Consider the following 45,792-nt stretch of genomic DNA (forward strand, 5'->3'; position numbering starts at 1 on the left):
CTCCGCGTGGCCCGAACCGGGCCCGGCCGGGCACGGACCCGCCCCGACCGACTGCTGGGCGACAAGGCGTATTCGTCCAAGGCGAACCGGGAATTTCTGCGCACCCGCGGCATCCAAACCGTGATCCCGGAGCGCTCCGACCAGGTCGCGAACCGGAAACGCCGCGGCCGAAACGGCGGTCGGACCATCGGCCTGGACAAGGAGGCATACAAGCGCCGCAACGTCGTCGAACGCTCATTCAACACGTTCAAGCAGTGGCGCGGCCTCGCCACTCGCTACGACAAACTCGCCCTCACCTACCGCGGAGGAGTCGTCCTCCGCGCCATCACCATCTGGTTACACGAATTAGGAGACACGCCCTAGTCGACCGACCAGCCGGCGTTGAATTCAGAACACATTCGGAATAGACTCTGTTCATGGCGCTAATAACACTCACCCCTGCAGAACGACGCGTCGTGCAGTCGTCGGAATTGTCCCGCAATTCTGCTGCAGTCTTCGCTGCCGCTGAGGAAGCACCCGTCGAAGTCACTCGGCGCGATGGCGAAACGTTGGTTCTCACCACGAAGCGTGAAGCGGCCGCCCATGAACGGATCCTCGAGGTCGCCGCACAGCTGATCGCCGTGTCGCTGGATGACATCGGCACGCTGGAGGATCGCCTCGCACGACCGTTTCCCTGGATCAAGCTGCTCAGCGTTCAGGATCAGAGAACCTGCGCACAGGACATCATCGACACGGCTCGCGGCGCATTCGTTGTCAATCAGCCTGGGCGGATACTCACTGAGATCAAGGCGTGGCAGAACACCGCGGAGGCTGTTGCTGCTGGCTGGGGACAGGATGAACCGGATTGGCTTCGTGAACCTGTGGCGGTCAAGAAGCCCCGCGTTTAATGTCGCCGAAGAAGGGGCTCGTCGCACGCCCCCTGAAGTCATCAGAATTCGCTATCGAGCATGTGACGCGTCAAGCCGCAACTGGATGGCGCGACATCGTCGCCACCCAAAAGAGCTCAGCCGCTGATGCCTGGGACCGGCTCACGAAGGCCCCGAACCAGTCGGACCCCAAATGCCACCAGCTGAAGGGCCAACTCGCAACTATTGTTCGTGACGGCGTCGAACACGATCAATGGCAGTACGAACTCTCCGGGGGCGCACGCATTTGGTTTTACGTCGAGGGCAGAACAGTGAAGATTGTCAACGTGTTCACGAGGCACCCGAACCAAACGAAGTAGGCGTGAGCAATCGCTGGCGGCCTCGGCCTCGAGCTGTGTGCGATCTCTCCCGCAGAGGGTTCCCGTAGAGGGTCAGTCGCGCTCGAGCCTGCCGAGCTCAGATCCGCCCGCATCGAGTAGTCGCAGCGCCCCGTTGTCTATGACGGCCAATCTGGCTTGGGCCACCCACGACGGGACCGGGGCGCCCTCACACCCGATCAGTGTCGATGCTCCGGACGTCGCCAGGAGTGTACCCTCGCCGTCGGCGGCCCATCGGCCCTGGCCTCCGTTGCATCCGTCCGATCCCGTCCACGTGCCGGCCGGCTTGAAGATCACATGCGGATCGGTTTTGGCGCTGTTCGCAACCGGGACCCATCGTCCCGACAAGTTCTCGGGCGTGGCAGGGGTGACTCCTGCCGGCAGGGGCGCTGGTTGCCGCAGCTCCTTCCGCATCGTTTCCGTTATCACCGGTGGCTCGGTGTAGAACTTGGCTGCGGTCGGGATCGGATCGGGGCCGCCGTCCAAGGTCAGCGTCGCGACCACCGCGCCGTTCGCATCATTGAGTTCCCAGCCGTCACCGGCCGCACGATACCCGGTGACGGATTCGAGCCAGGCCACTCGAGGCATGGTCTCTCCCGTGACACACTCGCCGCTGGCACCGTACGTGGACGCCAGAAACAGCCTTTCAGTCGCCCGCCACGAGCCTTCGATCATGCCGCAGTCTCGCCACAATTGGAACTCCGGGACGTCTAGGCGCAGCCAGGTGTCCGTTTCCTCGCCTTCCGCGCCCGAGACCCGCCACAAGTTGACCAATCCAATCGCGGTAGATTTCGCCCCCGTACCGGGACCGGCCACGAGTGGAGAATTCGGGTTCCGATTGCCCTCGCCACTCGGGCTCTGCGCACACGCCGTTAGGACGAGGGCCAACACTGCCACCAGCCCCGCCACGCCGCGCCCGAGCCGCCGTCTCACGGAATCCCTACCGGGGCTAGTCATCCCACACCAGCCACACGACGAAGCCTGCGGAGAACACGGCAACGAGATTGGCAACAATCCCCGCGACAGTTGGGAGCCGGCTCATGCCGCTCATCGTAGGCGGTGATTAGTGCGACACACAACCATGAAACCAGAGCGACTGATGAGAGCACTGCGGGAATCAGCTTTGCGTCCACTGACACGGGGAGGCTCGAAGGCCCAGCCGCGGATTCTGCGTCAGTGAACGTTCGCGTTGCAGGACAGTCCGCCCTGCAACGTGAAACTTCCTGCGTGCTAGGTATTGGGCCGGTGTTGGCGCTGGATGGTGCGATAGATGGTGGACCGGGCGACATTGAAGAGCTCAGCAAGCTCGGCCGTTGTGTGAGTTCCGGCGTTGTAGACCTCCATCAAGTGTCTCTGCTGCGCCGGGGAGAGCTTCGGTGGCTTCCCGCGCAAGCGACCCTTCGCTTTCGCCACCTGCATGCCCTCTCGCGTTCGAGCACGGATCAGATCCGACTCGAATTCTGCGACCATGGCCAGAACATTGAAGAGCAGCCGGCCGACTGGATCATTCGGGTCATGCACTGAGCCGCCGATGCTGAGCTTCACTTCCTTGGCGGTCAGCTCATCGACGATGTCTTTTGCATCCCGCAGCGACCTGGCCAGGCGATCGAGTTTGGCCACCACGAGTGTGTCCCCGCTCCTGCAGGCAGCGAGGGCTTCGCGCAGCCCCGGCCTCGCGCGGTTGGTTCCCGTCAAGCCATGGTCGGTGTAGATCAGGTTGGGTCTAACGCCGAGTCGTTCGAGGGCGTTTTGTTGGGCGGTGAGGTCTTGCTCATTCGTGGATACGCGAGCGTACCCGATCAGTAATTCATTCATGACGGCACAATTCACCTCGACTGACAGGCCCGTCAACCAGAATTCTCCAGCCCTCCACCGGAGTGGGACTGGTATACTTTTACTACTTAGTAAAAAGGGGTGACTGATATGACAGCAAGTGTTCTTGCTCGTTCCGCCCGGGCTGCGAGCGGTCTCACTCAAAGTGAGCTCGCGATTCGCTCGGGGATCGCCGGCTCGTCGCTCTCCCTCATCGAACACGGCAAACGCGAGCCAACCGTCTCCACACTCGAGGCGCTGTTGCGAGCCACCCGTCACACGGTGGTCACCGTCCCGACCGTGCGCAGCGACGCCGCCCGGATCGCCTCCGAGATCGGCGAAGCAATCACGAGATCAGATGACGCCTGGGCGTTCCGACGCTTCCTTCAACTCGCCGACAACCTCGCGGCAGAACGCGGTGCCACCCGGGTCGGCCTCGCGTTGACCGAGCCGGCTCCCACCGGGTCCGAGCGGTGGGACGCCGCTATCGCCGCGCTCTGCGAATACCGGCTCAAGGCAGACGCCCTGCCCGTCCCGGACTGGGTCACCACGCAAACCGGGCACCCCGACAACCCGTGGGCCCCGCGCACAAGCGACTATGACATCCCGGCAGACCCGACGCGAGTACCCGCCGAGTTCCTCCGCCGCGGCATCCTGATTGAAGCCGAAACCCTGGAAAGCGTCTAATGCCAGGCGATCAACTCGACCGCGACGACCTCGTCCGCGGCATCAACGTGGTCATCGCGAAACTCCGCGCGGCCGGCCAACCCGCGGGCATCCGGATCGTCGGAGGTGCTGCACTCGCTCTTCGCTACTTCGACCGCCGCACAACCGCCGACATCGACGCGCATCTGCAGCCCGAACAACCCATCCTGAAGGCCGCCGTTGAAGTCGCCAACGAGCACGGGTGGCCGCAGGACTGGCTCAGCAGCAACGCCACGATGTTTCTACCGGCGTACGGGGCGGACCCTGAATGGGAGGTCCTCTACGCGAACGAGGACATCACGGTGGAAGTGGCCTCGCCCCGTGCGTTACTCGCCATGAAACTCAACGCATCGCGCCCGGGGCGAGACGTTCAGGACATCGCCAACCTGCTCGCGATCTGCGAGATTCGTGATCTCAATGCGGCCGAGGAAGTGCTGAATGACTTCTACCCGGGAGACGGCCTCCCCGACAAAGCCCTGCGTCTCCTGGAACCCATCTTCAAGCAGGGGCTCCCCGCGGTCCCGGCATCGCCGCCCCCTCCCCTCCTGGGTCCGCCCACCTCACATCAGGCGCCGCAGCAAGAGGCCCGCCCAGACGAATGAGACGGTTCTCCGCCGTGCCGCATCCCGGCAAGGTGCACCCTCCGGCGCAAACGGAAAAGTGGCGCGGTGCGGAAGTCGATGATGCACGTGGAATCCAGCCTGCGAACATCGCCCGTGAGACGTTCGGCTATCGGCGCCTCTTCGCTCGGGCGGCGAACTCGTCAAGGACCCGAACGACGTCCTTCGCTAGCCAAATTCGGTTTCGTCGTCCGTCTGTGATCTGGGTCAGAATGTTGGCGTCAACGAGGCGGTCGATAGCGACCTGAGCGTTGACGGTCGAGATACCAAGCTGAGCTGAGGCTGCCGCTGCGCCGATCACCGGTTGGCGAAGGAGAATATCTACGAGCCGGTGTGCTGCTGAGTCTTGTCTCGCGCGGATGCGCCCGCGCCATTCGACCTGGACGGTTTCCAGATCGTCCACGAGGATGCGACCGTTGTGCACCGCCGCGAACGATGCGTCCGCTATGCAGCGGACTATCGGGGCGACATCCCCGGACCGGTACGCGCTCAGGGCATCGAAATATCGACCGGTGTCGTGGAGCAGCCCCGCTGAGACCGGAACAGCTACGTTTCGCGTGAGCTGCCCCCCGCGCAGCATCGCCTGGATGAGTGAGCGACCGACTCTTCCGTTGCCGTCGGGGAACGGGTGGATCGTTTCGAATTGGGCGTGAGCGATCGCGGTCTGAGCGAGCACGGGAAGGTCGACGCGATTGGCGAAGGCGACGAGGTCGCCCATGAGCGCGGGGACCCGATCCTGATGGGGCGGGACGAACTGTGCGGTGTGCGGCCCGAGGCTCCCGCCTCCGATCCAGACCTGCTGGTCACGCCAGTGACCGACGATGTCGGGATTGCTGTGCTCAAGGAGTGCGCGATGCATTTCCAGGATGGCGTGGCCGTCGATGGACTCGGACAGGGCAAGAGCCGCTTGCATAGCTCGGACATTGCCGACGATGAGCTGCGCATTCTTCGAGGCGTGCTCACCGAGCTCCGCCAGGGCGATCTGCCGTGCGCCGCTCGTGAGGTTCTCAATCTCTGAGCTGGAAGCGCTCTCGGTGCGCAGGAGAATGGATGCGAATGGTGCCGCGATTTGCCCAACTTCGGCATCGAAGCGGGCAAGCTCGCTGGCGGCCTCTTCGGTCAGCGCATGCAACTCACTGTCGAGCGAGATTGTCTGATTTGCGATCAGTGGGGGCACCGACGCCAAGTACGGGCCTGCTGCAAGATGCTTCTGCGTTCGTGAGCCATACTCGTCCTGGACGCTGTGCCAGGGTCGTTCTTCATAGCCAAGGGACGGCCAGGGTGACTTCTCCTCAGACGTGGACATGAATCAATCATACCAATGCTTAGTTACTTATCCATTGTTATGCCCCTCAATATTCTGACTTATTCCAAACGCCGGCTCCGAATGCTTGCGAAACGCACTTTCCGAAGCCAGAAAGAACTCGGCGACGAGAGATGGTCTCCGCATGCCCGCTGACCGTTCCGCAAAGGGATGCTGAGGACACCTATGCTGGGCCGGTGCAGTTCTCTCTCTGGCTGGCCCTGCTCGGCGCCGGCACCCTGATCAGTTTCACGCCCGGCGCGGGGGCGATCAACACCATGAGCAACGCCCTCAACTCGGGCTTCCGCCGCTCGATCTGGGGAATCCTCGGCCAGCAGGCCGCGCTGCTCGCCCACATCGTGATCGTGGCGCTCGGTGTTGGTGTGCTCGTCGCCGGCTCTCCGCTCGCCTTCAACGTGATTCGCTTCGTGGGTGCCGCGTACCTCGTGTACCTCGGCATCCGCCAGTTTCTCGCCAAACCGGCGCTCGATGCCGAGCGCGAGCCAGCGCTGCGCAACGATCCGGCCTGGTCGATGTTCCGGCGCGGGCTGTGGGTGAACATGTTGAACCCCAAGGCGATTGTGTTCTTTCTGGCGTTCCTCCCCCAGTTCATCCGTCTCGATCGACCGCTGCTGCCGCAGTATTTCATCGTCGCCGCCACCGTCATCGTGGTCGACATCCTGGTGATGTGGTTCTTCTTTGCGGTGACGGCACGTTCGCTTCAGAGATTCACCGGCGACGCTCGCGGTCAGCGAGTTGTGAACCGAGTATTCGGCGTTCTGTTCGTGGCGGTCGGCGTGCTGCTCGCAGTCATCCACTGATCGCGCTCACGGCGCCGGAGCCTCTCGACAGGCAGGCAGTAATTTCGGTGTCGGGCGTGACACTTTCGCCTCGAGTTACGTCCTATAAGTGGATACGCCTGACCGTCTGTGGTGGAGGCGCCACGAAATAAGGGTTCACTATGGACGTCATCACACTGGCCGGGCGCTCTCCGGAGGTCTCCGAAGCCGGCGCACCGCGCCTGCGCGGACGCTACCGGTTGCAGGAACTGATCGGCCGAGGCGGCGCGGGGTCTGTCTACCGCGCCCGGGACGAAACACTGGGTCGCGACGTCGCGGTGAAGGTCTTCGAGGCGTCCGCGACAAGCGAGAAGGACATTCGTCGTCAGGAAGACGAGGTGAACCTCCTGGCGAGCCTGAGCCACCACAGCCTCGTCACCCTGCTTGATGCGGGCGTCGACCGCACGGATGCGGACCGGCCGCGTGTCTACTTCGTCATGGAGCTCGTCACGGGCGCCGATCTCAAGGTGCAGCTCGAGGGGGGCTCCCTGACCGCTCGTCAGATAGCGCACATCGGCTTCGACCTGGCCGAAGGCCTGCAATACATTCACCATCGGGGTGTTGTGCATCGAGACGTCAAGCCGGCCAACATCCTGCTTGTCGACTACAGCCAGAGCGGAGCACGGTACCGCGCGAAGCTGACCGATTTTGGCATTGCCCTGGTCGGCGCCATCGAGCGCCGCGACACGGACACCGTGACGACGGGCACGGCCGCCTACCTCAGCCCCGAACAGGCGCGGGGACAGACGCTGGGGTCGGCCAGCGACATCTACTCGCTGGGGCTCGTTCTCCTCGAGTGCTTCACCCGCACCGTCGCGTTTCCCGGCGACCCGATCCCGTCGGCACTGGCCCGGCTCCGAAACGATCCGCCCATTCCGCCGGGCATCGCCCCGGAATGGAGGGCGCTGCTGGCGGCCATGACGGCTCGCAACCCGGAGGACCGTCCCTCCATCCATGATCTGGTCGCGGCGCTTCGCCAGATGGTTGCTGCCGAGACCGGCCGGCACAGGGATGTGGTGGCCTTTCCCGAGCCGTCGACCGAGGAGGCCCGGATGCTCGCGGTCGCGCGCTATCGGCTGCCGGAGGCACCGGTGGACGGGGCCTTCGACCGCATCACGGCGATTGCCGCCCGCGTGTTCTCCGTTCCGGTCGCGCTCGTCACGATCGTCGATCACGATCGGATCTGGTTCGAGTCCCACCACGGTCTCGAGATCGACCACATTGACAGGCACCCCGGGCTCTGCGCCTCGGCGATCATGGATGACGTGCCCTGGGTCGTCGAGGATGCCCGGTTCGACCCCCGAACACTGGCCAACCCCCTCGTCGCCGACGATTTCGGCCTGCAGTTCTACGCCGGGGTGCCCTTGCGCACGCGGGACGGACACAACCTCGGCACGCTCTGCGTACTCGACTTCGAACCGCGCCTGGCGACGGAACAGGAACTCGCCACCCTCGGTGACCTCGCCGCGCTTGTCATGAGCGAAATGGAACTGCGCCTGGAGAGCCGGCGCTCCGTGGCGGCGCTGGAGGGTGCTACTCCGATACCGAGCTGACCGGGCGAACCACCCGGTGCAGGAGAACCGTACATCGACACGCTTGACGTGCCAACGTGGAGGATCCTGAGGGGCCACAGGACCTTGGGCTACGAAGGCGCCGGTGTGCAGCGCGATGCACCGTCCCACAGGTATTCGGCCTCCAGCCAGGAGGCTCATTGCTTGACGGCAATAAGACCATCGAAATGGTGGACGGTGATATGACCGTCAGGTGCTGTGAAGGCAATAAGACCGTCAGGAGGAAACTGTCATGACAGCACGCGGAGAAGTGAGAAGCGCCGAGGCTCTTGGTCGGATGCTGCAGCAAGGCCGCCTTGTCAGCGGACTGACGCAGCGCGACCTCACCGAAAGACTCGAGACCAACCAGAAATACATCTGGGCTTTGGAGTCCGGCAAGAACACGATCATCCTCGAGCGCATATTCGCGATCATGCGGGAGACCGGCGTCCGGATGTACATGGAGATCGACGACCCGCTGGATGAGCCCCTCCATGACATCGCGGAAGAACCCAATGGCTGACTTGCGCGTGGAACTCTACGGCGAGCTGGTCGGGCACTTGGTCGGCGCCGACCGTCGCACTTTTGATTTCATCGCGACCAAGCATGCCATCGAGACATTTGGGCTCGGAAGCACGATTCTCTCCGAGTCGGTTCCATTCGACCTCATCGCCAACCGCAGCAGGGCCGCGCGCCGCCGCAACTTCTTCGCCGAGCTCCTTCCTGAGGGCACCGCTCTCGACAATCTCGCCGCCGAGATCAGAGTCTCCACCGATGACGTCATCCCGCTGCTGGCCCAGTTCGGCCGAGACGTCGCTGGTGCCGTTCAGATCTATGACCCGGAGGCGCCGGGCGAGCCACGCAAGCCTGACCTGGCCCCGGTCGACGCGGCCGAGGTCGGCCGAATGCTGGCTAACACTCAGGCCGCTCCTCTCGGAAACCGGCCGAAGTCCGGTCGCACCTCCCCGGCCGGTGTGCAAGACAAGATCGTTCTCGCGCACAAGGAGAATCAGTGGTTCCAGGTTCTCGAGGGCTATCCGTCCACCCACATCATCAAGCCGCCGTCCGTCCGCTACCCAACCATCACGTTTGACGAGGAGTACGGCTTCCGTGCGGCCAAAGCCGCCGGCCTCACCACGTTTGACGCGTGGATCGAAGACTTCGGCGGAGTTCGCGGCCTCGTGATCGATCGCTGCGACAGGTCACCGGACGCGCCACAGGGACGCATCCACCAGGAAGACATGAACCAAGCCCTGGGCGCATCGAAGAACGAGAAATACCAGGAGTTCGGCGGGAAAGTGTCACTCAAGCGAGTAGCCGATGTCCTGGGGCGCAACGGCGACCGGACCTCCCTCGACCAGCTCCTCAGACTGCTTACCGTCTCGCAGGCTGTGGGCAATCTCGACATGCACGGCAAGAACATCAGCATGCTCCACCTGCACGACGGCAGCACGAAAATTACCCCGGCATACGATGTCGTGCCGCAAGCTCACCTCGACAGCGACGGAAAAATGGCGTTGGCCATCAACCGGAAGTAGGTGCACGCCTCAATCACCATCGACGACCTCATCGCGGAAGGCCAGTCATGGAGAGTGCGTTCACCTCGCGCGATCATCACCTTAGCGCTCGAGGCAGTGGACATGTTCGTCCGTTCGGAGAGCCCCGTCGAGAATGCCTACGCCGGGCTTCGGGACAACATTGCCATGTTCACCAGAAACCTGCTTGATGGACGCCCAACCGGTGGCGTCCACCAGGTTTCCGATTCGGCGCACAGCGCCAGGAGCCGTGAGCGTTGACGGTCGAAATCCCAGGCTGAGCTGCAGCTGCGGCTGCGGCTGCGGGGTTCCTGCCCGCAATCCGGCTGCGCGACCGCGTACCCGAGTTGCCCTCGCCACGTCGCTCGCGTCAGACTGGAGGTACCGGATCGCTACAGAGTCTTCCGCCTGCGGCTGAGGAGCTCACCATGACTGAACCGAACGATGCACGCGTCGGCCTCTATATCGACTTCGACAACATCGTCATCTCGCGCTATCAGCAGCTGCACGGGCGCAATGCCTTCCAGCGCGACGGCATCCGCGACTTCGATAAGTCGAGCCGGGATGCCGACCCCGAGGTCGCCGCGAAGCTCGCCGCCGCGACGGTCGACTTCAACGCCATCATCGACTTTGCCGCGTCATTCGGCACCTTGGTCGTCAACCGCGCCTACGCCGACTGGTCAGTGCCCGTCAATGCGAGTTACCAGCGCCAGCTGATGTCTCGCGCGGTGGACCTGACCCAGCTGTTCACCACGACCACCAGGGGAACCAAGAACGGCGCCGACATCCGTCTGGCCGTCGACGTGGTCGAAGACCTCTTCCAACTGCCCGACCTCACCCACGTGATCATTATCGCCGGCGACTCCGACTACATCGCCCTCGCCCAGAAGTCGAAGCGACTGGGTCGCTACGTCGTCGGCATCGGCGTCGCGGGCTCGACGAGCACATCGCTCGCGGCCGCGTGCGACGAGTTCGAGGACTACGACTCGCTGCCCGGAGTCGACAAGTCGGCCGCTACCGCCGCTGCCGCCAGCGCGGAGAGGCCCAAGACGAGCAAGAAGGCCGCGGAACCTGCCGAGACTGCACCCGACACGGCCCCAGAGGCCCGCAAGCTCACGACGATTCCGATGTTCTCGCACACCGACGACGCGCAGTTCGACGAGCCGGAGGCCGAGGACGACATCGACCCCCAGACACTGGCAACGGAGCTCCTCGTGCGCGCGCTGCAGATCGGTCACGCCAAGGGCGACGGCGACGAGTGGCTCAACACGGGCACGATCAAGAACCAGATGCGCCGGATGGACCCCTCCTTCAACGAGAAGCCGCTCGGCTTCCGTTCCTTCAGCGATTTTCTCTCCTCGCGCAGCGACCTGGCCGAGTTGAAAGAGGACGGCCCGCAGCGGCTCATCCGGCTGCGCCCCGAGGCAGACAGCAGACGCTAAGCCACGATCCACCGGTCGGTTTGGTTCAGGCGGTCGTCAGCGTTTGATCTCAGGCCTCCAGCGGTGGACAACTAGGGCGTCCACCACGGACGCAGCGGCAGGTCGTCGACGCCGCCACCGCCATCGGGGTTGACCGCCAGCACCTGGTGCAGCTGGATCCCACCGGTCTCGAAAGCGAGCCGTGACCCGGCCATGTACAGGCCCCACACCTTCGCGGTGGGCAACCCCACTTCGGCGACCGCCTCATCCCAGTGCTCGACGAGGTTGGCGCACCAGTCGCGCAGTGTCATCGCGTAGTGATGGCGCAGATTCTCGTCGTGCACCACCTCCAGGCCGACATCCTGTGCTGCGCTGATGATGCGGCCTGAGCCGGTGAGCTCCCCGTCGGGGAAGACATAGCGGTCGATGAAGCCGCGGGTGGAGGGTTCGGATCGGTTGTCCGGCCGGGTGATGCAGTGGTTGAGCAGCAGCCCGCCGGGGCGCAGCCGCGATTGCAGGAAGGCGAAGTACGACGAATAGTTGCGCACTCCGATGTGCTCGAGCAGCCCGATCGACGACACGGCGTCGAAGCCGGCCTCTGCGATGTCACGGTAGTCGCCATAGCGGACCTCGGCCAGATCGGCCAGGCCCTCCTCGGCGATTGCCCGCTGTGCCCACGCGGTCTGCTGTTCCGACAGGGTCACGCCGGTGGCCGTGACGCCGCGGCGGGCGGCGTAGCGCACCATGCCGCCCCAGCCGCACCCGACGTCGAGCAGCCGGTCGCCCGGCTTCAGCCGCAGCTTTTCGAACACCAGCCGGTACTTGTTCTCCTGCGCTTCGTCCAGCGATGCGTCGGGACGCGGGTAGCACGCGCAGGTGTAGGTCATCGACGGCCCGAGCACCCACTCATAGAAGGTATTCGATACGTCGTAGTGGTGGTGGATCGCTTCGGCGTCCCGGGTCTTGCTGTGCCGGAGCCCCTCGGCGACGCGGCGCCAGCGCGGCGGCGCCTCCTGCGGCGGCGGCGCGATCGGGCGCAGGTGCTCCACGCCGATGGAGCGGATGATGTTGGCCGTCACCCGCGGTGGTGGCAGCTTGAAGACCAACTCACCGGCGAGCGCCTTGAGGAGCTCGTAGGGGTCGCCGGGGTGCACCCCGGTGACCTCGAGGTCACCGGCGATGTAGGCGCGGGCAAGGCCCAGATCGCCGCGGCCGGTGGCCAGATAGGTCGTGCCTCGCGGCGTCTTCAGCTCCAGCCCGAGCGGTGCGTCGGTCGGACCGGCCGAACTCCCGTCGTAGGCGGTGAATCTCAGCGGGAGCCGCCCGCCGGCGAGGATCTCCAGGATCTGGGCGAGGGTGAGCTTGCCCGCCGCCTCCGGCTTCTCCGCCGTTTCCGCATCCTCCGGCAAACGTTCCTTGAACGTGGTCATCGTCGTTGCACCGCCTTCGCGTAGAGATCGAGCAGACGTGAATCGGGGTCGTAGCGCTTCTTCACGGTGCGATAGGTTTCTCCGCCATAGAGTTCGCCGAATTCCTCCGGGGAGTAATAGGAGTCGGAATACAGCGACTTGTGCCCGTGGAACTCGCTGACCTTACGTTCGATCAGACGGTTCGTCTCCCCTTCGATCGACCCCACCGGAACCGTCGACCAGAAGCCGACGTTGACGTAGGTCTGCCGAGGCCGCATCGGGTAGAGCGGCCAGCCGTCGCCGCGCAACCGAAGCGGGCACAGCCAGATCGGCTCGATCGACACGTTGGCAAGGAACCAGTCCAGGAACTCCGCACATCGCTCGATCGGCACTTCGACGTCCTGCACGACGCGTTCGCGTGGCGGACGGCCGCCCAGCCGCTCGATGCGATCGCCGATGTGGAATCGCTGTTCGTAGCGCATCAGCTTCGAGTAGAAGCTGCTGCGCCGAAGCGTTCGCGGCCAGAGCCGGCGGATCCGCGGACGCTGCGCGCCGAACGCCTCCGAGCACCAGAACCAGTCCGTGTCCCACCGCCACAGGTAGTCGTGAATCGTGAGCCGATCGTGCTTGATGCCGTCATCGTGCTGGATGGAGCGGTAGTAGATCTGCTGGCCGGTGTAGTCGCTCACCGGGCCGGATGCCGCTGTCTGCGTGCCCACGCACAGGTAGCTCTCGTCGGCGCTGAACACCACGCCGTCGAGGTAGTCCACGCGGTCGCCGTCCACGGCACCGGTCGCGATGATGCGGTCGATCGCCGCGACCAGGTCGGTGAGCGAGTGGAACCGCAGATGCCGGAGCGCGACGAAAGGTTCGACCGGCTCAAGTTCGATGCGCAATCGCACCGCGTAGCCGAGTGTGCCGTACGAGTTGGGGAAGGCGCGGTAGAGGTCTACGTGCTCGATCGGCGAGGCGGTGACCACCTCTCCCGTGCCGGTGAGGATGTCCATCTCCAGTACCGACTCGTGCGGCAGCCCGTTGCGGAAGGACGTCGACTCGATGCCGAGGCCGGTGACCGCGCCGCCCAGGGTAATCGTCTTCAGTTGCGGCACCACCAGCGGCGCCAGCCCGTGGGGCAGCGTCGCGGCGACGAGATCCTCGTAGGTGCACATGCCGCCCACGTCGGCCGTCCGCGCTTCCGGGTCGACCGCGATGACGCCCGTCAATCCCGATGTCTCGAGGCCCCTGGCGTTCGGCTTCGCGCGTGACCGGAACAGGTTCGAGGTGGGCTTGGCGAGCCGAACGGAGGCCGTCGGCGGCACCGCCCGATAGCTCTCGAGGAGGCGCTCCACGCCGGCGGCGTGAGCGGTGCGTGCGTCGATCACGGGAGGGGACACGCCCCCACGCTAGTCCTCGGCCACTGCGACCGCACCGGCTGGCTGCGATTCATCCTCTCTGCGTGAAGGACCCGAGCGCGGCCTGGCGGAACACGCGGGAGAGTAGAGTCCGCCCCATGCATACACACTGGTCGAGACTGGCAGTGCTTGGATCGGCTGTGGCTTTGGTGACGGCGCTCAGTGCGTGTTCATCCGCCCCTCTCCGACTCGTCACATCTGATACATCGGCGCTGAGCGGCATGGAAGCGCTTCTCCGGGGCACGTTGGCAGTTGACGGGGACGGCTGTGTTCAGGCGAAGACGGCCGGAGATCCGGTGACTCTCGTGTGGCCCCGGGGGTACACCGTCAGAGGCGATTCGAGGTCCTTCGAAGTCCTGGACGGCAGCAAAAACGTTGTGGCGAGTTCGGGATCATCCCTTGCCATCGGCGGGGGCGGTGCTGACACGTTCAGCGATAAGTGGACCGAACGCGACTGTGCCAAGGGCAAACTGTGGCTGGTCGGAGGCGTCGAAACGAACTGACAAGCGGCTCGTGTCGGAAGGTTTGGGCTCGAGGGCTCCCAACGCCGCGTCAGGTGCGGGCCGGTAGGTTCGTTGCACAATGGTGACTGCGCCCGTGCGGAGCCCCGCTCGTGGATTGTCTAACCAGAACCGTTCTGTGCTCAGCACGGGTCGATTAGCTTCGTGAAAGTCATGCGAAACCTTCTTTCTTCGTTTTCCCGGCCGCCCGTTGGCGCCACCGATCCCGGAGGCACCCGCGTTCAGAACACTCGCCGGCGCCGCGGCCGTCGCCGGTTTGCCGCAGCGGGGAGCCTCATTGCCGTCGGAATAGTTGTCGGCACCGGTCTTGTGTTGCGGCCCGCGACGATCGCCCAAAACGAGCGCCCCGCGACCCCGCCCTCGGAAAGTATCGACCCCCAGGCGGCAGGCCTAGCGGACCACGGCGGTGCAGCGCAGGCCCGTGCCGCGCAGAGGGCCGCGGACGCTACCGCCGCCGCCGACATCCTGATGGCAGCCGAAGCCGAAGCCATCCTGGCGGAGACCACAGCTCCCGCCCACCCGTCGGCGCCGGCTAAGTCCCAACGGGACGCAATCCATCGCAAGTGATTTTTCCCGTGTGCCATGCACGGTCTCGACGACACGGCTCAGTGGCCGCCGTCCACGAATTTGAGACCGACGATGCACCCCACGAGCCCGAGGATGAGCAAGACCTTCGCAAGCGAGGCCGGCTCCGCACCGAAGACCATCGCGTACAGCACGGTGAGCGCCGCCCCGATTCCGACCCAGACGGCATATGCCGTGCCGGTGGGAATTTCCCGCATGGCCAGGGCAAGGCCGCCCATGCTGAGCAGGAGCGCCCCCACGAATACAACCGATGGCCACAACTTGGTGAGGCCGTCAGACCGGCCCAGCGCCGTGGCCCAGACGGCTTCCAGAACGCCGGACACAATGAGAACGATCCAAGACATGACAAGCACTCCTGTGGCCAGTCTTGTCGCGTGCCGGGTACTGATCCCTCGTCCGGAGCCACATTTTGCGGCTTGGGATGAGGTTATCGCGGTCGAAGGTCGTCTTGTGTTCACGCGAAGAGACCTGTGGCGCCCCTCCCCCTCCGAGAGGATCGAGACAATCCGCTGAATCGACACGTTCCGGTTCGCGGTCGAACCGAGGAGTCCCGATGACACGCCCATCCCCCACCCTGCTCCTGATCGGCGCACTTGTCGTTGCAGCCACTCAGGTGACGGCCACCCAGGCCTACGCCTCCCCGCCGGACCCGCCTGCGCCCAGCACGATCAGCAGCGAGCTTGCCGCGATCCCGACCCAGGTCGAGACGGGTTCGGCCGGGTACTCCCGGGACCTCTTCCCGCACTGGTCTACGCAGTCCGGCAGCTGCAACACACGAGAGATCGTGCTCCAGCGCGATGGCGAAAACGTCGTGACCAGCTCGACCTGCGCTGCGACCTCGGGCAGCTGGTACTCGGTCTACGACGGCGCCTGGAACTACGCTTCGTCGGATGTAGACATCGACCACGTCGTCGCACTCTCCGAGGCCTGGGGGTCCGGAGCGTCGACCTGGACCACGAGCAAGCGTCAACAGTTCGCCAACAGCCTGAGCGACGGTCAGCTGATCGCGGTCACCGACAATGTCAACGCCTCGAAATCCGACCGGGACGCGGCGGAGTGGCAGCCGCCGCTCACCTCGTACCGCTGCACGTACGCCAAGCACGTCGTGCACGTGAAATACGGATGGGGCCTGTCAATGGACTCCGCTGAAAAGACTGCGATCAACTCAATGCTGGCAACCTGCTGACCGGGTCGCTCCGAACCCGGGCGGCGCCCCGCCCCGCTTATGCCACAATCACTCCGACGGCGCCCCGTGCGCCGAGAAGCGAGGAGAGCACATGGCTGAGGTGTTGTTGTTCCATCACGCGCACGGGCTGACCTCCGGGGTCCTGGACTTCGCTGAAGAGCTCAGGCGCGCCGGTCACGTCATTCACGTGCCCGACCTCTACGAGGGGCAGGTCTTCGACGACCTTGACGAGGGCGTGGCCTACGCCCAGGGGGTGGGGTTCGGATCGATCATGGAGCGTGGACGGGCTGCCAGCGACGGGATGCCCAGCGAGCTGGTCTACGCCGGGTTCTCCATCGGGGTGTTGTCGGCGCAGATGCTGGCCCAGACCCGACCCGGAGTCAGGGGCGCGCTGCTGTTCCATGCGTGCATCCCGACCGCTGAGTTCGGCGGGGCCTGGCCCCAGGGAGTGCCGGTCCAGATCCACGGCATGGATGCCGACGAGTACTTCGTCGACGAAGGCGACATTGACGCGGCCCTCGCGCTCGTGCAGGCAACGCCGGATGCCGAGTTGTTCCTGTACCCCGGCGACCAGCATCTGTTCGCCGACCGCAGCCTGCCGTCCTACGACGAGCCGGCCGCCACGTTGCTCACAGAACGGGTGCTGGGCTTCCTCCGCAACGCCGGCTAATGCGGGCTGCCCTGTGGCCGCGCCCTCCGCGCACGGCTTTGTTCGGGAGTTCTAGCTGGTCATTCCGGCCTGGACCGGAACGAACTGGATGTTCTTCGAGGGGTGGACGGTCTTCGCCGGGGCCCGCGAGAATCCCTTCGCGTCAAGGTGGTTCGATGCCCGGAACACGGCCAGGGCGTCGTCAAAGATCGCGTTGAGCCGGTGCCCGGAAAACTCCCCCGTCGACCCGTCGGTGAAGGTGATGGAAATGAGCGAGTTGGCCGGAAAGTGCCGGTTCATCCGGATGAAGCCGTCGGCGTCCTGCGTGAGATTGATCATGTGATTCCTACCTTCGTGAACTGTAATTCTCCCGCAATCCGGATGGCCCCGCGGAACGCGAGAGCTCAGGCGGCCTTTTTCAGCGCGTCGCCATCGAGCCGGAACGTGGTCCACCCGTCGAGCGGCACGGCGCCGAGCGACCGGTAGAAGCCGATCGCGGGATCGTTCCAGTCGAGGACATCCCACTCGAGGCGCGCGTAGCCGCGCTCGACGCAGATCGCGGCGAGCCGCGTCAGCAGCGCCGTCCCGTACCCGCTGCCCCGATAGGCCGGTCGCACGTAGAGGTCCTCCAGGTGAATGCCGTGCACGCCTTCCCAGGTCGAGAACGTGAGGTACCAGAGGGCCACCCCGGCCAGGGTTCCTTTCTCCGTGCCGTCGACGACGAGCGCGAAGACCGCGGGGCTCTCGCCGAACAGCGCTGACCGCAGACCGTCCTCAGTTGCCACCACCGCGTCGGGCTCTTTCTCGTAGACGGCGAGCTCCACGATGAGGCGGAGAATCTCGCGGATATCTGACGGTTCGGCGGCGCGCAGCAGGCTCATCCCCTCAGCGTACTTTCTCGGAAGCCCTCCCCCGGCACCGGCATCAGCGCAGGTTGAAGTACTCGCGGTGCACGTTCGCCGTTCGGGCGCCGGACCGCGTCAGGCCCCTCTGGAAGGCGTTCACCATCGCCTCGGGCCCGCAGATGAACGCCGACAGGTCGCGGGGCGGGCAGCCGGCCGTGGCGAGAACGTCCTCCACCGTCAGCCTGGGCCCGGTGCTGGTGTCGATCAGGTGCAGGTGGATGGCGTCATGCCGCGCCGCGAGCTCGCGAATCTCAGCGCCGTAGGGAGCGGGTCCGCGGGAGCTGAAGTAGAGGTCCACGCGCGTGGGTAAGGTCTCGGATGTCGCATCCCGCAGCCAGCTGAGGATCGGCGCCACACCGATGCCGCCGGCGATCCACGCCTGGTGTTCGGTGCCCCGGCGATAGTCGAAGTGACCGTGCGGGCTGTTGATCACGGCCGGCATGCCCGGTGCGACCAGGTCGACGATGTTGGAGGTGAAGTCGCCCAGCGCCCCTACAGCGACGCGCACGTTGGCATCCGCCGGCGCGCTGGCGATGCTGAACGGATGCCGGTGCCACCCATCCTTCGCCTCGAGGTACAGGATCGCGAACTGGCCCGCCCGGTATTCGAAGCGCCGTCCCAGCGGCTTCAGCGAGATCTCGACCAGGTTCGCGTCGATCGGCTGCACGGATTCCACCTGGTAGTCGTAGGTGCGGGCGAAGCGGCGGGCGAGCAACTCCCGGTAGACGTAGAAGACCAGGCCCGTGCCGCCGATGACGAGGTAGGTCCACCGCAGCACCGCCGAGTCGAACATGCTCGCGTCCAGCAGCCCGTGCAGGAACCCGACGGCCACGAACACGCCCGTGAAGCGATGGAAGAAGCGCCAGACGGCGTAGCTCCGGAAGGGGATACCGGCCAGGCGCACCACTCGCGAGCCGGTGACCCTGGGGACGAGTCCCCGAAACCGTTGCGGAACGAAGGACAGCCAGCGCGGCGCGATCGCCCACACGGTGAGCGCCAACAGGCCGAACAACCCAATCTGGCCGAGCGTCGGGCCGACCGTGGTTTCCCGCACGTCCCCGGTCACCAGGGCGTGCACGGAGATCGCCAGCATGCCCGCGATGTTGACCCGGCGATGCCACAACGCGGCATGGTCGATCCCGTTGAACCACCGCTCCACCCAGCGCAGCGTGCTGATCAGCACCAGGCCGATGGAGAGCAGGAGCACCCCCTCTGCGCCGAGCCACTCCCCGACGAGCTGCTCGAAACCCTCACCGGATGGCCGCGCCACGACCCACAAGACGGCCAGGGCGCTCACGAGCGCGGCGATGGTGAGCGGGCCGATCAGCTTGGCGTCGAGGCGGGACCCCGGTAGTGCGGCCGGTGTGGCCGAAGCTCGGCACTCAGTACCACGAAGGCCTCCATGTTCTTGAGTGACTGCGTGGAGGCAATGTGCTCGGCAGGCTTGCTGGACGTGCTGTCCGCTTACGATACCGCGGCTGGAGGCAGGCTCCGCAGGATGCCGAAAACAAGCGCGCGTGAATACCAGTAATCGATGCCCAAAGCCGATCTGTTTCGGTTCCCACAACATATTCGTCGGGAACCACAAAAGCGGGTAGACAGCCCTGTCCACGCGCCAAGCTCAGCCCCAGACCGTCGGCGATTCCGGCCCGGCGGGTTCCATCGATAACTGGAGTGACGAAAATGAAGAGAACCACATTCAGGTCCCGTGCCTTTGCAGTATTGGCGGTCGGGGCCATGCTCGCCACGGGCGGGCTCGCGACGGCCGGCGGGGCCAGCGCGGCCCCCGCGGCGGAATCGTCAGACGTCGAACGCTGGGTCGTTCCGCAGACCCAGCAGGGCGGCGACTACTGGACCGCGGCGCGCATGAAGGCCGCAAAGCCTGGCGACACCCTGGTCGCCGACAACGTCGCCTCCGCCGCATCGACATCCTCGGCCCCGGTGGCCGTGGGGCCCGCGAAGTCGGTCCAGAAGCAGTCGCCCACGCTCAAGGCCAAGCCGGTCCCGGCACTGGCGCCGGTCAGCCACATCGGGAAGGTGTTCTTCACCCTCGGCGGCGCCAACTACGTCTGCTCCGGCAATGCGATTTCCTCGACCAACAAGAACACCGTCGTCACCGCGGGGCACTGCCTCAATGAGGGCCCTGGCGCATTCGCGTCACGCTTCACCTTCGTCCCCGCCTACAACAACGGGGCAGCGCCCTACGGCCAGTGGGAGGCGACGGAGCTGTACGCCCCCACCCAGTGGGCGTCCGGCGGCGACATCAACTACGACACCGGCTTCGCGATCGTCGCCTCACCCACCGGCACGAGCCTGAGCGACACGGTCGGCGCATCCGGTGCTTCGTTCAACAACAGCCGCGGCCTCACCTACTCGGCGTACGGCTACCCGGCGGCAGCACCATTCAACGGAGCGACCCTGCAGTCCTGCTACGGCACCGCAACCAACGACCCCTACGGCCAGACGCAGTCGCAGGGCATCCCCTGCAACATGACCGGCGGATCGTCGGGCGGCCCGTGGTTCATCGGCAGCGGCACATCCGGCTACCAGAACTCGGTTAACAGCTTCGGCTACAGCGGCGTCAAGAACACGATGTTCGGGCCGTACTGGGGATCCGTCATCCAGAGCACGTATGTCGCCGCAGCGGCCTAAGCCGGATCGGGAACACTCCCCCGACACACCAGGAGTGGCCCACGAACACGTGACGCCTGACCCGGCGAACGCCGCCGACTGGGACGAGGAACGGATGCGCGGGGCCAGGCCACGCGAGATCGTGCTCAACCCGGATGGTACGCGTCACGTCGACGATCCGGCGGACGAATCGGATCCGCCGGAGGGAGAACCGGAAGGACAGTAGAAACCACGAGCACGGGGAACGGCTCACACCGGCGGGTGTGAGCCGTTCTGCGTTGGATCGCCATCTCGAACGTGCGTCATTTTCGGGGTGGGCAGGCAGATCGTGGCGAGCACGGTTCGCCCACTCGGCCCCGTGCGGGGCGCCATGTCGACCAGGGCGATCTGCGAGAGGGAGAGCTCGTCCCCCTCATGCACACGGGCATCGCCCTTGACGGTGACGTGGGCCCGGAAGTCTGGGCCGGTGAAGGCCGGCTCGTCCGGGGTCGCGGCGAACGGCCGAACGGCATCGACCAGGCTGCGGCGCAGGCGCGCGAGGGCCTCATCGCCCGCGACGAGGGTCACCGGGACATCCTTTCGTCGCCCGAACAGCTCGTCGCCACCCGCCACGGCAGTGAGGGCATGCTGGCCGGATACCGCCGAGGCGATGGCCGCGGCGATGTCGGCGGGCGCGGCATCCGTGAGGAAGGGGGCCAGCACGGTGATGTGCAGCGGCCAGTCTGCCACCGCGAAGCTGTCCCCGGCCCGGAGTGGTTGCAGCGGAAGCACAACGACGAGGCGGGACATGCGCCGATTCTAGGGCGCGGCGACTGCCTGTCTGGTGCCTGCCCAGTGCCGCCGCAGCCGATTGTCAACGGACTTTGTAGACTCAGGGCTGGGGAACCGCAGGGTGGAACCGTAGGGTGGAACCGTAGGAACCACCCCTTGAGAGGACAGTAGTGAGCCTGATCCGGCTGCAAGACGTCAGTGTTCGTTTCGAAACCGCGCAGGTTCTGCGAGAGGCGTTCTTCCGCCTCGAACCAGGCGACAGGGTGGGCCTGATCGGGAAGAACGGATCGGGGAAGACCTCGATCCTCAAGCTGATCCTCGGCCAGGTGACACCGGATACCGGCACCGTCGCCCTGGAGCCGGGCATCAGGGTCGGCTATTTCTCGCAGTTCTCCGAGCTGGACGGCCAGGCGACCATCAGCGAGGTCCTCGACGGCCTGTTCGTGGAGATCAAGGCCGTCGAAGCCGAATTGGCGTCGATTGACGCTGCCATCGCCAGGACCCCCTCTGACGCGGAACTCGACCGGCTCATCCACCGCCAGGCCGAGCTTTTCGAGCAGATGGACCGTCTCGATGGCTGGGACTACAAGCGACGGATCGACACCGCGCTCACCACGCTCGGGTTCAACGAAGCCCACCGCGTCTGCGCGATCGACGAGCTCTCCGGCGGCTGGCGCAACCGCGCCGCACTGGCGAAGATCCTGCTCGAGGGCCCGGATGTGCTGCTGCTGGACGAGCCCACCAACTACCTGGACGTGGCCGGAGTCGAATGGCTCGAAGCCTGGTTCCGCACCTTCCGCGGCGCGGCGATCATCGTCTCGCACGACCGGCGGTTCCTGGACGCCGTCGTCACCCGGATCATCGAGGTCGAGAACTTCCACCTGCACGAGTACCCCGGCAACTTCGGCGAATACGTCGTGCAGAAGCAGTTCCGGCTCAAGACGCTCGAGCAGCAGTTCGTGCACGAATCAGAGCTGCTGGCGTTCGAGGCAGAGGGGATCTCCGACCGCCGCGAGGCCGCGAAGGCGGCCAGCAAGAACCTCGGCAGCCAGCTCGCGAAGATCAAGAAGGCACGCGCGCCTCGGCCCGTCGACCAGATCATCACCGAGATCTACGGCCGGCTGCACGTCAAGGATTCCCTGTGCCGGGTCGAAGGCCTCAGCAAGGCCTACGGCGACAAGGAGCTGTTCACCGACCTGACCTTCGAGATCCGGCGCGGCAACCGGATTGTCGTGCTCGGCTCCAACGGAAGCGGCAAGACCACCCTGCTCCGGGTGCTGACCGGGGAGGAGCCGGCCGACTTCGGCGAGGTCACCTGGGCCCACGGCACAGTCGTGGTCTCGTACAACCAGGTGCTCGCGGAGCTCGACGACGACGACACTGTCAGCCATGCCGTCAACGCGATGCCGGGCAGCCTCGCCTTCACCGCGACCCGCAAATCGGTGAACCGGTTCCTCGCGATGTTCCAGTTCTCCGAGGCCGACCTCAAACAGAAGATCGGAAACCTGTCGGGCGGGCAGCGAGCGCGCGTGGCGATGGCGCAGTGCCTGCTGTCCGGCGCCTCTGTTCTGCTGCTGGACGAACCCACCAACCACCTGGACATGTCCAGCACCCAGGTGATGGAACGGGCGCTGCTGCACTTCCCCGGGGCGGTCGTGGTGGTCAGCCACGACCGGTTCTTCACCGACAAGATCGCCAACCGGCGCCTCGTGTTCGGCACCGATGTCGCCAGGCCCGGCGAGGTCGACGTGCGCGCGGCCTGAGTTCCCGTGCGTTGAAGCCACCGTCCCTGGGAAGGCCCGTCTCGCATCGCGTGCCGGCACGGCCGAGGGGTTCCTCCTGCGGTCAGGCTCTACCGACGGGAAGGAGCGGCCCGCACGACATCCGGGTGGTCATCGGGCAGGGCATGACGCTGGCCGTCCCGCAGGAGCTGAAGGTTCTTCGCCTCCCAGTCGCGCAGGGCCTGGCGCACCGGCTCAACCGCCTGCCACTCGGCACAACGGGCCAGCGAGGTGCCGCAGACACAGGTGTGCGGGTCGCGCTCGCCTTCCCGGTGCAGGCGGTCCACCCGCCAGATCGCGGCCATCAACCGGTCGTTGCGACGCTGCTCCAGCGCGGCTCGCTTGTCCGCGCGCTTCACGACCTCGTTCTCCAGGAGGCTTCGCACCTGCGCGGTCGGCGCCCGATCAAACTCGCCGGCGACCACGTTCGTGAGCTCGTCGACCCGGGTGGTGAGCCCGGCGAGCGCCGCGTCCCGCTCGGCGAGGGTCGCGGTCAGCTTTTCAACGGTGTTTCGGTTCGATTCGCGTTCGTCGACCAGGATCTCCACCCACATCCTGAGGTGGTCCCTGTCGCGCTTTTCCGCCCGGTCGGCCCCGAGGTGCCGCACGCAGAACGAGCAGACGACCTGATCGGTGGCCGAGGTGAACTTGAACGGCTGCAGCGCCTGGCAGCACCAGCACTGCGTGAGCAGGTCGACGTGAAGGGGATTGTCGTGGGTCAAGGGGCATCCCTTTCCGGCGCGTTGGGTTGCATCAAAGCCTAGCCGGGCGGGCCGGACGTCAGTCTGCGGGCGCAGCCCAAGGGTACGAATGACCGTGCGCCTGTCCAGGACCGATCTCGCGAGGCAGGGGCATCACATCTCCAAATCGATGTCGGACTTCCGGTCGAGCAGTCGCACCACGATCACAACGGCGAAAGCGAGTACGAACGGAGCGAGAAATCCGACCACCACCATGTTGTCGCCCATCGCCAGCAGATTGGCACACGCGCTGTCGCCCGCAACGTTCGCTGCCTGGATCTGGGCGCTGTCGGTGACGCTGCCGGCCAGGAAGTATCGAGAGGAGCATGCCCCCTGCCAGGCAGACGATCCGGCTGCGATGCCCGCACCAACGAGCGGCGTCAGCACCCATCCGGCGAGCGCCTTGCCACCCGCAGACAGGGTGGTCTCTGGCGGATCGCGCGGGATGACTGGCTCGTCGGTAGTCAGGGGGTGATTGTGCTCTCCCGTGCCCGGGAAGTGAAGGGCCGCAGGCTGGTCAGTGTTCGGGTCGGGCGAGCAGGTAACGCAGGTGCGGGCGGAGCGGTGAGCCCGCGGCGATCCTCGGAAGCTCGAACTCGTCGGACAGGGTCATGCCGAGTCGCACCATGACGGCCCGGGACGGCGCGTTCAGCACCGCCGTGATCGAGTTCACCTCGTCAAGCCGCAGCTCGTCGAAGGCGACGGCCAGGGCCGCCTTCGCCGCTTCGGTGGCATAACCCTGTCCCCAGGCTTCGCGCGCGAGACGCCAGCCGACCTCGACGCCGCCGGGGACGCCGCCTGGCATCGGAGCCAGGCCCGTGAAGCCCAGGAAGGCGCCCGAACCGCGGTGCTCGAGAGCCCAGAGGCCGTAGCCGCGGATGTCGAAGGAGGCATCCGCTCGGGCGGCGAGCGCGTCGCTGCCGGCGTCAGGGGGCGCGCGGGGCGCGGATTACGCGGCGATGAGTTCGCCGGCGAAGCGGGCGGATGCCAGCTGGCCGCCGAGCAGTGCGAGGAGCACGCCGAGTTGGTCCGCGGGAGAGTCGGGAGCCTCCGGGTGCCACTGCACCCCGGTGATCGGCCTGCTTGCGTGTTCGAGCGCCTCGACGAGCCCGTCCGGGGCCAGTGCCGCGGCCACGAGCCCGTCGCCGAGCCGGCCGACGCTCTGGTGGTGCGCGCTCTGCACCGAGATCTCGGCCCGGCCGAAGCTGCCGGCCAGGCCGCTGCCGGCGACGAGGGTTACCCCGTGCTCCGTGAGGATCTCGTCGACCGGCACGCCGTCAGTCCGGTGGACGCCGTCGTCTTCGATGTGCTGCACGATCGATCCGCCGAGGGCGACGTTGATGATCTGCAGGCCCCGGCAGATGCCGAGCAGCGGGGTGCCCTGGGCCACGGCGCGCTGCACGAGCGCGATCTGGCCGGCGTCGGCGATCTCGTAGTGGCGGGTTTCACCCTCGTAGCCGGTGCGCCCGCCGTAGAACCGGGGGGCGATGTCCTCGCCGCCGACGATCACTATGGCGTCGGCATCGATGGTGGCGGCGAGCAGTTCCGCGACCGAGACATCCGCTGCAGCGGTGCGCGTGACCTGCCAGCCGCCCTGCTCGCCCTCGCCGGTCACGCGGGAGATCAGCGTCTGAACCTTGGCGTGGTACTCGCGCTGGTCGGGCCGGGATCCGGTCACCTCGACGACGGCCAGTCGGGGCAGGTCGGCCTGTGTGTTCATGCTCGCCCCGCTCCCGGTCATCCGTCGTTACTACCAGTGTGGGGAAGACCGGCGGATGCCGCGAGCGCGCCCGTAACAGGCCGCAACAGTTCCGGCCCGCCTGCAGGGGCGTCGTGCGGGGCCGCCGGCCCGTCAGCGGCCCTGCACGACGCAGAACTCGTTTCCGTCGGGATCCTGCAACACGCTCCACCGGGTGTTCCACTCGTCGTGGTCGTCGACCAGGGTCGCGCCCAGGCCGACCAGCCGGAGGACCTCCGCCTCTCGATCGCCCGCGACGAAGTCGACGTGCATGCGGTTCTTGGCGACCTTCTTCTCCGGCACCCGGAAGAACAGCCAGCCGGCCTCCCCCGGCCCGCCCTCGGGGATGAACGCGGACGCGGCATCCGCCCCCTCACGCACCGCACGCCCGAGGACCTCGGACCAGAACGCGGCGAGGCGGCCGGCATCCTCGCAGTCGACAACAATGTGGTGCAGCGCGAGAGTCATGCAACGGATGCTACCGGCGCCGGTTCTCGCCGGGTCCCTAGACTCACCCGCGGCGCGGGCATATGGTGAGCGAGGGACGGCGCGGAGGTGGGCACATGCGGGCAGGGTGGACGATCGTATCCGGACTGCTCCTGTCTGCGCTCGTGCTCTCGGCCCCCGCCGTTGCGCACGCCGAAGACCCGGTCACCTTCGGCGCCAGTCACATCGTCGACCGGGTCGACGCCCTCGGCGATCGCGAAGGCGACGTGCAGGCCGCCCTCGACCAGCTCTACGAAGACACCCAAACCGACCTGTTCGTCGTCTACGTCGACAGCTTCACGGGCGCCGCGGACCGCGAGGCCTGGGCCGACGAGACGGCCGACAAGAACGGCCTCGGCAGCAGAGATGTCCTCCTCGCCGTCGCCACGGCCGACCGTCAATACCAGCTGTCGGTCGCGGCCGACTTCGCGCTCACCGACGCAGAGCTGACCGACCTCGAGACCGTGGCCATCGAACCGGCCTTCCGCGAGAATGACTGGGCGGGGGCCGCCATCGGGGCCGCCGAGGGCATCGGCGCCAGCATCACCGGCGCCCCCGTGCCGGCGCCCGTCGTCACTCCCGGCGAGGCGAATCCGGGCGGCGGCCGATATACGGGCGTGTGGGTCGCGCTCGTCATCCTGATCGTGGTCGGCGGGATCGTGCTCGTGGTCGTGCTCGCCCGCCGGCAGCGCGCCGTCCCCGCCGGTGGCGCCGGTCGCGCCTCCGGAGCCCCGCCGGCCCTGACCACCGCGCAGCTCAAGCAGCGGGCCGCGAGCGAACTGGTGCAAACGGACGACGCGATCAAGACCAGCGAGCAGGAGCTCGGATTCGCAATCGCGCAATACGGCGTCGAGGCGACCGGCGCGTTCCAGAGTGCGCTCGCCACCGCCAAGGCGCAGCTCAGCCAGGGTTTCACCCTGCAACAGCGACTCGACGACGCCGAACCCGACACCGAGGAACAACGGCGGGCCTGGTACGGCGAAATCATCGCCCTGTGCGACAAGGCCAACGCGGCGCTCGACGACCAGGCCGCCGACTTCGACGAGCTGCGGAAGCTGGAGCAGAGGGCGCCGGATGCCGCGGCATCACTCGAAAAGCAGATCGCCGGCGTCGACGCCCGGATCAACGAGGCGGAGGCATCCCTCGCGTCCCTGTTCGAGCGGTACTCCGAGGCCGCCCTCGCGACGGTGGCCGACAATCCCCGCCAGGCGGATGAGCGGGTCACGTTCGCCGAAAACGCGCTCACCGAGGCGAACGCCCGGCTGGCCGCCGGCGAGCCGAGCGCGGCCGCGGTCGGGATCCGGGCCGCCGAGGAATCGGTCGACCAGGCGCGTCTCCTGCTCGACGCCGTCGATCGCCTCGGCGCGGACCTGGCGTCCGCCGCGCAGAGCGTGACCGGCGAACTCCGCGAGCTCGAGACCGACATCATCCAGGCCCGGGCCCTGCCGGCCGGCACCGGCGCGGCGGCCGAACTCCCCGGGGTCATCGCGGGCACCGAGCAGACGGTGGCCGAAGTGAAGGCACACCTCGCCGCGGGAAAGATCAACCCGATCGAGCTGGTTCAACGGTTGGAAACGGCCAACGAGCGGATGGACGCCGTGCTGGCGGGTGTGCGCGACGCCCAGGCCCAGGCGCAACGCGCCGAGGCCGCGCTCACCCAGACCCTGTTGGCGGCGCGCAGCCAGGTGTCCGCCGCGGAGGACTTCATCACCGCCCGCCGCGGCGCGGTAGGTGCGGAGGCGCGCACCCGGCTCGCCGAGGCCGGGCGCCTCCTGGTGCACGCGGAATCGTCCCGGGCCGCGGACCCGGCCGGTTCCCTCGCCGCGGCCCAGCGCGCCAACGCGCTCGCCGCGGAGGCCATCTCCATGGCCAGGAACGACGTCGACGGCTTCTCCGGCACCGGCGGCATGGGCGACATGTTCGGCGGCGGGCGAAGCGCCCGCGGCGGCGGCGATGGCAGCCTCGGCGCCGTGCTCGGCGGCATCCTGATCGGCTCTATCCTGAGCGGCGGGGGAGGCGGCGGCGGAGGCGGCTTCGGCGGCTTCGGCAGCGGCGGCGGCCGGCGGGGCGGCGGAGGCGGCTTCGGTATCCCCGGAGGTTTCGGCGGCAGCGGAACCCGCTCCAGGCGGGGCGGCGGCGGCAGGTTCTAGCACGTCCACCCGATTTGGCCCATAATCGCATCACTCCTGAAAGGACACCCACATGACGAAACAGTCCATCTTTGGACGCATCGCCCAGCTGGCGAAGGCGAACATCAACGCGCTCCTCGACTCCGCGGAAGACCCGCAGATGATGCTCGACCAGATGGTGCGCGACTACACCAACAGCATCGCCGACGCAGAAAGCGCCATCGCCGAGACGATCGGCAACCTGCGCCTACTGGAGGACGACCACCGTGAGGACGTCGCCGCGGCCGGATCGTGGGGTGTCAAGGCTCTCGCCGCCAGCCGCAAGGCAGACGAACTGCGCGCCGCCGGCCAGACGGCCGACGGCGACCGGTTCGACAACCTCGCCAAGGTCGCGCTCGGCCGGCAGCTGCAGTCGGAGAAGGAAGCCAAGGGGGCCGAGCCGCAGATCGCGTCCCAGACGGCCGTTGTCGAGCAGCTCAAGACCGGACTCAACGCGATGAAGGAGAAGCTCGGCCAGCTGTCCGCCAAGCGTGACGAGCTGATCGCCCGGTCGAAGACCGCCCAGGCGCAGACGCAGGTCATGGATGCCATCAAGAGCATCGACATCATGGACCCGACAAGCGAGGTCAGCCGCTTCGAAGACAAGATCCGCCGGGAGGAGGCGCGCGTGCGGGGTGCCGGCGAACTGGCCGCCTCGAGCCTCGACGCCCAGTTCGAGAGCCTGGACGACCTCGGCGAGCTCACCGAGGTCGACGCCCGGCTCGCCGAACTCAAGGCCGGCCGCACCACCTCGATCGAGCAGTAGCCCGCGAAACCGCAGTTGTGCGCGCTATAACTCCGCTTTAGCGCGCACAACTGCGGTTTCGCGTGGGGGTGGCGGGAACATACTGGCGGGGGGCGGCGTTGGCCGGGGTATGACAACTTTAGGAATCATCGGCGCCGGAAACATCGGCAGCCAGCTCGCGCGCCTTGGCGTGGCCAACGGATACGACGTGGTCGTGAGCAATTCGCGCGGCCCGGAAACCCTGCACGATCTCGTTGCCGAGCTTGGTCCACGCGCCCGGGCGGCGTTGCCGGCCGAAGCCGCCGCCGCCGGGGATCTCGTCGTCGTCACCATTCCGCTACACGCCATCGACACCGTCCCGGCCGAGCAGCTCGCCGGCAAGATCGTGATCGACACCAACAACTACTACCCGCAGCGCGACGGCAACATTGCCGAACTCGATGACGAACGCACGACCACGGCCGAGCTACTGCAGGCGCGCCTGCCCGACGCCCGGGTCGTCAAGGCGTTCAACCACATCTATGCCGCGGATCTGACCACGCACGGCCGGCCGGCCGGCTCGGAGGACCGGCGGGCGCTGGTCCTGGCCGGCGATGACGCATCCGCCCGGGATGCCGTCGCGGCGCTGCTGGACGATTTCGGCTTCGACGGCCTCGACCTCGGTCCGCTGTCCGAGGGCTGGCGCATCCAGCGGGACACCCCCGGCTACGGCCCGCGGATGAACGAGTTCGAGCTGCGCGAGGCCGTGAGCACCGCGACTCGCTACCGCGACATGTAGTTCGTTCCGCGAAACCGCAGTTGTGCGCGCCAAAACGGAGTTTTAGCGCGCACAACTGCGGTTTCGCGTTGAGGGGGTGCGGGGCCGAGGGGCATACTGAGGGCATGTCTCCCACCTTCGTTGTCGTGCCCCAGTGGCAGGGTTCCATTTCCTCGCGCGCGATGCGCCTCGCCGACGGGGCTGAGGCCATTCGCGGCGACCTGCCCGAGTCGGCCACGCGGACGGTGGACGTACCTGCCGAGGCCGGAGACGCCCAGGACACGGGCATCCATCGCTTCTCGACGCTCCTGATGGTGCGCGAACGGATGTACCTCACCCTCCGGTCCGTCACCGACTGGGCACTCACGATCGGCGGCGACTGCGGGGTGTCCCTCTCCGCCGTGGCGCATGCCGCCCGGCGGCACCCGAACGACCTCGCCGTCGTCTGGCTCGACGCGCACGCGGCCCTGCACACGCCGGAAACGTCGCCCTCTGGCGCGTTCAACGGCATGGTGGTGCGGGCGATCGCCGGCGAGGGCACCGACGGCCTGGCCCTGGCCGAGGACAGCCGCGTTCCACTGGAGCGCGTGATCATCGCCGGCGCCCGCGACATCGACCCGGCCGAGGCCGACCTGATCGCGGAACGCGGAATCGTCACCGTTCCGGTGGAGGACCTCGGCTCCCCCGACGCGCTGGTGGCCGCCGTGCGCGCGACGGGCGCGGGCCAGGTCTACCTGCACATCGACCTCGACGTGCTCGACCCGTCCGCCATCACCGGGCTGGGCGACCTGTACCCGTTCGGGCTGGCCGTGGAGACCCTGACCGGGCTGATCACCGCGCTGCGGGCCGATTTCGGCCTCGCCGGGGCGACGATCGCGGGCTTCGCGCCGGCCTCGCCGGAAGACGCCGGCGACGATCTGCCGAGCATCCTGCGGATCATCGGCGCCCTCACCCGCTGAGCGCACCGGCCCCGTAGCATGGGGACCGGCGCGCCGGCGCCGAGGGGACACAGGAGGCTTCCGTGAGCGACCAGCAATCCGTGGCAGACCAGCCGAGGATCATCACCGAACGGCGCGGGCACGTGTTCCTGATCGGGTTCAACCGTCCGGAGAAGCGCAACGCCGCCGATTTCGCGCTGCTGCAGCAGCTCGCCCTCGCCTACGGGGAGCTCGAGCGCGACCCGGAGCTGCGGGTCGGCCTCGTGCACGCGGTCGGCGAACACTTCACGGCGGGGCTCGACCTCGCCGACGTCGGTCCCCGGCTGGGCCCCGACGGAATCGACATCGTTCCCGAGGGCGGCATCCACCCGTGGCAGGTGGACGGCAGTTCGCTGTCCAAGCCGGTCGTGATGGCCGTGCAGGGCACCTGCCTCACCCTCGGCATCGAGCTGATGCTGGCCAGCGACATGACCGTGGCCGCCGAATCGACGATGTTCGGCCAGATCGAAGTGGCCCGGGGCATCCTGCCCTTCGGCGGCGCGACGATCCGCTTCCCCCGGGCGGCAGGCTGGGGCAACGCGATGCGCTGGATCCTCACCGGCGACATGTTCGATGCGGCCGAGGCCCACCGGATCGGCATCGTGCAGGAGGTCGTGCCCGACGGCACGCAGTTCGACCGCGCCCTCCAGCTCGCCCAGCGCATCGCCGGCCAGGCCCCGCTGGCAGTGCAGGCGACCCTCGCGAGCGCGCGCAGCGCCGTGCGCGACGGGGATGCCGCGGCCGAGGCCGGGCTCCAGCCGACCCTGGCGCGCCTGGCCGCGACCCAGGACGCCCGAATCGGCATGGCCGCGTTCCTCAGCCGCACGCCCGCCGACTTCATCGGCCGTTGACCCGGAAGGCACCATGCCGACAGACACCTACGACCTGATCCTGATCGGCGGCGGCTCCAGCGCCGAGAACGTCGCCGACCGGGTAGCGCGGGCCGGCCTCTCCACCGTCATCATCGAGAGCGAGCTCGTCGGCGGGGAGTGCTCGTACTGGGCCTGCATGCCGTCCAAGGCCCTCATCCGCAGCGGCACCGCCCTCAGCGCCGCCCGACGCGTCGGCGGGGCCGCCGAGGCCGTGACCGGAACCCCGGATGCCCGCGCGGCGCTGCGACGCCGGGACACGATCGTGCACGACTGGTCCGACGACTCGCAGGTGAAGTGGCTGGAGAGCACGGGCATCCGTCTCGTGCGTGGGCACGGTCGCCTGTCCGGGGTGCGCGAGGTCACGGTCACCGCCGACGACGGTACGACCAGGGTGCTGACCGCCCGGCACGCCGTGGCCGTGGGCACCGGATCGGCCGCGCTGCTGCCGGAGATCCCCGGTCTGGCCGACGTCTCCCCCTGGACCAGCCGTGACGCCACGTCCGCGCCAGAGATCCCGGAGAGCCTCGCCATCCTCGGCGGCGGTGTCGTCGCCGTGGAGATGGCGACCGCCTATGCCGCGCTCGGGGCGACCGTGACCGTGATCGCCCGCAGCACTCTCCTGCGCGGGCAGGAGCCGTTCGCCGGCGAGCTGGTCGCCGAGGGCCTGCGTGCAGCCGGCGTGACCGTGCTTCTGGGGGCGACGGCGGCCCGCGCCGAGCGCACCGCGTCGGGCGAGGTCGAGCTGACGCTTGACGGCGGAGGGACGGTCACGGCGGCGGAGGTCCTCGTCGCCACCGGGCGCGTTCCCCGAACGACGGATCTGGGGCTGGACACCGTCGGCCTGACGCCCGGCGACTGGCTCGCCGTGGACGACACCATGCTCGTGCAGGGCAGCTCCCCCGCGCTGGCCGGCCGGTGGCTGTACGCGACCGGCGATGTCAACCACCGCGCGCTGCTCACCCACCAGGGCAAGTACCAGGCGCGGGCAGCCGGGGACGTCATCGTCGCGCGAGCCGCGGGCGCGCCCGTCGACGACGCACCCTGGGGTGCCCACGTCGCGACGGCGGACCACGCCGCTGTTCCGCAGGTCACCTTCACCGACCCGGAGGTCGCATCCGTCGGGCTGACCCAGGCGGCCGCGGAGGACGCGGGCCATCGCATCCGGGTGCTCGACTACGACCTCAGCTGGCTGGGCGGGGCCACCGTGCTCGCCGACGACTACACCGGTCGAGCCAGGGCGATCGTCGACCTCGACCGGAAGGTTCTGCTCGGCGTGACGTTCGTCGGGCAGGACGTCGCCGAACTTCTGCACGCGGCCACGATCGCCATCGTGGGCGAGGTTCCGATCCATCGCCTGTGGCACGCGGTGCCGAGCTACCCCACCCTGAGCGAAGTGTGGCTTCGGCTGCTGGAGGAATACGGCCGGCCGGGCGAGTCCTGAGGCCGGGCGACGACCTACGCTAGAGGGATGCGTCGCATCCTGTTCGACTCCCCGATCAGCCGGGCCGGCTATCTCTACGCGACCTGCGTCGGGGCACTCTGGGGTTCCCTGTGGAGCACCGGACGGGTGGAGCGGCGAAACGGGCTCATCGTCTTCCGCGGGATGCCCGCCTGGACGTTCGGTCGCGGCGGATCCTGCGTCGGCGGCTGCTATCTCACCAACCGAAACGTCTCCGCCGATGTGCTCGAGCACGAGGCCGTGCACAAGCGGCAGTGGCAGCGGTACGGCATGGTCTTCCCCCTGCTGTACCTGGTGGCGGGACGCAATCCGCTGCGGAACAGATTCGAGATCCAGGCCGGACTGCAGAAGGGCGGATATGTCAATTAGTCACAATGAGGGGCGCACTATGACCGCACGAACCATCATCATCACCGGCGCGAGCGACGGCATCGGAGCCGCTGCGGCCAGGAAGCTGAGCCGGGACGGAGACCGCGTCGTCATCGTGGGTCGGTCGGCCGAGAAAACGTCCGCCATCGCCGCGGAACTCGGCGCGGATTTCTTCGTCGCCGACTTCGCCGACCTGTCCCAGGTGCGCGCCCTCGCGACGGACCTGCTGGCCCGCTACCCGCGGATCGACGTTCTCGCCAACAACGCGGGCGGGATCATGGGCGCGCGGGAGACCACGATGGACGGGCACGAGAAGACCTTCCAGGTCAACCACCTCGCCCCCTTCCTGCTGACCATGCTGCTGGTCGACCGGCTCGCGGACAGCAAGGCCAGCGTGATCCAAACCTCCAGCGCGGCCAACAGCCTCTTCGGCAGGATCGACCTCGACGACCTTGACGCCGAGCAGACGTACTCCGCGAACAAGGCCTACGGCGACGCCAAGCTGGCCAACATCCTCTTCACCCAGGAACTCCACCGTCGCTTCAACGACGAGGGGATCTCCGCTGCCGCCTTCCACCCCGGCGTCGTCGCGACGAGCTTCTCGGCCACGTCGACGAGCCCCATGCGGTTCATCTACCAGACCGCGCTCAAGCGCTTCCTGCTGACCCCGGAGCAGGGCGCCGACACGCTCGTCTGGCTGGCGACGGCGACACCCGGAAGCGACTGGCGCTCGGGCGCGTACTACGAGAAACGAAAGATCGCGGGCGCCAACACGCAGGCCTACGACCCGGAACTGGCGGCCGGCCTCTGGGAGCGAAGCTCCGCCATGGTCGCCGAGCCCTTGCCCGTCGCCGAGCCCGTTCCCGTCGCCGAGCCCGTTCCCGTCGCCGAGTAGCACCCTCGCCTCCCTCGCCGAACTGTGAGTTCGGCACCTTCACCGGGCCCGGGAAGGTGCCAAACTCACAGTTCGGCGGATGGGGATGGGGCGGAGGGGAGGGGTGGGTTAGACGAGCAGGTCGGCCTCGGCCCAGGCGGCGAGGTTCGCGCGGAGGGATGCTCCGAGCGTCGCGTCGACGGCGGTCCAGTACGCGATCGCACGCTCGGTGACCTCGGGGCGCTGCACGCCGCTGATGGCACCCGTGATGGTGTCGAGGAAGCGAGCCCTGGCCGCGTCGTCGAAGACCTCGCGGTACAGCGTGCCGGCCTGGCCGAAGTCGCTGTCCTCCGAGTGCAGTGTCGCCGCGGCGCGAAGCAGGGCGCCGTCGGACTCCCAGCTGCCCTCACCGGCCGCCGCGGCATCCGCCACCGGGCCCCCGAGGGAATTCGGTGCGTAGACCGGGGCATCCGCCGGCTTGAACCCGTGGCGGGCCGCGCCGTCCTGCGAGTAGTTGTGCACGGCGGCCTTCGGCGCGTTCACCGGGATCTCGGTGTAGTTCGTGCCGACGCGGTAGCGCTGCGCATCCGGGTAGGAGAACACGCGGGCCATCAGCATCTTGTCCGGGCTGATGTCGATGCCGGGAACCGTGTTGGCCGGCGAGAACGCGGCCTGCTCGATCTCGGCGAAGAAGTTCTCCGGGTTGCGGTTGAGGGTGTGCGTGCCGACCTTGATCAGCGGGTAGTCCGCGTGCGGCCAGACCTTGGTCAGGTCGAACGGGTTGAAGCGGTAGGTCTTCGCGTCCTCGTAGGGCATGACCTGCACCGATACGTCCCACGACGGGAAGTTGCCGGCCTTGATCGCCTCGTAGAGGTCGCGGCGGTAGTAGTCGGCGTCGGCGCCGGCGATGAGCTCGGCCTCCGAGCCCTCCATCTCGACGTGGCCCTGGTTGGAGGCGAAATGGTACTTGACCCAGAAACGCTCACCGGCGGCGTTGATCCACTGGTAGGTGTGCGAGCCGAAGCCGGGCATCTCGCGCCAGGAGCGCGGCAGGCCGCGGTCGCCCATCAGGTAGGTGACCTGGTGCGCGGACTCCGGGGAGAGGGTCCAGAAGTCCCACTGCATGGTCGCGTCGCGCAGGCCCGAGCCCGGCAGCCGCTTCTGCGAGTGGATGAAGTCGGGGAACTTGATGCCGTCGCGGATGAAGAACACCGGGGTGTTGTTGCCGACGATGTCGTAGTTGCCCTCGGAGGTGTAGAACTTCACCGAGAAGCCGCGCACGTCGCGCCAGGTGTCGGGACTGCCCTGCTCGCCGGCGACGCTGGAGAAGCGCTGAAGCGTCTCGGTCGTCGCGCCGGGCTGGAAGAGCGCCGCGCGGGTGTACTGCGACACGTCGTTGGTGACCACGAACTGGCCGTGTGCTCCGCCGCCCTTGGCGTGCACGATGCGCTCCGGGATGCGCTCCCGGTTGAACTGGGCCAGCTTCTCGACCAGGTACCGGTCGTGCAGGGCTGTGACGCCGTCGGCGCCGACGGTGAGCGAGTGCGCGTCGCTGGCGACGGGGGTACCCGTCTGGGTGGTGGTGGGTTCGATAGGCATGATGCTCCTTGCTGTTCGGTACTTCGCTGCTGTTCGATTGGGCTGGGTCGACGGACGAAATCAGGGGGTCGCGGGCTCGGTTCGGCAGGACGGGCAGAGGCCCCAGAAGGTGACCTCGGCGGATGCCACGGCGAAACCGCGCGCGTCGGCGGGGGTCAGGCAGGGCGCCTCCCCCACGACACAGTCCACGTCGTGTACGGCGTCGCAGCCGGTGCAGACGAGGTGGTGGTGGTTGTCGCCGACCCGGCGCTCGAACAGCGCGGCGGAACCGGCCGGCTCGATGCGGCGAACGAGCCCGGCGGAGGTGAATGCGGCCAGCACGCCGTAGACGGCCTGCAGCGAGGTGCCGGGCAGCCCGGCGTGCACGGCTGCGAACACCCGCTCCGCGCTGGCGTGCGGCGAGTCGGCGAGCGCGTACAGCACGGCCAGGCGCTGCGCGGTGACCTTGAGGCCGGCCGAGCGGATGCCGTCGGCGAGCGTGTGCGTCGCCGTCGCATCCGTTGCCGTCATGCGCCCAGCGTAGCAGTTGTCTTGACTAATTCAAGATAAGGAAGGGCGGGTTGACTCGCGGGGAGAAGCACCCTCAGCCGATGATCGCCCGGGTCGCCACATAGGCGGCGACGAGGAGTACGAGCACGGCGAAGCCACGCTTGAGCACGACGTCGGAAAGCCCGCGGGCGAGGCGCCCGGCGGCTAAGGATGCTGCCATGGCGGCGGCGGCGAAGACGCCCACGACAGCCCAGTCCAGCTCCACGGTTCCGACGTGCGCAGCGAAACCGGCGGCGGAGTTGATGACGATGATGACCAGGGACGTGCCCACGGTGAGCGCCATCGGCAGGCCGAGCACCAGGGTGAGGGCCGGCACGATCAGGAAGCCGCCGCCGACACCGAGCAGCCCGGTGAGGAAGCCCACCACGGCGCCCGTGGCAAGGGCACGGGGCAGGCAGTGGCGCCAGTCGGTTCCGCCGTCGGGAAGGGCGCAGGGTCCGCCGACCGATTTCGTGGGGAAGAACATCCGCACGCCGGCGACGACCATGATCACCGCGAACACCCCGAGCAGCACGCGCGGTTCGATCATGCCGCTGATCAGCGACCCCAGGAACGCGGTGGCGATGCCCGGTGCGCCGATGACCGCCGCGAGGCGCCAGTTCACGCCGCCCTGCAGCCGCGGAATCACCGCAACGGCCGACGCCGCGCCGACCACGACCAGCGAGGTCGGGATGGCCTCGGACAGGGGCATCCCCACCCCATAGACCAGGGCGGGCACCGCGAGGATGGATCCGCCGGCACCGGTCAGGCCGAGCAACGCCCCGACCACGAGACCGAGGACCAGCGCCGGGACGATCATCGGTCGGTGAGCTGGTCGAGGGCCTCGCGTGCAGTCGGCTCGGTGACGGAGCGGTTCCACGGCATCCAGGACAAGGCGCGGCCCATCGCACAACTGTTGGTGGCAGCCGAGTAGGTAAGTCCGGCGCCGATGGTTCCGGCGATCACGCGCAGGTTCGGGGAGATGAATCGCCCGGCGAGCATGCCGGCGAGCACGAGCGACCCCGCGGCCATGCGCACCTGGCGCTCCAGCGCCCACGAGCTTCGGCCGCGCACGATGTCACCACCGACCGCCGCGTAGGCGGGGACGCCGCCGCTGAGGACCATCGCCCCGTCCAGCCCGACCGTGCCGAGGCGCTGCCTGGCCTGCTCGGCCCGAACCCCCGACTGGCAGATCAGCACCACGTGCGTGTCCATCCTGGCGGCGAACTCGGGCGTGTGTTCCTTGAGCAGGGGCAGCGGAACGTGGTAAGAGCCTCGGATGTGCGAAGTCTCGAACTCGCCGGCAGCGCGCACATCGATCAGCAACAGGTCGTCCTGACGTTCGACCCAGCCTCGCAGCGTGGCGGCATCGACGGATGCGGTGTCCGCGGTCGTGCCTGTCGGTGTCGTCACGATGTCTTTCCGTGGGGAGATCAATGGGGGGCCGGGGGCGCCGTCGTGGCCAGTCCCGAAGCCTTCCAGTCAAGCATGCCCCCGGACATCGTGTACGCGGTAAAACCTGCGGCGGCCAGTTGCTCGGCGGCTGCGGCGCTGCGCCGACCGCTGCGGCACACCGCAATGACGGGGCGGGTTTTGTCGAGCAGACCGGTACTGCCGGGCACCTGGGCGAGCGGGATGTGCCGGGCGCCGACGATCATGCCGTCGGCCACTTCCTCGGTTTCCCGCACGTCGATGACCTGGGCGTCGTTCAGGCGGTCCAGCACCTGCTGGGGGGTGAGCTCATTCATGGGTGGTCCTTTCGGATCGGGGTGGGGGTGGACGCTGCAACAGGCAGACGGAGGTCCATCGTTCGTCGTCCTCCCAAGTCGCGCCCTGCACCTTCCAGTATACCCCCAGGGGTATCTGGCACCACCGGCTCGGCTTCGAACCCCCTGAGGGGTCGCATATCGACCTTCCCGGGGCGAAGGAAGGTCGATATACGACCCCTCACGAGAATTTTGACGGGGGGGGGCGGGGGTCAGATCCCGGGCGGCACCCGGTCCTGCCAACGCAGGCGGCGTTCCAGCTGGGCGCCGAGGGCCAGCAGGGTCGCTTCGCCGCCCGGGCGCCCGATCAACTGCACCCCCATCGGCAGACCGCCCGCGGTCTGCATGACCGGCAGGACGATGGCCGGGAGCCCCGCGACGTTGACCATCGAGGTGAACGGCGTGTACTGCACCTGCTGCGCAAAGTTGCGCTCCCCGTCGGCCCGGTCGTACCAGCCGAGCGGGCGCGGCGTGAGCGCCAGCGCCGGGGTGAGCACGGCGTCGAAGCGCGACAGCCGGGCGATGAACGAACGCTCGAAGGCGCTCAGCGCCGCCAGCGCCTCGGCCAGGTCGCGCGCGCCGAGTGCGCGGCCGCGCCGGAGCAGCCAGCGGGTCAGCGGTTCGAGCTGCTCCTCCTGCTCCGGGCCATCGGCCGGGATGGTCGCCGCTCCCGCCTGCCAGATCGTGCGGAAGGCGGGCACGTAGCTTGCGTCGGGCGAAAGCGCGGTCTGCTCGAGGCCGTGGCCGAGTGCGGAAAGCCCGTCGACGGCCACCGCCAGCGCGGCCAGCGCCTCGGGAGCCAGGCGGATCTCGTAGTCGTCGTCCCAGGCCGACGTCGTCATGACGCCGAGCTGGAACCGCCCCTCCCCGCGCACGGCGGCCGCGAGCAGGGGGCCGTCTTCGCCGGGGGCGCGGAGCGCGAAGTGGTGCTCCGGACGGCTGCCGCTCGGAGTGATCATGGCGTCGAGCAGAAGCGCGGCATCCGCCACCGTGCGGGCGATCGGCCCGGCCACCGCGAGCCCGCCGAGAGAATCGATCCCGGATGCTGCGGGCACCCGCCCTCGGGACGGCTTCAGGCCGACGAGGCCACATGCCGCTGCGGGAATACGAATGGACCCGCCTCCGTCGGAGCCCGGCGCGAACGGCAGCATCCGCGCCGCGACCGCCACCGCGGCCCCGCCGCTGGACCCGCCGGCGCCGAGGTCGACGTCCCACGGATTGCGCGCGGGGGCCTCTGCGAGGCTCTCGGTGTACGAGGGGAGGCCGAACTCCGGGGTGTTCGTCTTGCCCAGGCTCACTCCGCCGGCCGCGTCGAGCGCCCGCACGAGGTCGTCGGACTCCTCGGGGACGAAGTCGGCCATCAGGCGCGAGCCGAACCGCGCCGGCACGCCGGCACGCCGCTGCAGGTCCTTGTCCCCGAACGGCAGCCCCCAGAGCGGCGCGGTCCGCGGCACGTTCGCCTCGACGTGGCGCGCCCGCTCGAGGGCGGCATCCGCGGTCACCGTCACGAATGCCCCCAGCGACGGATTGAGCGCCTCGATGCGCGCCAGGTAGTGCTCGGCGAGTTCGGTGGGGCGCAGTTCCCCCCGCTGGAGCGCCTGCCACTGGTCGAGGGCGGTCAGCTCGTGCGGTTGTGGCATGGGTCGAGCCTAGTCAGGTCGCCTCAGGTCGGTCAGGCCTCGTCCGGCCGAGCGCCATCGACCTCCGCCTGAATCGCGGTCAGGAGCCGCCCGAACGCCGCGGGCGCCGCCTCGAGTACCGGCCGCGCGGTCCAGCGGGCCGCCCAGCGGGCGACCTGCGCGATGTTGATGATCTCGTACTGCACGAGGGCCCCGGACTCCTCCGGCAGCACCCGGTACTCGCCGCGATACCACCAGTCGCCCTCCACGACGACGAGGCGACGCGCGGGGTCGGCCCTGACGTGGCCGGCGGCCTCATCGCCGCCGGACAGAGTGGCCACGAGGTGCCCGAAGGCCGCGTCGGGGTCGGCCGCGAGGTGGCCGGCGAAGGACCGCAGAACCGTGTGCCGGGCAGGAACGTCAAGTGGGGCATCCGTCATGCTTCGACCTTACGCGGGGCTCGCCCAGCCCGGCCGAGCGGGGCTAGCCTCAGTGCATGGCACGCTCATACTTCAACCCCATGGGAACCACCGCCCTCATCACCGGAGCCTCGAGCGGTCTCGGCATCGGCTTCGCGCACCGGCTCGCCGAGCGCGGGGCAGACCTCGTGCTCGTCGCCCGACGCCAGGATCGTCTTGAGGCCCTCGCCGTCGAACTGGCCGAGAAGTACGGCACGGCCTCGACCGTCATCCCGCTGGACCTGACCGGGCCGGATGCCGTCGCCGAGCTGGTCACGGACCTGCGCACCCGCTCCGTCACCGTCGGCACGCTCGTCAACAACGCCGGCTTCGCTACCTTCGGGCCCTTCGCCGTGTCCGACGCCGGCCTGCAACGCGAACAGGTGGCGCTCAACGTGCAGGTGCTCACCGAGCTGACCCGGGCGTTCCTGCCGGACCTGCTCCAGACCGCAGGCGAGCATCCGCACGGCGCGGCCCTCGTGAACCTGGCGAGCACCGCCGCGTTCCAGCCGGTGCCTCGCATGGCCGTCTATGGAGCGACCAAGGCGTACGTGCTGAGCTTCACCGAGGCGCTCTGGTACGAGACACACGCCTCCGGCCTCAAGGTGACGGCGCTCTGCCCCGGCCCGGTTGCCACGGAGTTCTCCCGGGTGGCCGGCGTCGCGGCCCGGCGACGCCCGCAGAGCGTCGACCAGGTGATGCGCACCGTGTTCGCCGACCTCGACCGCGGCACTCCCCCGCCGCACAGGGTCAGCGGCGCGCGGAATGCCGCGCTGGCCTGGCTCTCGAGGGCCTTGCCGCGCGGCGCCGTGGTGAAAGCGACCGGGCGCCTGACCGCGCGCCGCCGCACCGCCTAACGGACACTGCGCTACCTGCTCGGGGCGACCGCCTACTTCAGGCTCTTCTGCATGAGCACGGTGCCCAGCCAGCGCTCGAATTTGAAGCCGACCTTGCCCATCCGACCGATTTCCTCGAAGCCGAAGTCGTGGTGCAGCTTGATCGACGCGTCGGCACCCTGGTCCGCGATCACGGCGATGATCTCCTTGAGCCCCGCGGCCTTCGACCGCGCGATGAGTTCGGCGAGCAGAACCCGGCCCAGGCCCTTGCCTGTGGATGCCGCGCCCAGGTAAATCGAGTTCTCCACGGTGAACCGATACGCCTTCTTCTGCTTCCAGGGGCTGACCAGCGCGTAGCCGAGGAGCTGCCCGGCCGGGGACTCGGCCACGATGAACGGCATGCCGAGCCGTTCCAGGTAGGCGCACTTGTCCCGCCACTCGGCCAGGGTCATCGCGTCCTCGTCGAACGTGACGGTGCTGTTCGCGACGTAGTAGTTGTAGATCTCACGGATGTACGGGAGGTCGGCGGCCGTTGCGTCGCGCAGCGAGTACTCGAACGGCGCCTCGGGCGGCGGCACCGGGCGAAGGTGCATCGGCAGCCGTCGCCTGGGCTGGTATTCCTCTTCAAGCACCGGTGACTCCCCTCGTTTCTTCAACTTCCAGATTAGCCGAGCGACCAGTCGACGGGCGCGGCTCCCTGGGCCGTCAGGAGTTCGTTTGCCCGGCTGAACGGGCGGGATCCGAAGAATCCCCGCCTCGCTGACAGCGGGCTCGGGTGGGCAGACTCGATCACGGGCGTGTCGCCCAGCAGGGGCCGGAGGCTCGCGGCATCCCTGCCCCAGAGGATGGCCACCAGCGGGCGGCGGCGCGCGACGAGGGTGCGGATGGCGTGCTCGGTCACGGCCTCCCAGCCGCGCCGCCGGTGCGACCCGGCGACCCCCTCCTGCACGGTGAGCACCCGGTTCAGCAGCATGACGCCACGCGCCGCCCAGGGGGTGAGGTCGCCGTGCGGCGGCGGGGTCAGCCCGAGGTCGTCGTGGAGTTCGCGGTAGATGTTCTGGAGGCTTCGCGGCAGGGGACGCACGTGGGGGTCGACGGCGAAGGACAGCCCGATCGGGAATCCGGGGGTCTGGTACGGGTCCTGGCCGACGATGAGCACCTTCACATCGTCGAAGGGATGGCCGAAGGCGCGGTAGATCTTGTCGCCTGCGGGCAGCCAGGGGCGTCCGGCCGCCGTCTCGGCCCGGAGGAAGTCGTCCATCGCGCCCATCTCGTGAGCGACCGGCGCAAGCGCCTCGGCCCAGCCGGGGTCGATCCGGCCGTCGCCGAAGCGGGCCCCCGGGGGCGTCGGCACGGGGTCCTAGGCGCCGAAGGTGCTGACGAGAACCCCGTCGGGCGCCTGGCTGACCCGCCAGACGCTGCCGGCGCCGACCACGCCCAGCGCGCCCTCGCCGACCACCAGGGCGGTGTTCTCGTCGATGGCGAGGCCTCCGTCGACCAGTCCGGCCTCGACCGCGGCGATCAGTCGGGACAGCGTGCCCCACTGCGCGGCGTGCACCTCGACGGTGACATCCAGCAAGCCGATGCCGTTGTCGACCGTGACCTCGTCGAGGTCCTCGGATCCGTCCTGTGGCGCGACCTCGACGCCGCCGATCCGCCAGCCGCCGGTCAGGGCGCGCTCGGCGGCGATCATCGCGCCGGCCGAGTAGCCGAGGTAGGGGATGCCGGCCGACACCTGGCGGCGGATCTCTCCGGCGATCGGCGCGACCGCGGCGAGATAGGCGGGGGTGAGCCCGCCGCCGATGACGATGCCGTCGACGTCCCCGACCGCGGTCAGGGCCGCCCGGCCGTCCAGCTCGAGCGTGGTGAGCACGGGCTCGAAGGGCGCGGCCGCGGCCAGCGCTGCCGTGAGGTTCGCGGCGTGCTCGTCGCCGTCGCCGGACCGCACGGAGATGATCGCGATGCGCGGTTCGACCCGTCCGGCCGCGGTCGCTCGCGCCGTCGCCTCACCGACGAACGGTCCGTAGACCGCGGGATAGTGCTCGGAAGCCCAGCCGCCGCCGACCAGGTGCACGCTCATGCGTTCACCTCGGTGCCGTGGATGCTGCCGGTCGTCTGTCGTACTGCGTCATGGGCCATTGGTCAATGGTATGCCGCGAAGCGTCCGGCGAAGGTCCTCAGACGATGTGGCGTTCCTCCACGCCGTCGTACACCGACAGCGGGCGGATGAGGGCGTTGGAACCGGTCTGCTCGATGATGTGCGCCGTCCAGCCGATCACCCTGGCCGCCACGAACAACGGGGTGAAGGTGAGGGTGTCGAAGCCCATCAGGTGATAGGCCGGTCCGGACGGGTAGTCGAGGTTGGGCAGGATCGCCTTCTGCTCGGTCATCGCCGCTTCCAGCGCCGCGTACAGTTCGAGCAGGTCGGGCCGCTCGTAGTGTTCGACCAGGGTCAGCAGCGCCGCGTGCATGGTCGGCACCCGTGAGTCGCCGTTCTTGTAGACCCGGTGCCCGAAGCCCATGATCTTGCGCTTGTCCACGAGGGCGCGGTCCAGCCAGGCAACCGCGCGGTCGCCGGCGCCTTCGCCCGCGCCGATCTCGTCGAAGGTGTGCATCACGGCTTCGTTCGCGCCGCCGTGCAGCGCGCCCTTGAGCGCGCCGATCGCTCCGGTCACCGCGGAGTGCAGGTCCGCGAGCGTGGAGGTGATCACCCGCGCGGTGAAGGTCGACGCGTTGAACGAGTGCTCGGCGTAGAGGATCATCGAGACGTCGAACGCGTCGACGACGGCCAGTTCCGGCACCTCGCCAAAGGTCATGTGCAGGAAGTTCGCCGAGTAGCCGAGGTCGTCCCTGGGTTCGACCGGGCCCTGGCCGTGGCGGCGACGCTGGTCGTACGCGATGATCGCCGGCAACTGCGAGAACAGCCGGATCGACTTGGCCAGGTTGGCCTCCGGCGACGCGTCGGCGACCTCGGGGTCGCGGGCGCCGATCACGCTGACCGCGGTGCGCAGCACATCCATCGGATGCGCGCTCATCGGCAGCTCGTCGATGACGCGGTGCACGACGGGGTCGAGCCGGCGCAGCGACCGTTCCAGCTGCTCGAACTCGGCCAGCTGTGTTTCGTCCGGCAGCTCGCCGTGCCAGAGCAGGTACGCGACCTCCTCGAAGCTGCACAGGGCGGCCAGTTCCTGCACCGGGTAGCCCCGGTACAGCAGGGAATTCGTCTCCGAGTTCACCTTCGAAATCGCGGTGACATCCACCGGCACGCCGGCGAGGCCCTTGAAGACCTTCACATCCTTCTCGCTCATATCGTTCCCTTCTCGTTCACGCTGAAGTTGAAAATGCCTGAGTCGAACTTGTTGTACGCCTCGTAGTCGAGCAGCTCGTAGAGCTCCGTGCGGTGCTGCATCTCCGGCAGGAGGGAGGTCAGCGACCCTTCCGCCTGGATGGCTGCGAGTCCACGGTCGGCGGCGCCCATCGCCAGGCGCAACAGCGACACCGGGAAGATCACCATGTTGACGCCGATCCCGCCGAGCTGGTCGACCGTGAACAGTTCGCTCTTGCCGAACTCGGTCATGTTCGCCAGCAGCGGCACGTCGACGGCCGCGCGGATCGCCTCGAACTCGGCCAGCGTCGCCATCGCCTCGGGGAAGATCGCGTCGGCGCCGGCGTCGACGAGCTTCTTCGCCCGGTCGACGGCCGCGTCGAGGCCGCCATCACCCGGCACCGTGGCACGGATGTCGGTGCGCGCCATGATCAGGAAGTTCGGGTCCCGGCGCGCATCGACCGCCGCGCGGATACGCTTCACCGCGGTCTCCTCGTCGACGACCTGCTTGCCGTCGAGGTGCCCGCAACGCTTCGGGTTCACCTGGTCCTCGATGTGCATGCCGGCCAGGCCCGCATCCTCGAGGGTCTGGATCGTGCGCGCCACGTTCATCGGCTCGCCGAAGCCCGTGTCGGCATCGACGATCGCCGGCAGGTCGGTCATCCGGGCGATCTGCTGCGCCCGGCCGGCGACCTCGGTGAGCGTGGTCAGACCGATGTCGGGCAGGCCCAGGTCGGCCGAGAGCACCGCCCCGGAAATGTAGACGCCCTCGAAGCCCCTCGCCTGGATCAGCTTCGCCGAGAGCGGGTTGAACGCGCCCGGGAAGCGCTGGATCGTGCCGCTGGACAGCACCGCCCGCAGGTTCACGCGCTTCTCGGCCGCGGTGGCGGCGGAGTACAGCATCAGAAGAGCCCCACCGGCATGGGCAACGCCGAGAGCAGACCGGGCCTGGCCACGATCGTCAGCTGGCCGAGCTCGCCGGAGCCCAGCTCGGGCAGCCGCTGCGCAAGGCCCAGGAACCGCTCGATCTCACCCGCCCCGAGCACGTCCGCGGCCAGGGTGCGGAACTTGTTCACGTACTCCGCACGACCGAACGGACGGGCGCCCAGCGGATGCGCATCCGCGACCGCGATCTCGTCGGTGATGGTCTCGCCGGTGCTGAGCGTGATGACGACGCGGCCGCCGAAGGCCTTCTCGCTGACATCGAGCGAGTGGTACCGGCGGGTCCACTCGGGGTCTTCGACCGTGGTCACGCTGTGCCAGAGGGCGACGGTGTCGGCCCGGCCGGCGCGCTCGGGCGAGTAGGAGTCGACGTGGTGCCAGCTGCCGTCCTGCAGGGCGACCGTGAAGATATACGGGATCGAGTGGTCGAGCGTCTCCCGGCTCGCGGTCGGGTCGTACTTCTGCGGGTCGTTCGCGCCGGACCCGATCACGAAGTGCGTGTGATGGCTGGTGTGGATGACCACCGACGCGATCGCGCCGGGGGCGGCCAGCTCCGGGTGCTGGTTGTGCAGCTTCCGGGCGAGGTCGATCCAGGCCTGCGCCTGGTACTCGGCCGAGTGCTCCTTCGTGTAGCTGTCGAGGATGGCCCGCTTGGC

The 45,792-nt window shown here is 68.0% G+C and carries 52 protein-coding genes, 1 pseudogene and 1 riboswitch; of the genes and pseudogenes, 25 read left to right on the forward strand and 28 right to left on the reverse strand.

The window, feature by feature from the left end; translation table 11 throughout:
- From BLQ39_RS13845 to BLQ39_RS13855, 3 genes are all read left to right on the forward strand, one after another.
- On the forward strand, window positions 1–363 hold a 363-nt coding region (locus BLQ39_RS13845; RefSeq protein WP_143006478.1), incomplete at its 5' end, for a transposase.
- Between the two features lie 53 nt (window positions 364–416).
- A complete protein-coding gene (locus BLQ39_RS13850; protein ID WP_092324824.1) occupies window positions 417–887 on the forward strand; it encodes a hypothetical protein in 471 nt (156 codons plus the stop codon).
- Window positions 887–1,225 carry a hypothetical protein gene (locus tag BLQ39_RS13855; protein WP_092324826.1) on the forward strand — a complete coding sequence of 113 codons (339 nt, stop codon included), beginning with the start codon at window positions 887–889 and terminating at the stop codon, window positions 1,223–1,225. Before BLQ39_RS13850 ends, BLQ39_RS13855 begins: the two co-directional genes overlap by 1 nt.
- A gap of 72 nt (window positions 1,226–1,297) precedes the next feature.
- Here BLQ39_RS13855 and BLQ39_RS13860 read toward each other — a convergent pair whose 3' ends face one another.
- Window positions 1,298–1,822 carry an META domain-containing protein gene (locus tag BLQ39_RS13860; RefSeq protein ID WP_143006479.1) on the reverse strand — a complete coding sequence of 175 codons (525 nt, stop codon included), beginning with the start codon at window positions 1,820–1,822 and terminating at the stop codon, window positions 1,298–1,300.
- Window positions 1,823–2,473: 651 nt separating this feature from the next.
- The gene (locus BLQ39_RS13865; RefSeq protein ID WP_092324830.1) at window positions 2,474–3,058 is read right to left on the reverse strand and encodes a recombinase family protein; all 585 of its coding nucleotides are present in this window, start codon (window positions 3,056–3,058) and stop codon (window positions 2,474–2,476) included.
- A gap of 108 nt (window positions 3,059–3,166) precedes the next feature.
- On the opposite strand from BLQ39_RS13865, the gene BLQ39_RS13870 reads away from it, so the two are divergent.
- A complete protein-coding gene (locus BLQ39_RS13870; RefSeq protein ID WP_092324832.1) occupies window positions 3,167–3,742 on the forward strand; it encodes a helix-turn-helix domain-containing protein in 576 nt (191 codons plus the stop codon).
- Window positions 3,742–4,362, forward strand: a complete 621-nt coding sequence (locus BLQ39_RS13875; RefSeq protein WP_092324834.1) for a DUF6036 family nucleotidyltransferase — start codon at window positions 3,742–3,744, stop codon at window positions 4,360–4,362. Before BLQ39_RS13870 ends, BLQ39_RS13875 begins: the two co-directional genes overlap by 1 nt.
- Before the next feature lie 127 nt (window positions 4,363–4,489).
- On the opposite strand, the gene BLQ39_RS13880 is transcribed toward BLQ39_RS13875, so the two are convergent.
- Entirely contained in the window at window positions 4,490–5,686 is a 1,197-nt protein-coding gene (locus tag BLQ39_RS13880) for a Fic family protein (RefSeq protein ID WP_092324836.1), read from the reverse strand.
- 194 nt (window positions 5,687–5,880) lie between these two features.
- On the opposite strand from BLQ39_RS13880, the gene BLQ39_RS13885 reads away from it, so the two are divergent.
- The 5 genes from BLQ39_RS13885 (at window position 5,881) to BLQ39_RS13905 (ending at window position 11,049) form a co-directional block, all read left to right on the forward strand.
- The gene (locus tag BLQ39_RS13885; RefSeq protein ID WP_092324913.1) at window positions 5,881–6,504 is read left to right on the forward strand and encodes a LysE family transporter; all 624 of its coding nucleotides are present in this window, start codon (window positions 5,881–5,883) and stop codon (window positions 6,502–6,504) included.
- 140 nt (window positions 6,505–6,644) lie between these two features.
- Complete coding sequence (locus tag BLQ39_RS13890; RefSeq protein WP_092324838.1) at window positions 6,645–8,075, forward strand: protein kinase domain-containing protein; 1,431 nt, start codon at window positions 6,645–6,647, stop codon at window positions 8,073–8,075.
- 250 nt (window positions 8,076–8,325) lie between these two features.
- Window positions 8,326–8,595: a helix-turn-helix domain-containing protein gene (locus tag BLQ39_RS13895; protein WP_092324840.1), complete on the forward strand. Its 270-nt coding sequence runs from the start codon at window positions 8,326–8,328 to the stop codon at window positions 8,593–8,595.
- On the forward strand, window positions 8,588–9,610 hold the full coding sequence (locus tag BLQ39_RS13900) for a type II toxin-antitoxin system HipA family toxin (protein WP_198417091.1): 1,023 nt from the start codon (window positions 8,588–8,590) through the stop codon (window positions 9,608–9,610). Before BLQ39_RS13895 ends, BLQ39_RS13900 begins: the two co-directional genes overlap by 8 nt.
- A 425-nt stretch (window positions 9,611–10,035) precedes the next feature.
- Complete coding sequence (locus BLQ39_RS13905) at window positions 10,036–11,049, forward strand: NYN domain-containing protein (RefSeq protein ID WP_092324842.1); 1,014 nt, start codon at window positions 10,036–10,038, stop codon at window positions 11,047–11,049.
- Window positions 11,050–11,120: 71 nt separating this feature from the next.
- Here the strand turns inward: BLQ39_RS13905 and BLQ39_RS13910 are convergent, their stop codons facing one another.
- Window positions 11,121–12,458: a class I SAM-dependent methyltransferase gene (locus tag BLQ39_RS13910; RefSeq protein ID WP_092324844.1), complete on the reverse strand. Its 1,338-nt coding sequence runs from the start codon at window positions 12,456–12,458 to the stop codon at window positions 11,121–11,123.
- A complete protein-coding gene (locus BLQ39_RS13915; RefSeq protein ID WP_092324846.1) occupies window positions 12,455–13,831 on the reverse strand; it encodes an FAD-binding oxidoreductase in 1,377 nt (458 codons plus the stop codon). Before BLQ39_RS13915 ends, BLQ39_RS13910 begins: the two co-directional genes overlap by 4 nt.
- A gap of 116 nt (window positions 13,832–13,947) precedes the next feature.
- On the opposite strand from BLQ39_RS13915, the gene BLQ39_RS15675 reads away from it, so the two are divergent.
- Window positions 13,948–14,352: a hypothetical protein gene (locus tag BLQ39_RS15675; protein ID WP_134575469.1), complete on the forward strand. Its 405-nt coding sequence runs from the start codon at window positions 13,948–13,950 to the stop codon at window positions 14,350–14,352.
- A gap of 623 nt (window positions 14,353–14,975) precedes the next feature.
- Here BLQ39_RS15675 and BLQ39_RS13930 read toward each other — a convergent pair.
- Window positions 14,976–15,299: a DMT family transporter gene (locus tag BLQ39_RS13930; RefSeq protein ID WP_092324852.1), complete on the reverse strand. Its 324-nt coding sequence runs from the start codon at window positions 15,297–15,299 to the stop codon at window positions 14,976–14,978.
- 12 nt (window positions 15,300–15,311) lie between these two features.
- Window positions 15,312–15,376, reverse strand: a riboswitch (guanidine-III (ykkC-III) riboswitch).
- A 132-nt stretch (window positions 15,377–15,508) separates the two neighbouring features.
- Here BLQ39_RS13930 and BLQ39_RS13935 point away from each other — a divergent pair.
- Together BLQ39_RS13935 and BLQ39_RS13940 are read left to right on the forward strand one after the other, a co-directional pair.
- Window positions 15,509–16,141 carry an HNH endonuclease family protein gene (locus tag BLQ39_RS13935; RefSeq protein WP_092324854.1) on the forward strand — a complete coding sequence of 211 codons (633 nt, stop codon included), beginning with the start codon at window positions 15,509–15,511 and terminating at the stop codon, window positions 16,139–16,141.
- A 91-nt stretch (window positions 16,142–16,232) separates the two neighbouring features.
- Window positions 16,233–16,811 (forward strand): dienelactone hydrolase family protein, encoded by a 579-nt coding sequence (locus tag BLQ39_RS13940; protein WP_092324856.1) that lies wholly within the window; start codon window positions 16,233–16,235, stop codon window positions 16,809–16,811.
- 51 nt (window positions 16,812–16,862) lie between these two features.
- On the opposite strand, the gene BLQ39_RS13945 is transcribed toward BLQ39_RS13940, so the two are convergent.
- The 3 genes from BLQ39_RS13945 to BLQ39_RS13955 form a co-directional block, all read right to left on the reverse strand.
- Window positions 16,863–17,129 (reverse strand): hypothetical protein, encoded by a 267-nt coding sequence (locus tag BLQ39_RS13945; protein WP_092324858.1) that lies wholly within the window; start codon window positions 17,127–17,129, stop codon window positions 16,863–16,865.
- A 65-nt stretch (window positions 17,130–17,194) separates the two neighbouring features.
- A complete protein-coding gene (locus BLQ39_RS13950; protein WP_166784492.1) occupies window positions 17,195–17,671 on the reverse strand; it encodes a GNAT family N-acetyltransferase in 477 nt (158 codons plus the stop codon).
- Window positions 17,672–17,714: 43 nt separating this feature from the next.
- A complete protein-coding gene (locus tag BLQ39_RS13955) occupies window positions 17,715–18,992 on the reverse strand; it encodes a ferredoxin reductase family protein (protein WP_167738541.1) in 1,278 nt (425 codons plus the stop codon).
- A gap of 386 nt (window positions 18,993–19,378) precedes the next feature.
- Here BLQ39_RS13955 and BLQ39_RS13960 point away from each other — a divergent pair, with 386 nt between their 5' ends.
- Together BLQ39_RS13960 and BLQ39_RS15905 are read left to right on the forward strand one after the other, a co-directional pair.
- Complete coding sequence (locus BLQ39_RS13960; protein ID WP_092324862.1) at window positions 19,379–20,347, forward strand: trypsin-like serine peptidase; 969 nt, start codon at window positions 19,379–19,381, stop codon at window positions 20,345–20,347.
- A gap of 34 nt (window positions 20,348–20,381) precedes the next feature.
- The gene (locus tag BLQ39_RS15905; RefSeq protein ID WP_166784494.1) at window positions 20,382–20,552 is read left to right on the forward strand and encodes a hypothetical protein; all 171 of its coding nucleotides are present in this window, start codon (window positions 20,382–20,384) and stop codon (window positions 20,550–20,552) included.
- A 23-nt stretch (window positions 20,553–20,575) separates the two neighbouring features.
- Here BLQ39_RS15905 and BLQ39_RS13965 read toward each other — a convergent pair whose 3' ends face one another.
- Window positions 20,576–21,115, reverse strand: a complete 540-nt coding sequence (locus tag BLQ39_RS13965) for a 2'-5' RNA ligase family protein (RefSeq protein ID WP_092324864.1) — start codon at window positions 21,113–21,115, stop codon at window positions 20,576–20,578.
- Between the two features lie 152 nt (window positions 21,116–21,267).
- Here BLQ39_RS13965 and BLQ39_RS13970 point away from each other — a divergent pair, with 152 nt between their 5' ends.
- Window positions 21,268–22,860 (forward strand): ABC-F family ATP-binding cassette domain-containing protein, encoded by a 1,593-nt coding sequence (locus BLQ39_RS13970; RefSeq protein WP_092324866.1) that lies wholly within the window; start codon window positions 21,268–21,270, stop codon window positions 22,858–22,860.
- 89 nt (window positions 22,861–22,949) lie between these two features.
- Here BLQ39_RS13970 and BLQ39_RS13975 read toward each other — a convergent pair whose 3' ends face one another.
- The 5 genes and pseudogenes from BLQ39_RS13975 to BLQ39_RS13995 form a co-directional block, all read right to left on the reverse strand.
- Window positions 22,950–23,600, reverse strand: a complete 651-nt coding sequence (locus BLQ39_RS13975; protein ID WP_092324868.1) for a hypothetical protein — start codon at window positions 23,598–23,600, stop codon at window positions 22,950–22,952.
- 132 nt (window positions 23,601–23,732) lie between these two features.
- On the reverse strand, window positions 23,733–24,005 hold the full coding sequence (locus BLQ39_RS13980; protein WP_092324870.1) for a hypothetical protein: 273 nt from the start codon (window positions 24,003–24,005) through the stop codon (window positions 23,733–23,735).
- Window positions 24,006–24,135: 130 nt separating this feature from the next.
- Window positions 24,136–24,510 (reverse strand): annotated as a pseudogene (locus BLQ39_RS13985) (GNAT family N-acetyltransferase); the annotation flags it as partial.
- A 57-nt stretch (window positions 24,511–24,567) separates the two neighbouring features.
- On the reverse strand, window positions 24,568–25,338 hold the full coding sequence (locus tag BLQ39_RS13990; protein ID WP_167738542.1) for a gamma-glutamyl-gamma-aminobutyrate hydrolase family protein: 771 nt from the start codon (window positions 25,336–25,338) through the stop codon (window positions 24,568–24,570).
- A 132-nt stretch (window positions 25,339–25,470) separates the two neighbouring features.
- Window positions 25,471–25,824: a VOC family protein gene (locus BLQ39_RS13995; protein ID WP_092324875.1), complete on the reverse strand. Its 354-nt coding sequence runs from the start codon at window positions 25,822–25,824 to the stop codon at window positions 25,471–25,473.
- Between the two features lie 95 nt (window positions 25,825–25,919).
- Here BLQ39_RS13995 and BLQ39_RS14000 point away from each other — a divergent pair, with 95 nt between their 5' ends.
- The 8 genes from BLQ39_RS14000 (at window position 25,920) to BLQ39_RS14035 (ending at window position 34,084) form a co-directional block, all read left to right on the forward strand.
- Window positions 25,920–27,992, forward strand: a complete 2,073-nt coding sequence (locus BLQ39_RS14000; RefSeq protein WP_092324877.1) for a TPM domain-containing protein — start codon at window positions 25,920–25,922, stop codon at window positions 27,990–27,992.
- Window positions 27,993–28,044: 52 nt separating this feature from the next.
- The gene (locus BLQ39_RS14005) at window positions 28,045–28,776 is read left to right on the forward strand and encodes a PspA/IM30 family protein (RefSeq protein WP_092324879.1); all 732 of its coding nucleotides are present in this window, start codon (window positions 28,045–28,047) and stop codon (window positions 28,774–28,776) included.
- A gap of 109 nt (window positions 28,777–28,885) precedes the next feature.
- On the forward strand, window positions 28,886–29,533 hold the full coding sequence (locus BLQ39_RS14010) for an NADPH-dependent F420 reductase (protein ID WP_092324881.1): 648 nt from the start codon (window positions 28,886–28,888) through the stop codon (window positions 29,531–29,533).
- Between the two features lie 104 nt (window positions 29,534–29,637).
- A complete protein-coding gene (locus BLQ39_RS14015) occupies window positions 29,638–30,471 on the forward strand; it encodes an arginase family protein (protein ID WP_092324882.1) in 834 nt (277 codons plus the stop codon).
- 62 nt (window positions 30,472–30,533) lie between these two features.
- Window positions 30,534–31,340: a crotonase/enoyl-CoA hydratase family protein gene (locus tag BLQ39_RS14020; protein WP_241977261.1), complete on the forward strand. Its 807-nt coding sequence runs from the start codon at window positions 30,534–30,536 to the stop codon at window positions 31,338–31,340.
- A 13-nt stretch (window positions 31,341–31,353) separates the two neighbouring features.
- Window positions 31,354–32,802, forward strand: coding sequence for a dihydrolipoyl dehydrogenase family protein (locus BLQ39_RS14025; RefSeq protein ID WP_092324884.1), 1,449 nt, complete (start codon window positions 31,354–31,356; stop codon window positions 32,800–32,802).
- Window positions 32,803–32,829: 27 nt separating this feature from the next.
- Complete coding sequence (locus tag BLQ39_RS14030) at window positions 32,830–33,189, forward strand: Fe-S oxidoreductase (RefSeq protein WP_092324886.1); 360 nt, start codon at window positions 32,830–32,832, stop codon at window positions 33,187–33,189.
- Between the two features lie 19 nt (window positions 33,190–33,208).
- Window positions 33,209–34,084: an SDR family NAD(P)-dependent oxidoreductase gene (locus BLQ39_RS14035; RefSeq protein ID WP_092324888.1), complete on the forward strand. Its 876-nt coding sequence runs from the start codon at window positions 33,209–33,211 to the stop codon at window positions 34,082–34,084.
- A 108-nt stretch (window positions 34,085–34,192) separates the two neighbouring features.
- Here BLQ39_RS14035 and BLQ39_RS14040 read toward each other — a convergent pair whose 3' ends face one another.
- The 7 genes from BLQ39_RS14040 to BLQ39_RS14070 all read right to left on the reverse strand — a co-directional run bounded on the left by BLQ39_RS14040 (window position 34,193) and on the right by BLQ39_RS14070 (window position 40,015).
- Complete coding sequence (locus BLQ39_RS14040; protein ID WP_092324890.1) at window positions 34,193–35,662, reverse strand: catalase; 1,470 nt, start codon at window positions 35,660–35,662, stop codon at window positions 34,193–34,195.
- Window positions 35,663–35,722: 60 nt separating this feature from the next.
- On the reverse strand, window positions 35,723–36,172 hold the full coding sequence (locus BLQ39_RS14045; RefSeq protein ID WP_092324892.1) for a Fur family transcriptional regulator: 450 nt from the start codon (window positions 36,170–36,172) through the stop codon (window positions 35,723–35,725).
- Between the two features lie 73 nt (window positions 36,173–36,245).
- Window positions 36,246–37,010, reverse strand: coding sequence for a sulfite exporter TauE/SafE family protein (locus BLQ39_RS14050; RefSeq protein WP_092324894.1), 765 nt, complete (start codon window positions 37,008–37,010; stop codon window positions 36,246–36,248).
- Entirely contained in the window at window positions 37,007–37,603 is a 597-nt protein-coding gene (locus BLQ39_RS14055; protein WP_092324896.1) for a rhodanese-like domain-containing protein, read from the reverse strand. The genes BLQ39_RS14050 and BLQ39_RS14055 overlap by 4 nt, the downstream gene beginning before the upstream one ends.
- Before the next feature lie 20 nt (window positions 37,604–37,623).
- Window positions 37,624–37,938, reverse strand: coding sequence for a rhodanese-like domain-containing protein (locus tag BLQ39_RS14060; protein ID WP_092324898.1), 315 nt, complete (start codon window positions 37,936–37,938; stop codon window positions 37,624–37,626).
- A gap of 230 nt (window positions 37,939–38,168) precedes the next feature.
- The gene (locus tag BLQ39_RS14065) at window positions 38,169–39,596 is read right to left on the reverse strand and encodes an amidase (protein WP_092324900.1); all 1,428 of its coding nucleotides are present in this window, start codon (window positions 39,594–39,596) and stop codon (window positions 38,169–38,171) included.
- 32 nt (window positions 39,597–39,628) lie between these two features.
- Window positions 39,629–40,015 carry a hypothetical protein gene (locus tag BLQ39_RS14070; protein WP_092324901.1) on the reverse strand — a complete coding sequence of 129 codons (387 nt, stop codon included), beginning with the start codon at window positions 40,013–40,015 and terminating at the stop codon, window positions 39,629–39,631.
- A gap of 56 nt (window positions 40,016–40,071) precedes the next feature.
- On the opposite strand from BLQ39_RS14070, the gene BLQ39_RS14075 reads away from it, so the two are divergent.
- Window positions 40,072–40,890 carry an SDR family NAD(P)-dependent oxidoreductase gene (locus BLQ39_RS14075; RefSeq protein WP_241982944.1) on the forward strand — a complete coding sequence of 273 codons (819 nt, stop codon included), beginning with the start codon at window positions 40,072–40,074 and terminating at the stop codon, window positions 40,888–40,890.
- A 32-nt stretch (window positions 40,891–40,922) separates the two neighbouring features.
- Here the strand turns inward: BLQ39_RS14075 and BLQ39_RS14080 are convergent, their stop codons facing one another.
- The 6 genes from BLQ39_RS14080 to BLQ39_RS14105 form a co-directional block, all read right to left on the reverse strand.
- A complete protein-coding gene (locus tag BLQ39_RS14080; RefSeq protein ID WP_174775346.1) occupies window positions 40,923–41,501 on the reverse strand; it encodes a GNAT family N-acetyltransferase in 579 nt (192 codons plus the stop codon).
- Between the two features lie 32 nt (window positions 41,502–41,533).
- Window positions 41,534–42,223: a uracil-DNA glycosylase gene (locus tag BLQ39_RS14085; protein WP_241977260.1), complete on the reverse strand. Its 690-nt coding sequence runs from the start codon at window positions 42,221–42,223 to the stop codon at window positions 41,534–41,536.
- A gap of 6 nt (window positions 42,224–42,229) precedes the next feature.
- A complete protein-coding gene (locus tag BLQ39_RS14090; protein ID WP_092324907.1) occupies window positions 42,230–42,949 on the reverse strand; it encodes a Type 1 glutamine amidotransferase-like domain-containing protein in 720 nt (239 codons plus the stop codon).
- 97 nt (window positions 42,950–43,046) lie between these two features.
- On the reverse strand, window positions 43,047–44,177 hold the full coding sequence (locus BLQ39_RS14095; protein WP_092324909.1) for a bifunctional 2-methylcitrate synthase/citrate synthase: 1,131 nt from the start codon (window positions 44,175–44,177) through the stop codon (window positions 43,047–43,049).
- Window positions 44,174–45,097: a methylisocitrate lyase gene (gene prpB / locus BLQ39_RS14100; RefSeq protein ID WP_092324911.1), complete on the reverse strand. Its 924-nt coding sequence runs from the start codon at window positions 45,095–45,097 to the stop codon at window positions 44,174–44,176. The genes BLQ39_RS14095 and prpB overlap by 4 nt, the downstream gene beginning before the upstream one ends.
- Window positions 45,097–45,792: MmgE/PrpD family protein (locus tag BLQ39_RS14105; protein ID WP_143006480.1), on the reverse strand; the 696-nt coding region annotated here is incomplete at its 5' end. The genes BLQ39_RS14105 and prpB, both read right to left, overlap by 1 nt.

The sequence above is a fragment of the Cryobacterium psychrotolerans genome (assembly GCF_900101115.1).
Classification (GTDB): domain Bacteria; phylum Actinomycetota; class Actinomycetes; order Actinomycetales; family Microbacteriaceae; genus Cryobacterium; species Cryobacterium psychrotolerans.

Excerpts from the sequence above, each read along its gene's own strand:
- BLQ39_RS13940 (WP_092324856.1), top strand. The coding sequence starts at position 16,233 with ATGGCTGAGGTGTTGTTGTTCCATCACGCGCACGGGCTGACCTCCGGG.
- BLQ39_RS13895 (WP_092324840.1), top strand. The coding sequence starts at position 8,326 with ATGACAGCACGCGGAGAAGTGAGAAGCGCCGAGGCTCTTGGTCGGATG.
- BLQ39_RS14060 (WP_092324898.1), bottom strand. The coding sequence starts at position 37,938 with ATGAATGAGCTCACCCCCCAGCAGGTGCTGGACCGCCTGAACGACGCC.
- BLQ39_RS13865 (WP_092324830.1), bottom strand. The coding sequence starts at position 3,058 with ATGAATGAATTACTGATCGGGTACGCTCGCGTATCCACGAATGAGCAA.
- BLQ39_RS13960 (WP_092324862.1), top strand. The coding sequence starts at position 19,379 with ATGAAGAGAACCACATTCAGGTCCCGTGCCTTTGCAGTATTGGCGGTC.
- BLQ39_RS14010 (WP_092324881.1), top strand. The coding sequence starts at position 28,886 with ATGACAACTTTAGGAATCATCGGCGCCGGAAACATCGGCAGCCAGCTC.
- BLQ39_RS14040 (WP_092324890.1), bottom strand. The coding sequence starts at position 35,662 with ATGCCTATCGAACCCACCACCACCCAGACGGGTACCCCCGTCGCCAGC.
- BLQ39_RS14015 (WP_092324882.1), top strand. The coding sequence starts at position 29,638 with ATGTCTCCCACCTTCGTTGTCGTGCCCCAGTGGCAGGGTTCCATTTCC.
- BLQ39_RS15675 (WP_134575469.1), top strand. The coding sequence starts at position 13,948 with ATGCATACACACTGGTCGAGACTGGCAGTGCTTGGATCGGCTGTGGCT.
- BLQ39_RS13900 (WP_198417091.1), top strand. The coding sequence starts at position 8,588 with ATGGCTGACTTGCGCGTGGAACTCTACGGCGAGCTGGTCGGGCACTTG.
- BLQ39_RS13935 (WP_092324854.1), top strand. The coding sequence starts at position 15,509 with ATGACACGCCCATCCCCCACCCTGCTCCTGATCGGCGCACTTGTCGTT.
- prpB (WP_092324911.1), bottom strand. The coding sequence starts at position 45,097 with ATGCTGTACTCCGCCGCCACCGCGGCCGAGAAGCGCGTGAACCTGCGG.
- BLQ39_RS14005 (WP_092324879.1), top strand. The coding sequence starts at position 28,045 with ATGACGAAACAGTCCATCTTTGGACGCATCGCCCAGCTGGCGAAGGCG.
- BLQ39_RS14075 (WP_241982944.1), top strand. The coding sequence starts at position 40,072 with ATGGCACGCTCATACTTCAACCCCATGGGAACCACCGCCCTCATCACC.
- BLQ39_RS13905 (WP_092324842.1), top strand. The coding sequence starts at position 10,036 with ATGACTGAACCGAACGATGCACGCGTCGGCCTCTATATCGACTTCGAC.
- BLQ39_RS13990 (WP_167738542.1), bottom strand. The coding sequence starts at position 25,338 with ATGAACACACAGGCCGACCTGCCCCGACTGGCCGTCGTCGAGGTGACC.
- BLQ39_RS13850 (WP_092324824.1), top strand. The coding sequence starts at position 417 with ATGGCGCTAATAACACTCACCCCTGCAGAACGACGCGTCGTGCAGTCG.
- BLQ39_RS13965 (WP_092324864.1), bottom strand. The coding sequence starts at position 21,115 with ATGTCCCGCCTCGTCGTTGTGCTTCCGCTGCAACCACTCCGGGCCGGG.
- BLQ39_RS14025 (WP_092324884.1), top strand. The coding sequence starts at position 31,354 with ATGCCGACAGACACCTACGACCTGATCCTGATCGGCGGCGGCTCCAGC.
- BLQ39_RS13880 (WP_092324836.1), bottom strand. The coding sequence starts at position 5,686 with ATGTCCACGTCTGAGGAGAAGTCACCCTGGCCGTCCCTTGGCTATGAA.
- BLQ39_RS14050 (WP_092324894.1), bottom strand. The coding sequence starts at position 37,010 with ATGATCGTCCCGGCGCTGGTCCTCGGTCTCGTGGTCGGGGCGTTGCTC.
- BLQ39_RS14095 (WP_092324909.1), bottom strand. The coding sequence starts at position 44,177 with ATGAGCGAGAAGGATGTGAAGGTCTTCAAGGGCCTCGCCGGCGTGCCG.
- BLQ39_RS13930 (WP_092324852.1), bottom strand. The coding sequence starts at position 15,299 with ATGTCTTGGATCGTTCTCATTGTGTCCGGCGTTCTGGAAGCCGTCTGG.
- BLQ39_RS14070 (WP_092324901.1), bottom strand. The coding sequence starts at position 40,015 with ATGACGGATGCCCCACTTGACGTTCCTGCCCGGCACACGGTTCTGCGG.
- BLQ39_RS13870 (WP_092324832.1), top strand. The coding sequence starts at position 3,167 with ATGACAGCAAGTGTTCTTGCTCGTTCCGCCCGGGCTGCGAGCGGTCTC.
- BLQ39_RS13950 (WP_166784492.1), bottom strand. The coding sequence starts at position 17,671 with ATGAGCCTGCTGCGCGCCGCCGAACCGTCAGATATCCGCGAGATTCTC.
- BLQ39_RS13875 (WP_092324834.1), top strand. The coding sequence starts at position 3,742 with ATGCCAGGCGATCAACTCGACCGCGACGACCTCGTCCGCGGCATCAAC.
- BLQ39_RS14090 (WP_092324907.1), bottom strand. The coding sequence starts at position 42,949 with ATGAGCGTGCACCTGGTCGGCGGCGGCTGGGCTTCCGAGCACTATCCC.
- BLQ39_RS14035 (WP_092324888.1), top strand. The coding sequence starts at position 33,209 with ATGACCGCACGAACCATCATCATCACCGGCGCGAGCGACGGCATCGGA.
- BLQ39_RS14000 (WP_092324877.1), top strand. The coding sequence starts at position 25,920 with ATGCGGGCAGGGTGGACGATCGTATCCGGACTGCTCCTGTCTGCGCTC.
- BLQ39_RS13910 (WP_092324844.1), bottom strand. The coding sequence starts at position 12,458 with ATGACCACGTTCAAGGAACGTTTGCCGGAGGATGCGGAAACGGCGGAG.
- BLQ39_RS14030 (WP_092324886.1), top strand. The coding sequence starts at position 32,830 with ATGCGTCGCATCCTGTTCGACTCCCCGATCAGCCGGGCCGGCTATCTC.
- BLQ39_RS13995 (WP_092324875.1), bottom strand. The coding sequence starts at position 25,824 with ATGACTCTCGCGCTGCACCACATTGTTGTCGACTGCGAGGATGCCGGC.
- BLQ39_RS13890 (WP_092324838.1), top strand. The coding sequence starts at position 6,645 with ATGGACGTCATCACACTGGCCGGGCGCTCTCCGGAGGTCTCCGAAGCC.
- BLQ39_RS14065 (WP_092324900.1), bottom strand. The coding sequence starts at position 39,596 with ATGCCACAACCGCACGAGCTGACCGCCCTCGACCAGTGGCAGGCGCTC.
- BLQ39_RS14045 (WP_092324892.1), bottom strand. The coding sequence starts at position 36,172 with ATGACGGCAACGGATGCGACGGCGACGCACACGCTCGCCGACGGCATC.
- BLQ39_RS13945 (WP_092324858.1), bottom strand. The coding sequence starts at position 17,129 with ATGATCAATCTCACGCAGGACGCCGACGGCTTCATCCGGATGAACCGG.
- BLQ39_RS13855 (WP_092324826.1), top strand. The coding sequence starts at position 887 with ATGTCGCCGAAGAAGGGGCTCGTCGCACGCCCCCTGAAGTCATCAGAA.